Below are 57671 nucleotides of genomic sequence, written 5' to 3' on the forward strand. Positions count from 1 at the left end.
CGACAAACTCGCGCGTCGTCCACCCAAAAACCGCGTCGAGCCTTTGATACTCTTGCCGAAGCGTCAAATCCGTCGGACCGCGAGCGTCAGTATTGATGGAGAGTGGGATGCCGGACTTGCGCAGCCGGTCGACTGGGTGGTCAGCGTAGGTCCGGAAGACGTCGATCTGGATATTGCACGAGGGGCAGACCTCAAGGTGCACGCCATGCTCGAGGAGAAGGTCGATGACGGCGGGATCCTCTATACTGCGCACACCGTGGCCGATGCGCCGAACACCCAGCTTGGCGACCACTTCTGCCACGCTCTCGGCGCCCGCAGCTTCACCTGCATGGGCCGTGACATTGACGCCTCTGTCGGCGGCGCGGCGGAACACCGGGATATGTTCGGCCAGTCCATAACCGGCCTCGTCACCGGCAAGGTCGATGCCGCCCACGCCCCGTGCCGCGTATTTTTCCGCGAGAGCCAGAATGTCAAAGCCCTGCGCAGTGTCATCGGGGCGAAGGGTGCAAAGGATGAGCCGGGCTTCGATGGGGTAGAGGGTCTTGCCCTCGTCGAGGGCCGCGAGGACGATTTCGACAACTTCATCGCTGCGAAGACCCTCGAGCTGATGAAGGTGCGGAGCGAAACGAATTTCGGCGTAAATGACGTTGTCTTCGGCCAGCTGGCGCATGAGGTCCATGGTGGCGACACGCAGGGCGTACCCGGTCTGCAACAAGGCCAGCGGCGCGGCGAGATAGCGGAAATAGTCGACGAGGTTGACGCATTTTTTAGGGGCAAGAAATTCGGAGCGGTACCGCTCCCGCGTCATCCCGGGCACGAGAGCGGCAACGGCTTCAAAGCTCATTGAGCAATCGAGGTGGAGATGGAGCTCGACCTTGGGCAGATCAGCGACGGGTGTGGTCTTGGCCTCGCTCATCGCACGCGCTCGCCGGTCGTCGCGTCAAACAGAAATGCACGCCTGGGGTCGAAGCTGGTCTCGAGAACAGTGCCACGGCCGACATCGCGAGCGTCGCGCATTTCGATCGTCAGAGGATAGGCACTGCCCGAGCCGACATAGGCGTAGGATGCCCCGCCAAGGTGCTCGACGAGATCAACCTTGAGGCTAAGCCGTGCATCCTGGTTCGGCGCAAAATGCTCCGGGCGAATGCCGAGCAGCAGTTTTTGGGCGGGCTGTGGCGCCGCAGCGAGCGTCAGAGGCACGGGGACATTGCCATGATCGGGGAGGCGGATCGTGCCATCGACGTCCGGCGCCGCGCGCAGGAAATTCATGCGCGGCGAACCGATGAAACCGGCGACGAACAGGTTTGCCGGATCGTCATAGAGCGATAGCGGCGTTCCTGCCTGCTCCACCCGCCCGGCGCGCAGCACCACGATCTTGTCGGCAAGGGTCATGGCCTCGACCTGATCGTGGGTCACGTAGATCATGGTCGCGCCCAGCTCGGCATGCAGTCGAGCGATTTCGAGCCGCATCTGCACCCGCAATTCGGCGTCGAGATTGGACAGCGGCTCGTCGAAAAGAAAGACCTCCGGCTGACGCACGATGGCTCTGCCGATCGCGACGCGCTGGCGCTGCCCGCCGGAGAGTTGCTTGGGTTTACGGTCGAGCAAATCGGTCAGATGCAGAGCGGCGGCGGCATCGGCCACCTTCCGGTCCACCTCCAGCCGCGGCACACCGTTCATCCTGAGCCCGAAGCCGATATTGTCGCGCACGCTCATATGCGGATAAAGCGCGTAGGACTGGAACACCATGGCGACGCCACGCTCGGAGGGATCCAGATCGGTAACATCGCGACTGCCAATGGCGATCTTGCCATCGGTGACGCTTTCGAGCCCGGCAATCATCCGCAACAGCGTCGATTTTCCGCAGCCCGAAGGGCCGACAAACACCACGAATTCGCCATCGGCGATATCGAGGTCGACCCCGTGGATGATCTGGGTTTGCCCGAAGGCCTTCTGCACGTTTGAAAGGGCAAGACCTGCCATGCTTGGCTCCTTCAGCCCTTGATCCCGGCGCCCGCCAGGCCCTGCACGTAGTAGCGCTGTAGGGGCATCAGCAAGGCGATTGGAATGAGGGCGGTAATCACCGAAACCGCAAACAATTGGTTCCAGATGGTCTGATATTGTTGCTGAAAGGCGGCCATGCCGACCTGGATGACCTTGAACTGCTGGCTGGGCATGGCCAGTAGCGGCCACAGAAAGGCCTCCCACTGGAAGATGAACAGCAGTAGCGCCGCACTGATGCAAGTAGGCAGCGACAACGGCACATAGATGCGCATGAGAATGTTGAGCCAGCTGACACCGTCGAGGCGTGCCGCCTCGGCATAGTCCTTCGGCACCTGGCTGAAGAACTGGTAGAACAGGAACACGGCCAGCCCATTGGCGACGCTGGGCACGATCAGCGCCGCTATATTGTCGAGCCACCCCAATTGCTGGGTCACCGTATAAAGCGGCAGGGCAATGGCCTCGAACGGCAGCATGAAGCTGATGATCACAGCCGAGAGGATCACCTTCTTTCCCTTGAACTCGAACATGGCGAAGGCAAAGCCTGCCGCCCCGTTGACGAGGAGGCCGGCGACCATGGTCACTAGCGCCACCAGCATGGTGTTGGCGATGATCTGCCCGAAGCCGCGCTCGAACACCCCAGTATAGGCTTCGAAAGTCAGTGGGCTCGGCAGCAGCGCCTGCGGTGTGAACGGAAAGATATCGGCAAACACGGCGCTATTGGGCCGCAGCGATGAGACCACGGCCCACCAGAGCGGCAGCACGAAGATGAAGGCGATGACCAGATAGGCCAGGTGCTTGAGCCCCAGGCCCAGCGCCCTTTTAGGCGCTATGTCGCGCGCGCTCATGAGCGGGCCTCCCGGTTCGACAGCAGCCGGAACTGCAGCCCCACGATGACAAGGAGAATGGCGACCACCACCACGATGACGGCCATGGCCCGCCCCATGTCTCCGAAGATGAAGCCGGACTTGTAGGCCTCGTACATCAGCACATTGGTGCTGTCGGCGGGCCCGCCCTGGGTCAGCATGAAGATCGGCGCGAACAACAGGAAATTGATGGTCACGTCGGCCACCAGCACGAAGAGCAGCGTCGGGCGCAGCAGTGGAATGGTGATGAAAATCAGCCGCTGCCAGGGTTTGACCCCGTCAATGCGCGCCGCGTCGTAGATTTCGGGTGCAATGGTTTGCAGCCCCCCGATGATGAAGATCATCCAGTAGGAAATGCCCTTCCAGGTGGCGATGGCAATGATCGAATAGAGCGCCAGGCTTTCCGAAGTGAGCCAGGGCTGCGCCGGTGCGCCGGCAATGCCGATCAGCCCGTTCACCAGCCCGTCCTGGCTGAGCATGATGCGCCAGATGATCACGGCGGTGGGCAGCGACACCCCGATGGGGATAAGAAACAGCACGCGATAAAGCGTGACCCCCTTGAAATTCTGCACATAGAGCAGCGCCAGCCCCAGGGCGAGGGCGATCTGGATGGGGTTGATCAGCAGGTTGAACCAGAAGGTCACCTGCATGGATTTCCAGAACGTCCGGTCGGTCAGCAGTGAGACATAATTGTCCAGCCCGACAAAGACCTGCTGGCCGCGCACCATGTTGAACAGGCTATCGCTGGCGGCCAGGGCCACCGGATAAAGTCTGAAAACGACAAGCCCGATCAGCGCTGGCGCCAGCAGGGCCGCAATGAGCAGAACTGGACTGCGCGATCGGGACATTGTCGTTTCCTCCAGGGGCGCCCGCGGGAGGTCGGGCGCCCGCTGATTGCTACTGCGCCACGCGCGAGGCGGCGGCCTCGAACTTTTGTACGGCGGTGGACAGCGCATCGGCAACCGGCACGCCATTGGCGATATCGACAAACGCGGTGCGGAACGCGTCCTGCAGCTGCCCATAGGCCGCCGTCACCGGACGAGCCACGGCGGTGTTCAGCGAGTCATAGACGCCCAGGCGGAAGACGTTCTGCGGGAAGGCGTCGTAATCGGGCGAGGTGCTGATGGTGTCGAGCAGCGGCGTATAGGTGGGCAGCTGCTGCAGGCTGTCGAACCAGGCCTTGGTACCGGCATCGCTGGTGGTCAGATAGCTGGCAAAATCCATGGCTTCGACCTGGTTGGCCGAGGCGGCATTGACGCCGACATACCAGGAACCGGTGGGGGTGACGACCGAGCCGCCCTCGAAATAGGGATAGGGGGCGACGCCGAAGTCGATATCGGTGGCGCCCAGGATTGGCAGGTTCCAGGTGCCGCCGGCGAACATGGCCAGCTGGCCATTGCCGAACAGCGAGGCGGCCTCGCCATAGCCCAGGCTCTTCGGGCTCACCGCCCATTCATTGTAGAGATTGCTCCAGAAGGTCGCGCCCTTGGTCCATGCCTCGCTATCGAGATAGCCTTTGGCGGTGTAGCCGTCCGGCCCGATCACTGGGCTGCCCAGCGACTCGCCGAACGGCTGCAGCTGGTAGAGCTCACCGAACTGCTCGACGGTAAAGCCATAGGTGGTGGTCCGGCCACCCTCGGACACCGTCAGCTTGCGCGCGGCATCGGCCACCTGTTCCCAGGTCCAGCGCTCGCTGGAGGCCAGCGTGTCGACCTCGGCCTGGGTGGCGCTCTCGCCCTTGGTCAGCCCGGCGGGCGGGGTAATGCCGGCGGCCTCGAACAGGGCCTTGTTGAAATACAGCACCTGCGCCGAATTGTTGATCGGCAGCGCATATTGGGTGCTTTCATACTGGCCGGCGGCCAGCGCACCGGGCACTAGCTTGCTGGTGTCAATCCCGGCATCGATGGGCGCAAGGAACCCGCGCGAGGCGTAGCTGGCCAGCAGCGGCGCATCGACATAGACTAGGTCGATCCCGGCATCGGCCGAGCGCAGGCGCAGTTCGGCGACCTGGAAGAACTGGGCGAACGGATAAGCCTGCAGGTTGATGGCGACCCCGGGATGATCGGCCTTGTAGGCATCGACCACGGCCTGCATCGCGGTGGTGTCGCCACCTTCGATGACGATCATGTTGAGCGTCTTGTCCTGGGCCAGCGCGGTGCCGGCGAGCAGGCTGGCCGCAATGCCGGCAGCGATGGCGAACTGGATAATCTTCATCTGGGGCACCCTTTATCGTGTTGAGGTCATGCGGCCGGCAGCCCAGCTCAGAGCCTGGGTCACCAGCGCGGCAAAGCGTTGCGCATCGGCCTTCACGGCCACGGCGAGATTCTTGATGCGCGTATCATGCGCCGCATCCTGCGGCCGCATGTCGATCAGCGTCTGCCCATAGCCGCCATCGGCGCCGACCAGCACTTCGCCCGGCCGCTCCACAAGCTCGAAGATGGTGGGGTCGATCAGCCAGGCAATGGCGCAGGGATCGTGCATGGGCGCGCCGGGTTTGTCGGCGCCGGCAAAATTGTAATAGGTGCCGCAGTAGAAATCCATGATGTCGGCCACCGGATTGCTTCCGGCCCGCGCCGCGCGGATCGCCGCCACGTCTTCGCGCCGCATCAGCGTCTGGTGCGTGGCATTGAGCCCGAACATCACCAGCTTGACGCCGGAGCGGAACACCATGCGCGCCGCCTCGGCATCGGCCCAGATATTGAATTCGGCCGCCGCGGTGACATTGCCCTCGGTGGCCGAACCACCCATGAACACCACTTGTTTGATCGTCTGGGCCAGGCTCGGTCGCAGCGCCAGGGCCAGCGCCAGATTGGTCATCGGCCCGATCACCACCAGGGTGATTTCCCCCGGTGCCGCCTCGACCCGTTCGATGATGGCCTCGACCGCGTGCTGCCTCTGGGCCGCACTGCTGGCGGGCGGCAGTTCTTCGCCGGCGCTATCGAGCCCGCTGGGCCCGTGGAATTCGGCCGGAAAGGCGTAGCGGTGCAGCAGCGGCGCTTCGGCGCCAGCATAAACCGGCACATTGAGCCCGAACGCATCGACGATGCGCAGCGCATTATTGGTCGTATGGCTCAAAGGCGCATTGCCGCACACGGTGGTAATGGCTTCGAGCTGGATCGAAGGATGCCATGCGGCCAGCAGGATGGCCGCCATGTCGTCATGGCCGGGATCGCAATCGATGATGATACGGTGGGTGACACTCACAGCGGCAGACTCTTCCATGACCTAGTTTTGCTGAGGTAATTCCGCGGTGACCAGAAACCCTGACCTCCGCTGTAACTCCCTCCAAAAGTTCGGTTGACGCTAGGGCAGATGACAGAAGTGCAACAGCAGACTATTTTACCTTTCGATTGACTTTTCCTGAGGCAAACCATGCTGCACCTGCTCAATGCTATGCGCGCATTCGAGGTCGCTGCGCGTCTCGGCAGCATTCGACGCGCTGCCGAGGAGCTGCACGTCTCCGATGGAGCGGTGAGCCGCCATATCAAAAATCTTGAAGATGAGCTTGGAGTGCCCTTGTTTGAGCGCGGTAATCGTTCGCTGCGTCTCACCCCGGCGGCCGCCACCTTCGCCGCCACGCTCACCGAGGCGCTGGCCTCGATCAATCGCGGCACCGAGCACCTCAAGGCGCTGCATGATCAATCCACCATCATGCTGACGGCGCCGGATACGTTCCTGCTGCGCTGGTTGGTGCCGCGCCTGCAAAGCCTTGAGAAGGCGCTTGGCGGAGTGTCGGTGCGGATCACCACCTGGACGCGCGAGATCAACCCGGCCGATCGCTCCATCGATCTTTACGTGGGCGTCGGCAAGCTGCTCGATATTCCTGGCATGGTGGTGGCGCCGGTGGCGCCGGAAACCTTCGGGCCCGTGCTCAGCCCAATGATCGCCCCAGGCCGGCGCATCGACTCCGAGGCGATGTGGACCCTGCCGCGCCTCGATATTCGCTGGCCACCGGACATGTGGACCAATTGGGCCCGGGAGGCGGGCGTGGTGCTGCCGCCGCGCGATTGTGTCTGGTATGACAGCCTCTCTTTCAGCGTGCAGGCGGCAGAAGCAGGGCAGGGGGTAGCAATCGGTCCGGGGCCTGCTGTCTGGGACGCACTCGAGCAAAATCGCCTTGTTGCCCCACTCGGCATGGCCAAACGGTCGGGCTACTGGTTCCTGGCCTGGCGGGAAGATCGCTCCAATAGGATGATGCAAACCGTTCGACGGTGGTTCGAGACGGAGATGGCGCGGGGTCTCAAATTTGAGGATCGCTCTGCCGTGTAGGCCCGCAGAGTTGACGGCGCCGCGCAAGGCAATCGCGGCCAATCATTGTTGTCCGGGAACGTGTTCCTTCCCAGCCGTTTTCGTTTCGGTAGCCGGCCCCTTCAATCCGCGTAAAATACCGTCTCCGTCGGCTTTGTGCAGCATGATCCTGAGGTCCCGGTCAGCCAACATTTATGACCTGTGTTGTTTCGCCCGAATGGGCGAAGTGATCCGGGAAAGTCTCTTTGACGCCGCTCCGTCCCTTTGGCGTCTGCTGGTATGATCTCACCTGTTGGCCAAGGCACGGCGCCGCCAGGTGCCAGTAAGCGAATAGCCGCTTGACAGTCGTTATAACGTCATAACACTCTAGTGACGCTGCGGGTTGGAGAAGCCGCGGCTTAAGGATGGGAGAATGGTCGTGAACTTACGCAACGGTTGGCGCTTCGCTTTTGCAGCGACGCTCATGATGTCGAGTGCAGCGGTTTCTCAGGCTGCCGAGATTTCTTTTTTGACTCACTGGGGGCCCGACACAGTGGCGCTGCTCGACGCAGCCATCGAAAAATACGAGGCAGCCAACCCCGGCGACACCGTTACAGTGCGGGCGGTGCCGTTCGGTGACCTGCTGACCACGCTACGCACCTCTGGCGGCGGTGCGGGCGGGGCGACCATCGCGGGCATTTACGACGCCTGGCTCCCGGACCTGGCTCGCGACAAGCTGGTAAGCCCGGCAGGCGACGATATTGCCGCCGACACCAAGGCAAACTGGCCGGCCGGCGTGGTCAGCGCGGCGTCGGTGGGCGATTCACTCTACGGCATTCCCAACGAGATCGACGTCTATGCGCTCAACTATAACAAGCGCCTGTTCGATGAAGCCGGTATCACGGCACCGCCGGCGACCTGGGAAGAGTTCCTGGCCGCAGCCGAGAAACTCACGGACAAGTCCAAGGGCCAGCAAGGCTTTGGCCTGATCAACTCCTGGGCCGCAGGCGTGTTACACCCCTTCGCCTCGCTGCTTGTTTCCAACGGCGGCGATCTTATCGTCGATGGCAAGCCGGTACTCGACAGCGAAGCGGCCAAACAGACATTCGACCTCTATGAGAAGCTCATAACCTCGGGCTACTCCGATCCGGCCATGGCAACGGCCGACGCCAATACCACCGGCCCATTCCTCGACAACTTCGTTTCCGGCAAGACCGGCATGATCATCATGGCCAACTGGTGGGAATCCGCTCTCAAGGCCGGCATGGGCGATGCCTTTGCCGATATCGCCACCGCGCCCATTCCGGTTGGTCCTTCGGGTGACACCGCCCGTTCGATCTCCTATTCCTGGATGACCGTTGTGAACGCGCAGGCCAGCGCTGAGGAGCAGGAAACCGCCTGGAAATTCCTGTCCTGGCTGAATGGCCCGGATTCCGGCGAGAACGGCGCCTCGGCCATGGGCGACATCCTGATGTCCATGGGCATCCTGCCTTCACGCACCTCGGACGTGACCGCTTTTGGTGACCGGTTGGCCAGCGATCCTTTCCTTTCCGGCTATACCGAGACCTTGGCTGATGCCAAGCCGTTCCCGGTGGTTTTGGGCGGTCAGGAATTTTCGGAGGCGCTGCAGCAGACCCTCGAGGCCATGCAATTCGGACAGCTGACCGCTGCGGAAGCCCAGGCCAATGCACAATCCGACGCTACTGAAATCCTGGCGCGCAACGCGCAGTAGTTCGCACTCTCCAGAGACGGGTGGGGCCCTGACTCCACCCAGTCTTTCCTCACGATAGAGCCCCCCAATGATTGGCCGCTACCGTCGCTCGACCATAGGCATGCTTGCACCTGCCACCGGGCTTATCGCGCTATTCGTGTTCGTGCCCATGGTGCTGACCATTGGGCTGTCCTTCACGCAATGGTCGACACAAACCGGTTTTGACACGGCGCGCTTTGTCGGCATTGCCAACTTTGCCGATCTGCTGGGTCCCACCTCGATCGGTCGCGACTTTCGCGCCGCCTTCATCAACACGGGCATCTATACCGGTCTTTCGGTGGCGCTGATCCTACCGCTTTCGGTGCTGCTTGGGCTTCTGGTGCATCAGACCTTTGCGCCTGGCGGCATCCTGCTGCGAACAGTATTATTCTCGACCTATATGGTGCCCATGATCGCCGTGGCGCTCGTTTGGTCCAAGCTTTATTCGCCAACAGAGGGGCCGATCAACCAGATGTTGGGCTGGGTCGGCATTCCGCCGCAGACCTGGCTCTCCGCGCCCAATACCGCGTTGGTTTCGATCGTCATCCTCAATGTTTGGCAGCAGGTGGGTTACTTCACAGTTCTGGCGGTAGCCGGACTGACTCAGATCCCGCCCTCGTTATATGAAGCCGCAAAGGTCGATGGTGCCTCCGCCTGGGTGCAGTTCTGGCGGATAACCCTGCCGCTCCTGCGCAACACCTTGCTGTTCTCGGCTGTCATCGCCGTCATCAATGCAGTTCAGGTCTTTGAGCCGGTGGCGCTGATTACTCAGGGCGGGCCGGTCAATTCCACGAATGTGCTGACCTATCATATCCGCCGCGTTGGCATCGAGCGCGCCCAGGGTGGGTTGGGCTCTGCCATGGCGGTAACGCTCATGCTCTCATTGATCGTGGTCATCGTGCTGTTGTTCGCATTGTTGCGAGATCGGGGAGAACAACGATGATCGGTGGCGCGCAGTTCTATCGACGCCATGCACGGACTTGGCAGGAGGGTGCCCTTACCCTTGTTATCATCGCCATTGCGGTGTTCGCGGCCTTCCCGCTGGCCTGGATGGTGCTATCGAGCCTGAAGACCCCCCAGGAGAGCATGCAGGTGCCTCCGGTCTGGTGGCCCGGTTCGCCCAATCTCGATGCCTATTCCCAAGTTGCCGCTGTGGTCGGACTGGGTCGCTCGTTCCTCAATTCCTTCTTCATCGCTCTGGTGACCACCACCGCAATCGTGGTCACCAGTCTCATGGCGGGCTACGCCTTTGCCAAATACCGCTTCAAGGGTCGCGATTGGCTCTTCGCAGCGCTCATCGGCACCATGTTCTTGCCGCCCATCGTGACACTGATCCCGCTCTACCGCATCACCGGCTATCTCGGTCTCAATGCCAGCCTGTTCGGCGTTGTCGTTCCCAATCTCGCCAACGCCTTCGGCATCTTTCTCATGCGTCAATACATCAAGGGCGTTCCGGACGACCTGATCGACGCGGCTCGGGTGGATGGGGCGTCCGAGCTCACCATTCTCTTCAAAATCGTGGCGCCTACCGTGTTGCCGGCTATTGCGGCGCTGACGCTCTTTGCCTTCGTCTATCACTGGAACAGCTATCTCTGGCCGTTGACGGTTTTGCAGGGCAACACCGACCAGTATCCGATCGTCATCTCGCTGAGCCGGCTTCTCAGCTACAATCGAGGCGCTATGAATACCGGCCTCGTCATGGCGGGGGCGACGCTGGCGGTACTGCCGCCGGTCGTGCTCTTTGTGTTCCTGCAGCGCTTTTTCGTCGACTCCATAGTTGCCACGGGAGTGAAGGGATGAGCGCCATCCTTGCCATAGACCTTGGTGGCACCCGCTGTCGCATCGGCTTTGCCCAAAGTGCCGATCCGGCAGCAGTCAAGCTGGTTGACGATGTGCCGGCGCCTCCGAGCCGAGAGGACTTCGTGGGCCTCGTGGCGCAGCGCCTCAAAGCGCATGAGGCGAGCCGGCTGGGCCTCGGCATTCCCGGCCTGGCACAGGGCAGCATATGCCGGTGGGTTCCCAACCTCTCCTATCTCGACGGGCTCGACCTGGAGGTGGCGTTCCCGGATGTGACGGTCGGCCTGGGCAATGATGCACAGCTCAGCCTGCTTGCTGAGATGCACACCGGAGCAGCACGTGACATGAAAGATGCCGTGCTTTTGGCCATTGGCACGGGTATCGGGTCCGCCGTGCTGGCCTCGGGCACGATCATCTCTGGCCAGGGCGGCGGCGCCTGTTCTTTCGGCTGGGCTACGGCGGCGCTGGACGACGCTGGTGAGAATACGAGCGGTTGGCTCGAAAGGCAGGCGGCGGGGCGCACTCTTGACCGGGCTGCTGCTCGGCTCGGGCTCACTGACGGCAAGGCACTCATTGGAGCAGCACGTGCCGGCAAGGCCGAGGCAGCGGCGGCGCTAGAGCGTCCCATGCATGCTCTGGGCACCGCAATCGGAGCGGCGGTGGCGCTGCTCGACCCGTCAGCAATAATCATTGCGGGCGGGGTGGCGGATGCGTTCGACGTCATCGGCCCGATGCTGCGCCGACACGTGGACCGATGCATACCGCCCCATTTGCGGGGTGTCCGAATAGTGCCGGCTGTGCACGGGTCGAAGGCGGGGCTCGTCGGAGCCGCCTTTGCAGGCGCGCTTGGCGCAAGCTGGAGGAGGACAGCATGAGCGACGAACCTACGGGCCTGGTGCGGCCTGACCGTCGCAGGCCTGAGCCGCTCTGGCATCAGGCTGAGATGGCGCTGCGCGATCTTATCGACCAGGGAGAATGGGGCGCAGGGTTGCAGATCCCCAATGAAGACCGGCTCTGCGAGATGCTCGGCATTTCCCGCATCACCCTGCGCCACGCGCTGCGAAATCTCGAGGAAGCAGGTATGCTGCGGCGCGAGCACGGCCGCGGCACCTTCGTGCGCTCAGCTACCATGGTGGCTGGTGTACGTGGGCTCACCAGCTTCACCGACGAGATGCAGTCCCTCGCCCTGTCGCCGGGAACGCGCCTTCTGGCGGCCTATACCATTGCCGCTACGGGGGAGATTGCCCGGGCGCTCGAGATTCCCGAGGGTGAGATGGTGGTGCAGTTGCGGCGCTTGCGACTCGGAAATGGCGATCCCATCGGCATCCAGACAACCCATTTGCCGGCCGCGCGCGCGCCCGGGCTTTTCGAAGCCGCGTCAGAGATCGGCTCGCTCTATCGCTGGCTCAAGGACAATGCCGGCATTGTCCCGGTCAAGGCCAAGGAAGTCTATCGCGTCGGGGCAGTTGCATCGGGAGATGCCGCCGATCTCGAACTGCCTGTCGGCACACCCGCCTTCGAAGTCGAACGCATCACTTTCGACCAGCGCAGCCCCTTCGAATTCGCGGTCTCCACCATGCGGGCCGACCGCTACGAAATTCGCTCAACCCTCTACGTCTAGTTTTGAAAGGCCAGACCCGATGTCCACTCTCTTCATTTCCAAGCTCGCGGCAATCGCCGAAAAGACGGCCGGCGAAAACGAAGCCGCATTCGAAGCTGCCTCCAAGGCCATGAGCGAAACCCTCGCCAATGGCGGCCTCGTGCATCTCTATGGCTCGGGCCATTCAGTGTTGCCGGTGCAGGAAACCTACCCGCGCTATGGCTCCTATCTGGGCTTCAATCCGCTGACCGACCCGCGCGTCATGTGGCACAACATTCTGGGGGCCGGCGGTGTGCGCGAATTGCTCTGGCTCGAACGCACAGAGAAATACGCTGAGAAGTTCCTCGATCATCAGCCGCTCAATCCCGGTGATACTATTGTCATTTTCGGCCATTCGGGCAGCAATGCCTCGGGCATCGATACCGCCCTCTACGCTAAGGAACGCGGTCTCACCGTGATCGCCATCACGGCGAAGTCCAATGCCAGCAAGCCGGCGACACATAGCTCCGGAAAACGCCTGCCGCATGCGGCCGACATCGTCGTCGATACCGGCGCGCCGGTCGAAGATGCCATCGTTCCGATCGAGGGCTGGAGCCGCCCGGTTTCGGGCTCCTCGACCGTGCTTGCAATGATCATGATGCACGAACTGGTATCGCGCACCGCCCAGAAGCTGGCGGAAAAAGGCATTGAGCTGCCGGTTTTCGCCTCGCCGACCATCCCCGGTGTGACGCTGCATGACACTGACATCATCTACGGTCAGTATCGGGAGAAGATGATCGACGCTCAGTCCAGGCACTTGGCCCAGTTCAAAAAAACCATGGCCAATGAAGGCTGACAGTAACCGGGGTGAAGGGACGGTGCGCGATTGCCTTGCCGCCGTCTCTATCGCCTGCTGGTCCGCTTTATGCATTTTTAGGAGGTCGCGATGCCGTTCCCAATGGTCGTCTTCCTCTCCCCCTTAATCGCCAGCCTTGCATGCCCCCTGTGACCAAGGGACCAGAGACAGGGCGGGGTTAACCGCCTAAGGTGCTTGGGCGAGTCAGGGGAGGGCACTATGGACGGGCGCGTCGAGTCTTTGCTGGATCGGGCGATGGAGCATGCCGGCGACAATGCCAGCCTCTCCCGTTTCCTGGTCGAAGCCATCCGTGCCGCCGATCCCGACGATCTCTCGCGCGCCGATATGGCGGTACTGATGGCGGCCTTCGGGCATGCCCATGAGCGTCTTCTCGCCGGTTCCCTCGATAGCACCCGCATCGAGGCGACCCCGCCGCAAAAGCTGGGCGATCCGCTCATTCTCGACATCATCTGCCCCGACATGCCCTTCATCGTCGACAGCGCCCTTGCGGCGCTCCGGGCTATGGGTGGAGCGGTGCGGCTCTTCGCCCATCCGGTGGTGCGCGTTGCCGGGGGTAAGGTCATGGGCGACACCGGCGCTGCGGTCAGCGTCCTGCACATCCATAGCGACCCCGTTGTCGACAGCGATGCCCTGATTGCCGAACTGCGCCGCACGCTCGACGACGTGCGGCAGGCCGTGCGCGACTGGCAGCCGATGCTGGAGCGCGTGCTCAAGGCCATGGCCGGGCTCGCCCCCGCCAAACCGGCATTGCGCGATGAGGGGCAGCGCTTCCTCGAATGGCTCACCGAGCACAATTTCACCTTTCTCGGCCTGCGCGAATATCGGCTGGTGGGCGACGCGCTCGAACCGGTGGACGGCACCGGTCTCGGCATCATGCGCGATGCCGCGCTCAAGGTTGTGCGCAGCGGTCCCGATTATGTCGACAGCACCCCGCAACTGGTCGACTTCGTCAATGGCCAGGAACCGGTTCTGGTCACCAAGGCCAATCTGCGGGCCCGCGTCCACCGCCGCGTGCACATGGACTATGTCGGCGTAAAACTCTTCGACGAGCGCGGCCAGGCATCAGGCGAGCTGCGGATCGTGGGCCTGTTCACCGCCCAGGCCCTGTCCACGCCACATACCGATGTGCCCCTGATCCGCCGCAAGATCGCCGAGGTCATGCGCCGTTCCGGCGTCGATCCGCTCGGCCATGCCGGACGCACTCTGCTCGGCGCTCTCGATGCCCATCCGCGCGACGAACTCTTTCAGATCGACATTGCTCAGCTGGCCGAATTTGCCGAGGCCATCGCCGCGCTCTATGATCGACCCCGCGTTCGCGTCCTGCCGCGCATCGACCGCTTCGACAATTTCGTCTCGGTCCTCGTCTATGTGCCGCGCGACCGCTATGACGGCGCCATCCGCGCCCGCATCACCCAGTTCATTGCGCAGGCCTATGACGGGCGCGTTTCCGCCTTTTATCCGCACTTCCCCGAGGGCGAACTGGTTCGGCTGCACGTCATTGTCGGCCGCGTCGGCGGTTCCACGCCGCAGCCCACCCGTCAGGCGCTCGAATCCGGTGTCGAGGCCATGCTGCGCGATTTCTGGGATCGCCTCGTCGTCGCTGCGCCCGATCCTGGCGCCATCAGCGATTTCCGCCAGGCCTTTTCGGCCGCCTACCAGTCACGCAGCACCATCGAGGATGCCCTGGCTGACATCGCCGTTTTCCGTGCGCTGCCCGATGGCGATGTCGCCATCCGCCTGCGCCAGCGCGCCGGAGCGGAAGGGGCGCTCGGGCTGAAATTCTACCACCGCGCCACCGCCATTCCGCTTACCGACCGCGTGCCCATGCTCGAGCATTTTGGCTTCCGCGTCATCGACGAGCGCACCTATACGATCGTGCCGCGTGACGGCATTCCGCTCTATCTGCATGACATGGTGCTCGAGCCGGCCAGTGGTCGCGCCCTCGACGTTGCCGCTCGCGGCCCCGCCATCGAAGCAGGCCTGATGGCAGTATGGTCCGGCGCGGCAGAAAGCGACCAGCTCAATACCCTCGTCACAGAGGCTGGGCTCGACTGGGTCGACGCTGCCCTGCTGCGCGCCCTGTCGCGCTATCTGCGCCAGGTCGGCACCTCATATTCGCAGCGCTATATCGCCCAGGTCCTGGTCAACCAGAGCCCGGCGGCGCGGGCCCTCTGCGCGCTCTTTGCCGCCCTTCACGATCCGGCGCAAGCCAATGGCGAGGCCGCGGCGGAAGCCGCGCGTGCCGAGATCGCGGCTGCGCTCGAGACCATCTCCTCGCTCGACGAAGACACCATCATTCGTCGCTTCCATAATCTCGTGGAGGCAAGCCTGCGCACCAATGCCTGGCAGCGCGATGAAGCCGGCGAGCACCGGCCGGCCCTGGCCATCAAGTTCGACAGCCACCGCGTCGAGGGCATGGCCGCCCCGCGCCCCTATCGCGAAATCTATGTCTATTCACCCCGCGTCGAGGGCATCCATCTGCGCTTCGGTGCCATTGCCCGCGGCGGCCTGCGCTGGTCCGATCGGCCGGAGGATTTCCGCACCGAAGTGCTGGGTCTGGTCAAGGCGCAGCAGGTCAAGAACGCGGTCATCGTGCCGGTCGGCGCCAAGGGCGGCTTCGTGCCCAAGCGCCTCACCTCCGGCATGTCGCGTGACGCCTTCATGGCCGAAGGCACCGAAAGCTACCGCATTTTCATCGGGGCCCTGCTCGATATCACCGACAATCTCGTCGATGGCGCCGTGGTACCGCCGCCCTCGACAATCCGCCGCGATGGCGATGACCCCTATCTCGTCGTCGCCGCCGACAAGGGCACGGCCCAGTTCTCCGACACAGCCAATGCCATTGCCGTCAGCCGCAATTTCTGGCTCGGTGATGCCTTTGCCTCCGGCGGCTCGGCCGGCTATGACCACAAGAAAATGGGCATCACCGCCCGTGGTGCCTGGGAAGCGGTCAAGCGCCATTTCCGCGAGGTCAATCGCGATATCCAGGCCGAGCCATTCACCGTGGCCGGTGTTGGCGACATGAGCGGCGACGTCTTCGGCAATGGCATGCTGTTGTCGCGCGAAATCCGTCTCGTCGCCGCCTTCGATCACCGCGACATCTTCATCGACCCCAATCCGGACGCCATCACCAGCTTTGCCGAGCGCCAACGCCTTTTCGCCCTGCCGCGCTCCAGCTGGCAGGATTATGACAAGTCCCTGATTTCCCAAGGCGGCGGCGTTTTCTCCCGCTCGGCCAAATCCATTCCGCTATCGCCCGAAATCCGGGCGCTGCTCGGCCTCGATCTACCTTCGGCCACTCCGGCCGAAATCATGCGCGCCATTCTCTCCGCGTCCGTCGACCTTCTCTGGTTCGGCGGCATCGGCACCTATATCAAGGGCCCGGGCGAAGACGACGCCGCCGTCGGCGACCGTGCCAATGACGCCATTCGCGTCACCGCCGAGCAGGTGCGCGCCCGCGTGGTGGGCGAGGGCGCCAATCTCGGCGTCACCCAGCGCGGCCGCATCGCCTATGCCCTGGGCGGCGGGCGCATCAATACCGATGCCATCGACAATTCCGCCGGCGTCAATTCCTCCGACCTTGAGGTCAATATCAAGATCGCCCTGGCGCCCATCCTCGCCTCGGGCCAGTTGGACCAGGCGGCGCGCAACACCTTCCTCGCTGCCATGACCGACGAGGTTGCCGCGCTCTGCCTGCGCAACAATTACCTTCAGACCCTCGCGCTCTCGCTCACCGAACGGCAGGGCCTCTCGGCGCTGCCCGGCCAGCGCCTGCTGATGGATGGGCTTGAAGCAGATGGCCACCTTGATCGCGCTGTCGAGTTCCTGCCCAGCGACGCCGTGCTCACCCAGCGCGCCGCCGAGGGCAAGGGCCTCAGTCGCCCGGAGCTGGCGGTGCTGCTCGCCTATGCCAAGCTCAATCTCTACGCCGACCTGCTCGCCGGCACCGCCATCGACGACGATTATCTCGCGGGCGAACTGCCGCGCTATTTCCCGCCCACGCTCAACCGAACCTATCCCGATGCCGTGCAGACCCATCGCCTCCGGCGCGAAGTCATTGCCACGGTCCTCGCCAACGCCATGATCAATCGCGGCGGTCCCGCCTTCGTGGCCGAACTGATGGCCGCCACCAGCGCCAGCGCCGGCGAAGTCGCCCTGGCCTTCGCCGCGGTGCGTGATATCTACGGCCTGACCGATCTCAATGCCGGCATCGATGCGCTGGATGGTGTCGTCCCCGGTGGGGTGCAACTGGCGCTCTATGGCCAGGTCGCGGCCCTCCTGCGCCAGGAAGTGCTCTGGTTCCTCCGCAATACCGATATCGCCAGCGACGTTGCCGGCCTCGTCAGCCGCTACCGGAGCGGTGTCGAGCGCCTGCGCCTGGCCACCGATCTCTTGCCGGAAGCGCAACGCCAGGCCCTTGACGCCCGTACCCGCGGTCTCACCACCCACGGCGTCCCGGAGATGCTGGCCACAGCTATCTCCGAATTGCCATTGCTCGGCCATGCCAGCGATATCGTGTTGGTTGCCGAGCGCAGCGGCGTCGATATCGAAACCGCCGCCACCGCCTATTTCGCCGCCGCCGATCTCTTCGATCTCTTCCGCATCATCGAAGATGGCCGTGCCATCGTGCTGGAAGACCGTTTCGACCGCATGGCGCTGGACCGGGCGCTGGCCAATATCATGCGCGCCTTGCGCGACGTCACGGCAGACGTCCTCGCCTCCGGCTCCCTCGACGCCTTCCGCACGCAACGCGCTGTCGCCGTCGATCGCACTGTGGCGGCAGTCCGGGATCTAACCTTGGGCGGCGTCACCGTCTCCCGCCTCAGCGTCGCCGCCGGCCTTCTCGCCGATCTGGCGCGGGAGATGTGAGAACCGGCCTAATGCAGCAGCGCCGGCTCCACCGGCGTTGCCGGGCCCGACCCGATTTTCGGTCCGGCCCAGAACACCACGTAAAGCAGTTCGCGCCCGGAGGCGTCGGTGATCTCGATGGAGCGCGGAAGGTCCATTTCCCCGCCTTCGCCCGCGACGCGGTCGATGATGGCGCGGCCGATTTCGGCGGCATTCTGCTCGGCGGCCTCCAGATTGGCATGTTCGCTGCCATCCGGGTCGCGGATCAGTTCCTTGTCGGTGCGGTAGTGAAAGAAGTAGCGGGGCAAGATCCTCTCCAGATGAGCGGGAGAACGCAACGCGGCTGAGGCCGTTGCATCGGGCCGAGTCGGTCGCAGTCTTGCACCTTGTGCCGGGTCAGTCGAGCCCGCCGGGCTGGTGATAGCCATGCCGGTGCCACATAAGCGGCTGCCGCTCGGTTGCAGTCTCGGCCTCGATGATGGCGCCGGCAAACAGCACATGCGTGCCTGTTTCCATCGCCCCGATCACTTCGCAATCCAGCGCCGTCGCCGCGCCAAGCAGCATTGGCTGGCCCGAAGGCCACTGGCCCCATTGCCCATGCGTGAACCGGTGTTCGGCCGCCACCTTGCCGGCAAAGGCATCGGCCACCGCCGTCTGGTCGCTCGCCAGCATGGCCAGCGAAAACCCGCCAGTGCGCGCGATGAGATCGGCCAGCCGGCTGACGATATCCACCGAGATCAGCAGCGCCGGCGGGTGCGCCGACAGTGACATCACCGAGGTCATCGTGCGCCCCACGCGCTCATCGCCGCGCCGCGCCGTCACCACATGAACCGTCGATGCCATGCCCGACATAGCCGCGCGAAACTCGGCATCGCTGACGGTGGGGCGGCGAAGCGGGCGGAGCGCCATGGTGTCGGGCAGGTCGAATTCGGGCATGAGCGTAGTCATCGCGCAGAGTCGCTATCGGTGCAAACGAAGTTTGGTCTTGCCCGCGCGGGGCAAGACCGGAACTGTCGGGTCAAGAACAAGATCAGCCGAGATTGGCTTCGGCGAACTCGTAATTGGCCAGCTTTTCGAGGAAGTTGCTCACATAGTCCGGGCGACGATTGCGGAAATCGACATAGTAGGAGTGCTCCCACACATCGAGCCCGAGCAGCGGCTTGCCTTCGCCCGTGGCCAGCGGATTGGAGCCGTTCGGGGTCTTGGTGGTCTTGAGCTTGCCATCTGTGCCCAGCACCAGCCAGGCCCAGCCCGACCCAAACTGGGTGGTGGCGGCAGTCTTGAAGCTCTCCTTGAAGGCGTCGACCGAGCCGAAATCCTCGACGATCTTGGCTTCGAGCTTGCCCGGCAGCGCGCCGCCCTTCGGCGACAGCGCCTGCCAGAAGTGAATGTGGTTCCAATGCTGGCCGGCATTGTTGAAAACCGGGGCCAGATCCGCCTTGTCCTTGGCAAAGGCGACGATCTCTTCGAGCGACTTGCCCTGCAGGTCCGGATTCTTCTCCACGAAGCCGTTAAGCGCCGTCACATAGGCCTGGTGGTGCTTGCCATGGTGCAGCTCCAGCGTTTCCTGGCTCATGCCGCGCTCGGCGAGGGCGTTGACGGAATAGGGCAGGGTGGGCAGCGAGAAGCTCATTTCGGGTTTCCTTTCGGTCGATTCCGGCCGCTGCGACATCGTCGACCGGCCGGTGCCTTGCGTTTTTGGCGCGAGGCGTTTAATTTCCAAGCAATGGCTTTGAAAACCCTTTCCGCTGATATGTCAAGTTCGACCTTGGAAAATGCGTCCTGGTCTCCCCGCAATCCTGCCGAGCGGGTGCTGATGACGCTCAAGATGCAGGGCGGCCTCTCCGCCGCTGCTTTGGGCGAGCGGCTCGGCACCTCGGGCGAGGCGGCGCGCCAGCAATTGGTGCGCCTTGCCGAAGAAGGTCTGGTCGAGCCACAAAGCGTGCCCGCCGGCGTTGGCCGCCCCACCCAGGTGTGGAGCCTCACCGCTGCGGCGCAGGCGCGCTTCCCCGATACCCATGCCGCGCTTACCGTCCAATTGCTCGATATCGTGCGCAGCCATCTCGGCGATGCGGCACTCGACGCCATCATTGCGGCGCGCGAGGCCGACACGCGCCGGGCCTATCTCGCCGCCACCGCGAACGCCGCCACTCTCAAGGACCGTGTCGCCGCCCTGACTGAATTGCGCAGCGCCGAAGGCTATATGGCCGCCTGGACCGAACAGCCCGATGGCTCGCTCTTGCTCATCGAAAATCACTGCCCGATCTGCGCAGCCGCCACCGCCTGCCAGAATTTCTGCCGCGCCGAAATCGACGTGTTCCGTAGCGTTCTGGGTCCTGGCGTGGACGTCGAGCGACAGGATCATATCGTCAGCGGCGGCCGCCGCTGCACCTATTCCATCAAGGCCACCGACCATGTCTCTGCCTGAGCGTCCGCCCGAACTTACGCGCCTCACCCGCATCGGCTGGGACACGCCGGACGGCCTTGACGAGACCATGATCCGCGCCGTTGTCGATGAATTCTATGCCAGGGCCCGCCGCGACGACGTCGTCGGCCCGGTATTCAATCGCGTCATCCCCGACGCCGAATGGCCTTCTCATCTCGCCAAGATCGCCGATTTCTGGTCCGCCATGTTGCTCGGGACCGGCCGTTTCACTGGCCGCCCCATGCCCAAGCACATGGCCATTCCCGAACTGGGCGATGCCCATTTCATGCGCTGGCTGCGCCTATTCCGCGAAACGGTCGAAGAGCTCTGCCCACCCGCGATCTCAGCGCTTTTCATCGAACGCTCCGAACGTATCGGCAATTCTTTCCGCATGAACATCGCCATGCGTCGTGGCGAGGATATTGCCCATATGGGCCCGCTCAAGCGCGAATCCTCGCCCATCTGGAAACCGGAATGACCCGTCCCGGGCAGTGAGGCTTGCCTGTGTGGCTGACGACATCGCACACCAAACACGACGCGGCTCCTCCCCTTTTGCAGCGGAATGTTCACTTTGAGCGCGTTGAGAGGCGCTTCAGCTTCGGCGCCTGCTCTCCCTCCCCCTTCTACAGGGGGAGGTTAGGTGGGGGTGCTGCAGGTTCAGCAAACCCCCACCGGCGAACGGCCATCTCCAGGCGGTGCCCCACCTACCGCCAAACCCTCTCCAGCAGTTCCCGCGACCTGCGCACGTCTTCTTCGGTTTGTGCAATCAGCGCCGCGACGGTCTCGAACCGGCGCATCTCGCGCAGTCGGGTCAGAACCCGCAGCGCCAGCCTTTGCCCATAGAGGTCGCCTTCAAAATCGTGGATGAACACTTCCACCCGTGTGCTGGTGACATCCCCGAATGTAGGATTGAGCCCGATGCTGCACGTGGCGCCAAGCAGCTTCGAACCGTCCTCCAGATGCACCTGGCAGCAATAGACCCCGTCCGCCGGCAGCGGCGCTGACACCGCGTCCACGGCCAGGTTTGCGGTGGGAAATCCGAGAATCCGGCCGCGCTTGTCGCCATGCACCACCGTGCCCTCGATGCTGATATCGAGGATTTCAGGATGCGCGGGAAAGGCCAAGATACTGGCTCTGGTGAAAGACCAGCGGGGCGACATTGGGGAACACGGTGGTCTTGTGCACCTCGAAAAGGATGATCAAATGGTCGCCGCCCTCCAGCCGCGCATGGATGCTGCAGTCGAGCCACAGCGTCGCCCCGTCGATAAACAGCGCGCTGCCTTCGCCCCGGGCCAGCGCAACGCCGGCAAAGCGCTCGCCGTTGCGCGAAGACAATTGCCGCGACAGCCGTTCCTGATCGGCGGCGAGAATGCTGAGGCCGATGCGCGGCAGGCGGTCTAGCCTGGGCCAGGTGGTGGACTGGCGCGCCACGCATACCGAAACCAGCGGTGGATCCAGCGACACCGAACTGAACGAATTGACGGCAATGCCCACCGGCCCGTCATCGTCCTCTGCGCACATGGCGACGACACCAGTAGGAAAAAGCGAGAAAGCCCGGCGCAATGCCGCTGCAGCCTCTTGATCCAACATCTCCACCCCTTGTAGTCAAATTTGATTATTTGAGATGACGCTAATCCATTTGTAAAAGGGTGGCAAGCATCAGCTCTGGCCATCACCTTGGAGACGCGTCATGTCCAACATCACCCGCCTGGTCGTGCTCGGCGCCGTGCGCCAGTTCGAACCGGTGCATGGCTACTTCCTGCGCCGCGAGCTGATGACCTGGCATGTCGACGAATGGGCCAATATCCAGCCTGGCTCCATCTATAATGCACTCAAGTCGCTCAAGCAGGACGGCTACATTCAGGAGGCCGGCACGGAAGCCTCCGGCAATCGGCCCGAGCGCACCACCTACCAGACAACCCCGCAGGGCGTGGTCGAACTGATGCGCCTGCTGCGCCAAACCCTCTGGACCGTCGAAACCTTCGACCCCAAGCCGGTCATGGCGCTGACCTCCTTCATGTTCCTGCTCAGCCGCCCCGAAGTCGTCGCCGCCCTCAAATTCCGCATCACCGAGATCGACGCGAAAATTGCCAGCAACGGCTTCGACATCGCCGATGTGGCCCGCTCGACCACCACACCGGCCTATGTCCGTGAAATTTTCGAGCTGTCCAGCGTCCGCCTGCGCGCCGAACAGGAATGGGCGCGCGGGCTATACGACCGCATTCTCGCCGGCCACTACGTCTTCGACGGCGAAGCCGGTGCGCCGGGGCGGCCATCGAATGATGCCGCCCCGGCGCCTGTCACCTAAAGCTTGCGATAGCCCGCGCCGGGGTGATCGTCGCGCAGCATCGGCGTGGGCGTGCCCAGCAGCCGCTCGCGCAGCGTGTCGCCTTCGTAATCCGATGCCGCGACGCCCCGTTCGCGCAGGATGGGCAGCACCATCTCGATGAAGTCGCGGGTCGAAGTGGGCTGAATCAGCGGGGTAAACAGGAAGCCGTCGAGATCGGTCTTTTCCGCCAGGTCGCACAGGGTATCGGCAATCTCCTCGGGCGTGCCGACATAGGGATTGGTGCGCACGCCATGGGCATGCCAGTCCTTGAGCACTTCACCCACGGTCTTGTCCCCGAAGCGGGCGATCTGGGTCTGCGACAGCTCGGTATGCAGATCGCTCATCTTGGTCGCGGGGTCGAAGGACGACAGGTCCAGCCCCGTGAACCAGGCATAGGAGGCGACGGCCACTTCAGGCGTCTGCGCGTCGAGGATCTCCTGATGCTTGCGCTGAGCCTCTTCCCTGGTGGGCGCGACCACGCAGGAGAAGGCGCTCATCAGCTTGATCGCGTTGGCATCGCGGCCATTGGCGACGGCCTCGTCGCGGATTGATTTGACCTGCGCAGCCAGCTTTTCGGCTGTGCCGCCGCCGAGGAAAATGCATTCGCCATGCTTGCCGCCAAAAGCCTTGCCGCGATCCGACGAGCCCGCCTGGAACAGCACCGGCGTGCCCTGGGGCGAATAGGAGGCGTTGCCAAAGCCATGCGAGCGGAAATAAGGGCCGTCATGGGCGATGCGGTGCACCTTGTCGGGATTGGCATAGCGCCCGGCCTTGTTGCGCTCCAGCGCATCACGCTCCCAGGCGCCCTCGAACAGCTTATAGACCAGCGCCATGAAATCGTCGGCCATGTTGTAGCGCTCGTCATGGGCCACCATGGGCACGCCGAAGGCCGCGACAGCAGTCTCGGCAGTGCCCGTCGTCACCACATTCCAGCCGATGCGGCCCTTGGACAGATGGTCGAGGCTCTGCATGCGGCGCGCAAAGGCATAGGGCTGCTCGAGCAGGGTCGAGCCGGTCATGACGATGCCGAGCTTGTCGGTGTACGACAGCAGCGCCGCCCCGACGATCGCGGGATCGAGCCGCGGCAGGTCCAGCCCCTCGGTGTCGCAGATGTCCGGGCGCTTGCCCTTCACATCGGCCCAGCCCCAGGCGTCGGCCAGGAACAGGAAGTCGAGCTTGGCGTCCTCGCACATGCGGGCAATGTCGAGCCAATAATCGAGCGTATCGAAATTGTGCCGTTCGCTGTCGGGATGGCGCCAGGTGGACGTGCCGGAATCATTGGTCTGGGCGTTTTCGAACAGCCCAAAGCGCAGCTTTTTCATAGGTATGGTCTTTCGTGAATTGGGGAGGGTGATGGGCGCCTCAGCGCCCGATCACATCCGCGTCGCTCCACCAGAGGACGCGCTTGCGCAGCAGGGCCAGCAGCGACACCAGCACCACGCCGAGGAGACAGAGCAGGGCGATACTCGCCCAGGTGACCGGCAGGTTCGCCTGCGCCGCCGAAATGGTGACCAGCGATCCCAGGCCCGCCTGCTGGCCGGCGGCCACGAATTCGGCCACTGCCGCGCCGACCACGGCCAGCGGCATGGCGATGCGCAGACCGGCAAAGACGAAGGGCATGCAGCCGGGAAACCGCAGGTCGCGAAACACTTCCCAGCGGCTGGCATGCAGCGTCTTGAACACGTCGAGCGCCTTTTGGTCGACATCCCGCAGCCCGGCCAGCGAATTGACCAGCATGGGGAAGAACACCACGAGCCCGGTGACGATGTATTTGGGCAGCATGCCGAAGCCGAAGGCCACGACCAATGCCGGGGCGATGGCAACGACCGGCGTGACCATGATCACCACGATCAGCGGCATCACCGCCTTTTCGACGATCGGCAGTTCCGACATCAGCACCGCGAGCAGGAAGCCACAGAGAATGCCGGCGCCGGCGCCGATGGCGATTTCCTGGCAAGTGACCAGCATATTGGCCCAATACATGCGCGGATCGCTGGCCAGGCTGTTCCCGATGGCATCCAGCGTGGGCAGCACATAGGGGTTGTTGAGGGCCACCAGCTGCCACAGCACTGCCACCAATACGAAGGTCACCGCAGGCGGCACCCAATCGCTGACGAGTCGCGCCATCGGCGATGCGGTCCTGCGCTTGGTCTCAACGGGCGCAACCAAGGTCTCAGACATGGGCGACCTCCATCACCTTGCGCAGGGCCGAGCGCACATAGCCCTCGAGATCGCGGAAGGCGTCACTGGCATACATGGCCTCGTTGCGCGGCCGCGGCAGATCGACATCGATGATTTCCGCGACCCGCCCGGGATGGGCGGCCATCAGCACGATGCGGTCCGACAGCATGATCGCTTCGGGCACCGAATGGGTCACGAACAGCACCGATTTCTGGTTCGATTGCCAGAAGTCGAGCAGGCCCATGCGCTGCTGGTCGCGGTTCATCTCGTCGAGCGCCGAGAACGGTTCGTCCATCAACAGGATGTCGGGGTCGAACACGAAGGCACGGGCAATGGCGGCGCGCTGCTGCATGCCGCCCGACAGCTGGGCCGGATAGCGATCCATCGCCTTGCCCAGGCCGAAACTGGTGAGAATTTCGCGCGGATCGCGCAATGTCCGACCGGCATTGGCTTCAGGGTTGATGCGGATCGGCAGGCTGACATTGTCGAGAATGGTACGCCAGGGCAGAAGGGCCGGGGATTGCGGCACAAGGCCGATGGCCTTTCGACGTGCCGCTTCTTTCACCGATTTGCCATTGATGGTCACCGTGCCGCCATCGGCGGAAGACAGTCCGGCAACCACCTTGAGCAAGGTGGATTTGCCACAACCGCTGGGGCCGATCAGCGACACGAACTCACCCTTGCGGATGGTCAGCGACACCCCGTTGAGCACGGTGACGCGGGCATCGTCGGGGCCGAAGCTCTTGGTGATATTGGCGACCTCCACCCCGGCAATGCCGGGGTGTCGATCCGCGAGAGCGTGAACAGAGGCAGACATGGAAATGGTCACTGTCCCGGCCAGATCAGCGTGCCGTCCTTGTAGAGCGAGGCAACCAGATCGGGGTCCATCATCTCTTCGATGGCCGGCGGGTTCTTGAGCCCACCATATTTCTGGGCCATTTCATATTCGCTCTGCCAGCCTGCAACGGTCTGTACGCCCGGCGGGCCGAATGTGCTCGAGCGCACCCATTCCGATTCAACGCCCCAGGTGCGGGCCTGCTGCTCGCGCGGGAAGGCCGAGCCCTGGTTGTTGTCGGCGGCGAGCTTGCTGATCAGGTCGACGCATTTTTCTTCCTCGGTGAGGCAGAAATCGAGCGCCTTCAGCGTTGCACGCATGAAGTCGGCCACCGTTTCGCGATGCTCGGCGAGGAACTTGCTGTTCACTTCCATGACGTTGTAGGTGCCCTGCAGCCCCAGTTCGGACGGCAGGAATTCACTGAACGGCAGGCCCATGGCCTTGAGCGTCTGCGGTTGGTTGGATGCATAGCCGACAATGGCATCGACCTGGCCGCGGGTAACCACGGTCGGGTCGTAATTGGTCATCTTCACCAGTTCGACCTTGTTCACATCGACGCCTGCGGCATCGAGCATGGCGAGGGCCATAGGCGTGATATTGATGAAATAACCCAGCCGCTTGCCTTCGAGGTCCTTCAGCGACTTGACGCTTTCATTGGCGAAGATCGAGAACGGCGAGGTGCTGCCATAGGTGGCGACGGCCGTCAGATTGCGGCTGTTTGCGGCGGCCAGCATCACGTCCGAGGCCGAACCGAGCGCGGTAAACTGGGCCTGGCCCGACGATACCAGCAACTGACCGTTACCGCCGGCGGCATTGATGTCGACGGTGAGGCACAGGGCATCGAAATAGCCCAGTTCCTTGGCGAGGAAAACATCGACCTGACCGGCGCTGGCGGAGTAGCCATAACCCGAAATATAGGTAATTGTACCAGCGTCTTTATTGCGCTGGCAGTCCTGCTCGCTGATCAGCACCGTGCCGGGGGCCGCGTCCTGGGCATGCGCGGACATCGCGCCAGCAGCAGCCAGCGCCAACATGGCAACACTTGCCAGGCGCCGCGCATGCGGGCGTGCTCCCAGAGAAATGGGTTCAGAAGACAATAATTCCTCCCTTGTCACGTCTCGTCCTCCAACGAGACAAGGGACGCTAACATATTCAAAATTGACTATGCAAGTTTGATTTCGTCAGCGCCTTATCCCCCTGCTTCAAACCGGGGTGATCACTGCGTCGGCGCTATTGGCAGGCGGCGAGGCGCGCATCCTGCATTCCGGCGCTTCCGTCCGCGGCCAAATCGCCCGCGCTGGCGTCGCGTTGGGCCAGAGCATTGCCGACGGCAAATATCGTGGGTCTGGAGAGGGCGAAATTCTCGACTGCCTTGGCCGCGTCGCCGATCGTGCCGCGCCAGGTCTGCTGCGCGCGCGAACCGATGCAGGCTGCGATGACGCACGCTGTATCGGGCCCCATGCCCCCGGTCATGAGCCGCGCCACGATCTCAGGCAAGGTCCGGCGGGCCATGTAGTAGACATGGGTGGTCGCGGGATCAGCGAGCGAGCGCCAGTCCAGCGTCGACGGCAGGCCACCGCGCCGCGAGTGAGCGGTCACGAACCGCACCGATTGGGCATGGTCGCGATGGGTGAGGGAGACCCCGAGGCTACTTGCCAGTGCCAATGCCGTGGTGATGCCGGGGACCACGCTGACGGCGATGCCTTCGCGTTCCAGCATCTCGATTTCTTCGCCTGCACGCCCGAAGATCATCGGGTCGCCGGATTTGAGCCGCACCACGTGCTTGCCCTGCCGGGCGAGGGTCAGCATCATTGCGTTGATATCCTCCTGCGCGCAGCTTTCCCGTTGGGCCCGCTTGCCGACAAGCATGCGCTTGGCCTCGCGCCGCGCCAGTTCGAGCACTTCGCCCGAGACCAGATCGTCGAACAGGATGACATCGGCCGATTGCAGCGCACGCACGGCCTTGATCGTCAGCAGTTCCGCCTCTCCCGGACCCGCGCCCACCAGCGTAACGCGCCCTGCAGGGGGTGCAGCGGCAAAACCGGGGTCTGCGTCGGCCGGTTCGGGCGCCCGCATGCCGAAGGCGTTTTCGGCGAGTCGCTCCCAGAAGGCGCGGCGCTGCGCGCCGGGGGCGAGACGGTCCATCACTTCGTCGCGGAGCTTTGCGGCGAGTTGCGCCCAAAGCGCGAGGGTTTGGGGCAGCAGCATCTCGATGCGCCGCCGCACTGCCTGCCCGAGAATGGGCGCTGCCCCAGCGGTGGAAATCCCCACCACCACGGGCGAGCGATTGACGATGGCGCCGAATTGGAACTGGCAGAATTCCGGTCGGTCGATGACGTTATACGGGACCAATGCCGTTTTGGCGGCTGCGATGAAGGTATGGGCCTCTGCATCGTCCTCAATATCTGCAATGGCGAGAGCGGCACCGGCCAGATCGTGGGGCGTCCAGTGGCGGCGACTTATGGTGACGGATGTGGCAGGACGTGCGGCCAGCTCCTCGCAAACCTCCTCCGCAAAGACCTCCACCTGCGCCCCCGCCGCGGCAAGCAGCTCGGTCTTCCACGCCGCCGGCTCGCCCCCGCCAATCACCACCACGCGCTTGCCATTGAGATCGAAGAACACCGGCAAGACGGCGAGCGGCGCGATACGGGCTTTATTCGGCTGCGGCGAGACGGTTTGCATCGACAATGCTCCTGATTTCGGCGCGGCAAGAGCCGCAATTGGTGCCGGCGCGGGTCAGCGCGCCGACCGCTTCGACGGAACTGCAGCCTTGGCGGCTCACCACCTCGGCGATGGTGTTGATGCCCACGCCAAAGCACGAACACACAATGGCCCCGCCATCGGGTGTGTCCGCACCGGGGCGCCCGGCCAGCACTTTCGAGGCAGAAAGGTCGCTTTGGGCCAGCACCCCACCGCCCATTGCCGCGAGACCAGAACCGGGTCGGGCGATGTGTAGAGCGCGGCGACCAGCCGGCCGTCTTCGACGAGCGCAAAGGCGCGTCGGCCCGTGCTGTCGTCGCGCAGGGATTGAAAGCCGACTTCGGTGCCGAAAGTCCTGGCGAGGAAGGCGGCCCAGTCCCCGGGCTCTGCGAAAAAGCCCAACTCGCCCCGCCAGCCGCCTTGCGCCGGGGCCAGCGCCCAGTAATCGGTGGCAAGGTCGGGTTTCATTGTGGCGACGAAAAAGCCATAGAGTTGCACTGCCGCCGGCTCGGCATGAACCACCGCCATCTTCAAGGCCGGCTGGCCGGAGACCGGATCGGTTTTGCCTGCAACCAGCGCGTCAATGCGGCCATTGCCGGCAAATTGGTCGGTCCAGTGCATGGGCGAGAACAATTGGCCCCGGCTTTGCCTGTCGGTCACCAGCGCCCGTACCAGCACATGGCCATGCGGACTCGAGAGGCGGACGAGACTGGCCCGACGAATGCCCAGCGCTTCAGCATCCGCCGGATGAATCTCGACAAAGGGTTCCGCCATATGCGCCGAGAGGCGCGCGGCTTTGCCGGTGCGGGTCATGGTGTGCCAGTGATCGCGCACCCGCCCGGTATTGAGGAGGAAGCTGCCCGGGGCGGGCGCAAAGGCCGGCGGCGGTTGAATCGGCACGAAGCGCGCCTTGCTGTCCGCCGTGAAGAATTTTCCGTCGGCGAACAGTCGTGCGACGGACTTGCCACGTACCGGCCACTGCACCGGCGCCAGACTCTCATAGTCTGCATCGACGAGCCCGGAGAGATCGAAATCGCGGCGGCCCTCGTTCTCGAAGCCCGAGAGCGCGACATGTTCGGCAAAGATCTCGCCCGGCGTTTCGTAGTCGAACGCCCGACCATGTCCCATGCGATGCGCTACTTGCCCAATGATCCACCAATCGGGCCGCGCCTCGCCGGGCAGGGGCAGGAACGGCCGCTGCCGCGAAATGCGGCGCTCCGAATTGGTCACCGTCCCATCTTTCTCGCCCCATCCGGCGGCGGGCAGCCTGACATGTGCCAGCGCCATCGTATCGGTGTGCCGGTTCATGTCGGAAACGACGACCAGTGGACATGTGGCAAGCGCGGCGCGCACGGCATTGGCTTCCGGCATGGAATCCACCGGATTGGTGGCCATGATCCACACTGCCTTGATCTCGCCCCGCGCCATGGCCGCGAAGAGATCGACGGCCTTGAGGCCAGGCTTGCTGGCCATGCGCGGCGCGCCCCAGAAGCGCGACACCCGCTCGATATCCTCAGGCACAAACTCCATATGCGCCGCCAGCATATTGGCCAGCCCGCCCACTTCGCGCCCACCCATGGCATTGGGCTGGCCGGTCACCGAAAACGGGCCCATGCCCGGATAGCCGATCCGCCCCGTGGCCAGGTGGCAATTGATGATGGCATTGACCTTGTCGGTGCCGCTGGCCGACTGGTTCACCCCTTGCGAATAGACGGTGACCACCCGACGCGTCCGCGCAAACAGTTCATAGAAGCGGGCGATCGAAACCGCCGACAGCGCCGTCGCACCGGCGACCCGTTCGATGCTCCAGTCCTCCGCTGCCAGCAGCGCCGCCTCGAACCCGGATGTATGCGCAGCGATATAGCTGCTATCGGTCACGCCCAATCGGTCGAGATGGGCCAGCAGTCCCACGAACAAGGCGCCGTCTCCATCGGGCGCCACCGGCAGATGCAGATCGGCAATGTCGTTGGTGACGGTACGACGCGGATCGATGAGCACGATTTTCATCTGCGGCCGCTGGGCCCGGGCCGCGACGATGCGCTGGTAGAGCACCGGGTGGCACCAGGCCAGATTGGAACCTACCATCACGATGAGGTCGGCTTCTTCAAGATCCTCGTAATTGCCCGGCACCGTATCCGACCCAAAGGCCCGCTTGTGTCCGGCGACAGATGAAGCCATGCACAGCCGCGAATTGGTGTCGATATTGGCCGAGCCGATGAAGCCTTTCATCAGCTTGTTGGCGAGATAATAATCCTCGGTCAGCAGCTGGCCCGAGCCGTAAATAGCAACGGAGTCGGGACCATGCTCGCTCACAGCGGACATGAAGCCCTTGGCGACGTGGTCGAGCGCCTCGTCCCAAGTGACTCTGGCATCACCGATTTCCGGATGCAGCAATCGCCCCTCGAGCGACAGTGTCTCGCCCAGCGCCGACCCCTTCGAGCAAAGCCGCCCGAAATTTGCCGGATGCTCGGGATCGCCAGCGATGGTGACTGAGCCGTCTGGCTGGGGCGTGGCGAGGACGCCGCAGCCAACGCCGCAATAGGGGCAGGTGGTGCGGGTGGTCATGGCGAGAACTCCCCCTCATCCGGCGCTTCGCGCCACCTTCTCCCCGAGAGGGAGAAGAATGGCCCGGTGTCCACTCTTATTCCTCTCCCTCTCGGGGAGAGGGTGGATCGCGCGCAGCGCGAGACGGGTGAGGGGGACTCCGCCATCACTGAGCCGCCACCAGCATCAGAACATCGGGTGCGATCAAGATCCGCCCATTCACGACCTGCACCGGATAGGTCCGCACCTTGCCCTCGTCGGCGCCTTGGGCCTCGCCGGTCGCGAGGTCGAAAACCCAGTTGTGCAGCGGGCAGGTGACGGAGGCGCCGTGCACGATCCCCTCGGCCAGTGGGCCGCCCTTGTGCGGGCAGCGATTGTCCATGGCGAAGACCTGATTGTCCGCCGTGCGGAATACGGCGATCTTGCCGTTGGGCGTGTTGACGCAACGGGCGCCGCGCGCAGGCACGGCATGCATGTCGCCGATATCGATCCAGTCGGTCATCGCCCTTACTCCGCCGCCTGTGGCAGCCCGAATTCGGCCATGGCGGCGAATTCATGGGCATCCTTGCCGTTGACGCGCTCTTCCCAGGGATCAACCTGGGCAAATTGCTGCGAATAGGCGAAGCGCTCGGCATAGTGACGGCGCTTGGCGAGGTCATCGATGATAGCGCCCTTGATCGTGTCCATGCCGACGCGCTTGGCCCATTTGTAGATGCGCTCAAGGTAATGGCCCTGTTCGCGATACATCTGCGTCAGGGCCGTGATGATCTCGAGCGCCTCATCCTCGCTGTCTGCGTGGCCGAGCAGTTCGGTGCCCTTGATGTCGAGGCCCGCCGCGCCGGCAAAATGGATGTCGTAGCCCGAATCCACGCAGATGACGCCGATATCCTTGCAGGTGGCTTCGGCGCAATTGCGCGGGCAGCCGGACACCGCGAGCTTGAGTTTTGCGGGCGTCCACGCCCCCCACATGAACTTTTCGATGCGAATGCCGAGGCCGGTGGAATCCTGCGTGCCGAAGCGGCACCAGTCCGAACCGACGCAGGTTTTGACCGTGCGCAGCCCCTTGGCATAGGCCGCGCCCGAGACCATGCCAGCCGCATTGAGATCGGCCCATACGGCGGGCAGGTCTTCTTTCTTGACGCCGAGCAGGTCGATGCGCTGGCCGCCGGTGACCTTCACCGCCGGTATGGCAAACTTGTCGGCCACATCGGCAATGGCGCGCAATTCCTTGGGGTTGGTCATGCCGCCCCACATGCGCGGAACGACCGAATAGGTGCCGTCCTTCTGGATATTGGCGTGGACGCGCTCATTGATGAAACGGGACTGATTGTCGTCCTCATATTCACCCGGCCAATCGGCGACGAGGTAGTAGTTGAGGGCAGGCCTGCACTTGGCGCAGCCGCAGGAGGTCTTCCACTCGAGTTCTTGCATCACCTCGGGGATGGATTTCAGCCCCTTGGCCTGAATGAGCCGCCTGACATCGCCGTGGCTATATTCGGTGCATGGGCACATCGGCTTGACGGCGGCGGGGTTGTAGCCGTCGCCCAGGGTGATCGCCATGAGCTTTTCGACCAGATGCGTGCAGGAGCCGCAGGAGGCCGAGGCCTTGGTGTGGGCGCGCACACCGTCGAGATCGGTCAGGCCTTTGGAGACGATCGCGCCAGTGATCGCTCCCTTGCAGACGCCGTTGCAGCCACAGATTTCTGCATCATCCGGCAAGGCTGCAACGGCCGCCATAGGGTCCAGGGCGGCACCGCCCTGATAGGCCTGGCCGAAGATCAGCGTGTCGCGCATCTCCCGCGTATCGGTGCCCTTGCGGATCATGTCGAAGAACCACGGGCCGTCCGCAGTTTCGCCATAGAGCACCGCGCCGATGACGCGATCGTCCTTGAGCACCAGGCGCTTGTAGACGCCTGACGTCGCATCGCGCAGCACGATTTCCTCGCGGTCCTCGGCATCGGCGAAATCGCCCGCGGAATAGACCGATACGCCGGTCACCTTGAGCTGGGTCGCGGTCTGCACCGGGCGGAAGGCGGCGTCGGTTTTCGCCAGAGTCTTTGCCAGCACCTTGGCTTGGTCGTACAAGGGCGCCACGAGGCCATAGACGATCTTTTCGTGCTCGACGCATTCGCCCAGCGCGAAAATGTCCGGGTCCGAAGTGACCATCTGGTCGCTGACCACGATGCCCCGCTCGACATGCAGGCCCGCATCCACGGCAAGCCGGGTTTCGGGGCGGATGCCCGCCGCCATCACCACGATATCGGCGCCATAGGTGGTGCCATCGTCGAGCACCACCGCTTCCACCGCGTTCTGGCCCAAAATGGCTTTCGTCTGCGCCTTGCAGTGAACCTTTATGCCGCGCGCCTCGAGATCACGTTGCAGCAAATAGCCGGCGGCCGGATCGAGCTGACGGTCCATGACATGGCCGGCGATGTGCAGTACGACCACCTCCATGCCGCGCAGTCGCAGGGCGGCGGCGGCTTCGAGGCCAAGCAGGCCACCGCCGATAATGACCGCCCTTGCATTGGGGCGTTGCGCCGCCTCGACCATGGCATTGACGTCATCGAGATCGCGGAACGCCATGACCCCCGGCAAATCCTTGCCGGGCAGGGGGATGATGAACGGCGCCGAGCCGGTGGCGATGATCAGCTTGTCATAAGGCGTTTCGCCATGGCGCGAGACCACCACTTTGCGCTGGCGGTCGATCGCCGTCACCGTTTCACCGAAACGCGTGCTGACCCCATGCGCCGCGTACCAGGCAGTGTCGTGGGTGATGATCTGCTCATAGGCTTTCTCGCCGCCGAGGACGGGCGACAGCATCAGCCGATTATAATTGCCGCGCGGCTCGGCGCCGAACAGGGTCACATCGAAGCGGCCATGCGCCTCTTCGAAGATATGTTCGAGCGCGCGACCCGAGGCCATGCCGGCGCCGATGACCACCAGCCTTTCGGTACGCGTAGCAGAGGGGAGGGTTTCGGAGGCGAGCATGTCCATCTATTCGCCCTCACGCCGCTTCCACGAAGCGGTGACGCTCGTAGAGGAATTTGAGCACCGCTTCGCGACACTTGAGGTATGTCCGGTCCCCGGCCAGATCGAGCCGCTTGCGGGGCCGTTCCAACGGTACGTCGAGCACCTCGCCGATCGTCGCTGCCGGACCATTGGTCATCATCACAATGCGGTCCGAGAGCAGCACGGCCTCGTCCACATCATGGGTGATCATGATCATTGTGTTGCCGAGCCGGGCGTGGATTTCCATCATCTGGTCCTGCAGATGCGCCCGGGTCAGCGCATCGAGCGCGCCGAAAGGCTCGTCGAGCAGCAGGATTTTCGGCTCCATCGCCAGCGCCCTGGCAATGCCGACGCGTTGTTTCATACCGCCCGAAATCTCGTTCGGACGCTTGTCCCTGGCATGGGCCATCTGCACCAGATTGAGATTGTCCATGATCCACTCATGGCGTTCGGCGGCCGATTTCGTGCGGCCAAAAACCTTGGCGACGGCCAGATTGACGTTCTCATAGACGGTCAGCCACGGCAGCAATGAATGGTTCTGGAACACCACGGCGCGGTCCGGGCCCGGCTTGTGGACCTCGGCATTCTCCAGAACGATGCCGCCCGTGCTCACCTCGGTCAGTCCGGCCACGAGGTTGAGCAGGGTGGACTTGCCGCATCCGGAATGCCCGATGATCGACACGAACTCGCCCTTGTCGATGTCGAGGTTGATGTCACGCAACACTTCGGTGCTGGCCGCGCCCCGGGTGAAACTTTTGCCGACGGCCGAGATTTGCAGATAGGTCATGGGTGATGTCCTTAGCTGGCGCTGACGCCGCGGGTGACGATGGTGCCGACCAGCGCCACGAGCCGGTCGAGGACGAAACCGACGACGCCGATATAGACGAGCGCCACAATGATGTCGGTGAGGCGGGAGCTGTTCCAGGCATCCCAGATGAAGAAGCCGATGCCGACACCGCCGGTCAGCATTTCGGCCGCGACGATAGCCAGCCAGGAGAGGCCGACGCCGATGCGCAGCCCGGAAAAGATGTAGGGCGCGGCGGCGGGCACCATGATCTTGGTGAAGAACTCGAACTGGTTGAGCTGCAGCACCCGGGCGACGTTGCGATAATCCTGCGGGATATTGCGCACGCCGACAGCGGTATTGATGATCACCGGCCAGATGGCGGTGATGAAGATCACGAAAATCGCCGAGGGACCGCTATCCATGAAGGCAGCCAGCGAAATCGGCAGCCAGGCCAGCGGCGGCACGGTGCGCAGGATCTGGAAGATCGGGTCGAGCCCCCGCATCATCCATATCGATTGGCCGATCACCGCCCCGATCCCGACGCCGACCACGGCGGCGAGCCCAAATCCGATGGCCACCCGCTGCAGCGAGGTCAGCACCCGCAGGCCCAGCCCGATATCCTGCGATCCATAGACGAAGAACGGATCGACGATGAGATCGTAGCTCTGGTTCCACACTTCGCTGGGCGGGGGCAGCGACGAGCCTGGCTGTGAGAAAATGACCTGCCAGACCACCAGCAGAATGGCGAGCACGATCAATGGAGGAATGACGTTGCGAGCCACATTGGCGCCGATGGCGGCATAGTCGATTTTGCGCGCAGCTGGCGCAATGGTGGTCACGGTGGCTGGTTTGCCTTTGAGGGGCAGGGCGGTGATATTGCTGTCGTCGGTGGCGGGCAGGGTCATGGGGCTCTCCCTTGCGGAAATCACGAAGGGACCGGCGCCGCAGCGCCGGTCATGGCGTCACGCCAGCGTCTTGATGTCGAGACTGTCGAGATAGGCTTTCGGATCGGCGGGATCGAAGACCTTGCCGTCGAAGAAGGTTTCGGTGCCACGGCTATCGCCCGATGGCAGCCCGGAGACCCCGAGTTCGCTGGCGGCCTCCAGCCACAGGTCGGAGCGGTTGGTCTGGTCCACCAGCGCCTTCACATCCGTATCGGCGGGGAAATAGCCCCAGCGGATATTTTCGGTCATGAACCAGGTGTCGAGGCTCTTCCAGGGATAGGACGCGGCGCCGCCTTCGCCCCAGAATTTCATGTAGAGATTGGTGCCAGTTTCGACCCGGCCATTGCCGTAATTGATGTCACCCTTGATGCGCCCGATAATGTCGGCCACGGGCACGTTATACCATTGGCGTCGACCGATGATCTCCGCCATCTCCTGCTTGTTCTCCATGGCCTCGCACCATTGCTGGGCTTCCATGACGGCCATCAGGATCGCCTTTGTCGCCTGCGGATTGGCGTCGACCCAGTCCGCGCGCATGCCCAGCACCTTTTCGGGGTGGTTGAACCAGAGCTCGCCCGTCGTGGCGGCGGTAAAGCCAATGCCCTGATTGACCAGCTGTTCGTTCCACGGCTCGCCCACGCAGAACGCGTCCATGGTGCCGACCTTCATATTGGCCACCATCTGCGGCGGCGGCACCACGATGACATTGACATCGACATTGGGCACGATGCCGCCGGCCGCCAGCCAGTAGCGCATCCACAGATCATGCGTGCCACCCGGGAAGGTCATGGCAACCGAGGGGTCGCCACCCGCCGCCCGCTTTGCGGCAAAGGCCTCCTTGAGCGGGCTGGAATCGAGGCCCACGCCGGTCTCGGCATATTCCTGCGCCACCGACAGGCCCTGGCAGTCCTCGTTGAGGTTGAGCAGTGTGTACATCGGCAGCTTCTGATTGTTCTGCATCACCGCGCCGGACGAGTAGAGATGCACCTTCGGCCGCAGGATATGGCCCCCATCGATGCCGCCATTGGCTGAACCGAGCGCCATGTTGTCGCGCGTCGCGCCCCAGCTGGCCTGCTTTTCGACGGCCATGTCGGGCAGGCCATGCTTGTCGAACAGGCCTTTTTCCTTGGCGATGATCAGCGGCGCGGAATCGGTGAGTGCGATATAGCCGAGCTTGGTGCCGGACACTTCAGGGCCCGTCCCCTGCGCGAAGGCACCGACAGGAAACAGCGTCTTCGCCGCCAGCAGGGTCGCAGCCGTGGCCGAAGCGCCTTTGAGGAAGGATCGGCGGGTAGTCGTCGTCAGGGTCATCGCATTCTCCAGTTGCACCGAGCGACAAAACAAAAAGGCTGCCAACGGGATACGAGCCGGTGTGAACCGGTCGAACCTGTTGGCAGCCTTGCCTTTGGACGCCCAACGCTGGACGTCGACAACGAAGAGCGTCTTGGGAGGAGCTCATTCGCCACTAGCCGTGCACGAAGCGTGCCAAATCCTGGCGGGGGCGAAAAATATATTGATTACAATGGTATAGGCTATCGGGCGGCGTATGTGATCTCTACGCCTTTAACGCAGCCACGGCTCACTCTGGCAGCATCATGCACAAAATATATGCGCATGTTGAATTTGGTGAATTCACGTGCAGGTCATCACGGCGATTGGCGCGTAATGTAGTCCTCGAGTGCGGCAGGATCAAAAATCTGGCCGTCGAAAAACAGGTTCGGCCCCAGTTGCAGGTCCCCGTTCAGCGCCGCGACGGGGTGCGCGGCGGCCTGGTCGCCATCCCGACGATAGTCCTCCGCCGGCACGGCAATCCCCAGCGGCAACAGCGCGGCCCGATAGAGATCTGGCCGGAAGGTGTCGGCGGCGATGGCGGCTTTCGCCGCGCTGAAATCCACTTCGCCCCAGCGCACCATCTGGCTGTAGTACCAGAGCGCATGGCTCTTCCATGGGAAGTTGGCCGCGCCCGCATGCGGGATGAAATAGTCGGGGATGGAAACAAGCTGCGCTCCACCATCGATCTGCCCGGTGAGGGCTCGGGCCACGATCTCTGTGGGCAGGTCGAGATAGGCCGGGCGCGCCATGATGTCGGCCGCCGCAAGGCGATTGCCCGGCGCCTGCGCCCAAAGCGCCGCCTTGTAGATGGCGCGGATGATAGCCGCGACGGTGTCTGGGTTCCGCTCGGCCCAGTCGGCGCGCATGCCGATCAGCTTGTCCGGGCTCCACTGCCAGATCGAGGCCTTGGTCGTGGCGATCCGGCCGCCATGCCGCGACACGCCGACACTGTTCCAGGGCTCGCCGACACAATAGCCGTCGAGCCCGCCGGCGCCGAGTGCCTCAGGTAGGAGAGGGGGTGGCAGTACCACGATCTCGACGTCCTGGTCTGGCTTTATGCCGCTCGCGGCCAGCCAGTAGCGCAGTTCGTAATTGTGCGACGACGTCTGGTGCACCACGCCAAAGCGCAGTTTGCGTGGCGAAGTGCCAATCACTTTGGCAAGTGCCGTGCCCGCCGGTCCGGCCTCGAGGTCGCCCGGGGCGCCCGCTGCGGCCATGTCCTGCCACAGCGAAGCGCTGACGGTGATGGCATTGTTGCCCAGCCCGGCCATGACCGGGGCGATCATCCTGCTGGCGAGCGGCGTCAGTCCCAGATTGGCCGCCAATGGCATCGGCGCCAGCATCAGTGCAATGTCGAAATGCCCGAGCGCCGCACGGTCGCGAATGTTCGCCCATGAGGTTTCGCGCGTCAGCGCCAGGTCGAACCCCTCCTCATCGGCAAACCCCATTTCGTGGGCCAGAACCAGAAGCAGGCTGTCGAGCAGGGGGAGGAAGCCGGCGGTGAGCAGCGGACGAGACATGGGCATTTCCTAGGGGCCGAGCAGGCTGGCGGCGGTGATCAGGCTCTGCGCGATATCGACAATGCGTCGGTTCTGGTTCATGGCGGTGGAGCGCAGCAGCGCATAGGCGTCCGGCTCGCTCAGGCCACGTGTTTTCATCAAGATGCCCTTCGCCTGGTCCACGATCTTGCGTTCTTCCAGCGCGCTGCGCGCTTCTTCCAGTTCCCGCGTCAGGCGCGAAAAGGCGTTGAACCTCGATATCGCCATGTCCATGATCGACTTGACGCGCTCCTTGCGCAGCCCGTCCACGACATAGGCCGACACCCCCGCCTCCACCGCTTTTTCGATCATCGCGCCGTCCGAGCGATCGACAAACATGGCGATCGGGCGTTGCACCGCGCGGCTCAATGAAAAGAAGTGTTCCAGCGTGTCGCGCTTGGGATTTTCCAGGTCTATGATGATCACGTCGGGTGCAGATTGCTGGATGGTCCGCGCGACTTCGTTGACGTCATGGATCACCGCCACCTTGTGGTGGCCCGCCTCGCGCAATCCATCCTCGATGATCGAAGCCCGGATGCGGTTTTCGTCGATGACCAGGATGGAAAGGGCGGCATACGTCATGGCTTACGGGTATGAGATGCACAATCATTATGCAAGCCATGAACCTGCGCAATTACTAGCCATTTTACGCCTGCGCCAGTTCTTTTCGCCACGCTGTCGCCCTGTAGGCGAAACAATTTGGCATCAGCGCACGTAGCTGCTCGCGTGTTTCCGGGGGCGTTGTCTTGCCGTCTTTACTTCAGCTGTTCAACCTCCTCGTCCCCAAGGATGCAGGCTCGCGCGAGCTTGCGCGCGGCATAGCCTATGGCAGCCATCCCCGCCAGCGGCTCGATATTTATGCGCCTCGCATGTCGGTCGGCCCGCGTCCCGTGGTGTTTTTCATCTATGGCGGCTCATGGAGCGACGGCGATCGAACCAATTACGATTTCGCCGGTCGGGCCATTGCCGCGCTCGGCTATGTCACCGTCATCGCCGACTACCGCCTCGTGCCCGACATCGAATATCCGGTGTTTCTCGAGGATGGCGTCGCGGCGCTCGACTGGGTCGCAACCAACATCGCCACCTATGGCGGCGACCCCGCGCGTCTGGCGCTCATGGGGCACTCGGCCGGCGCCTATAATGCCACCATGCTGGCGCTCCATCCGGCCTATGCAAGCCGGCTGGCGTCGCCCGCCGGCATTGCCTGCGTGGTCGGCCTATCCGGTCCCTACGATTTTTTTCCATTCGACGGGCCGATCTCCCGGCGCGTCTTCGGTGGCGTCAGCAACCCGGAAGATACCCAGCCCATAGCGCATGTGGCCCGCAAGGCGCCGCCAATGCTGTTGGGCACAGGTGACAAGGACAATCTGGTCCTGCCCCGCAACACCGTCGCGCTGGCCAATCGCCTGCGCGTCATGGGAAACGCTGTCGAGGAGCGCCATTACCCGCAATTGGGGCACCCGCAAACGCTTCTGGCCCTCAGCCGACCGGTACGACATCTCGCGCCGGTCCTCCCAGATGTCGCCGCTTTCCTTTCGCAATACCTCGACTGAACTGCCTCAGGCCAGCAGCGCCAGATCCGCCGGTACGTCGCGTTCGAAAACCAGTTTGCCGTCCACTACGGTCAGCCTCGCATGGTGGATGGCCGTGGCCCGCGCGGCAATATCGGGTGGACCAGCGGCCTGGCTCACTTCGTCCCAGAGACAATGAGTGAAATAATAGATCGCCGCATGGTCGCGATTGACCACCACATCGGCATGGCGAACGAACTTTTTGTCCATGGGATCGCTGCCGGGCTCGGTGCCGATCAACCCCTGTCGTGTCCAGTTGATGGTATCGTCGGAGCGATAGGCCGCCTGGCCGCGCCATTCGTCGGTGATCAGCCAGTAGTAGCCGCCCAGTTCAAACACGTTCGGCCCCTCATGCGGCGGCGCATCCGGCGAGCCGGGCAAGACCAGTCCCTCCAGCGTCCAGTCCATCAAGTCGGTGCTGGTGGCGCTCCAGGTGCTCGAGCCCTGGCCTTCGTCCTTGAACCACATGCGCCACAGCCCATCCGGGCTCTTGAACACGCAGGCGTCGATGCAATTGCCGCTCGAGAGCTTTAGCGGCCCCACCCGCGTCCAGTTTTCGAGATCGGGACTGGTGAAATGGGTGATGGTGCGCGGCACCTTCCAATGCGTCGGCGTGCCGGTGATATAGCTGAGGAACATGTGATACTGCCCCTCGGCCCAGATGATCTCCGGCGCCCAATGGGTGTTGAGTCCGTTATCGCCGGGCGCATCCAGCCCCTTCACTGTACCGCGATAGTGCCAGCTGGCGCCGCCATCGCTGGACACCGCAATCCCGATCGGCGAGCCATGGATCCAGCCGAAACCCGGCTCGTCCATCTGTGCCCGGCGATTGGTGTAGAACATCCAGTATTCACCGGTGCCTTCCTTGCGCACCACCACCGGGTCCGCCGCGCCATCCTGGATCGGATCGCGAAAAATCGGTGCACTCATCTCAGAACTCCAAAAACTTCTGTCCGATATTCTCGCATACGCCGCGCCGCCCTCGGACTTGATCCGAGGGCCATTCCTGGCCGGCACGGCCCGACGACAACACCCCTAAGCGCCTTCATACACCCGAACGCTGCGCCCATCCGGCCTGTCCACCAGCCGCCCCTCCCGGCCCACCGACTCCGCGGCCAGCCTCACCATTTCCGGATCGGTCTTGAGCTTGCCGTCGCCGGCATCGTCGGTCGAGAGCACGCTGGCCTTGAGCAGCCGCGAATAGGGGTGCTGAGGGTTGTCGAGCACGGTGCGCGCATCGCCCATTTCCACGATCCGACCGCGCTGCATGATGATCAGCCGGTTGGAAATGTAATAGGCCGTTGCGAGATCGTGGGTGATGTAGATCACCGACACCTTGAGATCGTCGCGCAGGCTCTTGAGCAGATTGACGATGCTCATGCGCAGGCTCGCATCCACCATCGATACCGGCTCGTCCGCGACCAGCAGCGGCGGATTGGGGATCAGAGCCCGCGCAATGGCGGCGCGCTGCAATTGCCCACCGCTCATCTCGTGCGGAAAGCGCCCCCGCACTTCCTTGAGGCTTAGCCCCACCTTCTGCAAAGCCTCGTCCATGGCGCGGTCGATCACCGCCTTGTCGGAGGTGTCGAGAAACCGCCGCGCCGTCGACTCCAGATAGCGCTCGATCTTTTTCAGCGGATTGAACGCCTCGAACGGATTCTGGAATACCGGTTGCACATTGGCCATGAATTTGAGCCGCTCGGCCCGTCCGGCCTTACGGTCCACCTTCTGTCCCCTGAACAGGATTTCCCCTTCCGTGGGGTCTTCCAGGCCCAGGATCATCCGGGCCAGCGTCGTCTTGCCGGAGCCGGATTCCCCGATGACGGTGAATATTTCCGGGTTCTCCATCGACAGCGAAAAGCTGGCATCCATCACCGCGTTGACGGTCTTGCGGCCGAACAGGCCGCCCATGCGGAAGCTCTTGGAGACGTCACGAATATCGAGCAGCGTGCTCATGCCATCACTCCTGCCGGTTTGGCCGCCCCGACCAGCGGCTTGACGTCCTGCCAGCGCCAGCAGGCGCTGCGCTGGTCCGGTGCCACCACTTCCATGGGCGGCGCCTCCTGCTTGCATTTATCCACCGCCAGCGGGCAGCGCGGGTGGAAGCGGCACCCACTCGGGGGATCGGCCAGATTGGGCGGACGCCCCTCAAGCGCCGGGCGCTGCTGGGTATCGCCGATGCGCGGCAGGCTGGCCACCAGATGGGCGGTATAGGGATGCTTGGGGGTGAAGAACATCTGCCGCGTCGGGCCTTCCTCCACCAGCCGCCCGGCATAGATGATGCCTACGCGGTCGGCGACATTGGCGTGCACGCTCATGTCATGGGTGACGAACACCACCGAGGAATTCATCTCCGCCTGAATGTCGCGGATCAGGCTCAGCACTTCCTTTTGCACCACCACGTCGAGCGCCGTGGTCGGTTCGTCGGCAATGATGAATTCGGGGTGGCACACCGTCGCCAGCCCGATGGTCACGCGCTGCCGCATGCCGCCGGACAGTTCGTGCGGATAGGCGTTGAGCACCTCGGCCGGCAGCTTCAGCCGTTCCAGATGGCCTAAGACCCGCGCTTCGAACGCCTTGCCCGACAGACCCAGCGGCCGTGCCGCAAAATCGTGGAAAGTCTTGCCGATTTTGCGCACCGGGTTCAGCACGCTCATCGACCCCTGCATGATATAGCTGAGGTTCTTCCAGCGCACCGCCTCGATCTGGGCCGGGCTGGCATGGGCGACGTCGATCGGGCCGCTCTTGAAATTGTACTTCACCGTGCCATCGACCACCCGCAGGGGCGGACGAATGGCGGCGGCCAGCACCTTGATGAAGCTGGTCTTGCCCGAGGAGCTTTCCCCGGCAATGCCATAGACCTCGCCCTTCTTGATGTTCATGGTGATGCCATCGACGGCCCGCACCTCTCGGCTCACGCCGAAATAGTTCATCTGGTAATAGGCCTTGAGGCCCTCGACCTTGAGCACGTCTTCCTTGCTGTCACGGCTCATGGCTCAGGCTCCCATGCGGCGCAGGCGGCTGCGCGGGTCGATATATTCGTTCATGGACATGGCGAGCAGGAACAGTCCGACAAAGGTGATGACGATGAGGATCACCGGGATGACGATCCACCACCAGGTGCCCACCACCATGGCCGAATGGCTGTTGGCCCAGTAGAGCACCGTGCCGATGGTGGGGGTGTTGATATTGGTGAAGCCGAGCACCGCCAGCGTCACTTCCAGTCCGATCGACCACAGCATATTGTTCATGAAGGTCGAGAACACGATGGGCATGACATAGGGCAGGTGCTCTTCCATCAGCACCTTGCGGGTGCTCATGCCGGCGAACACGGCGTGACGGGTGAATTCGCGATGCTTGAGGCCCACCGCGATGGAGCGGATGAGGCGCGCGTCGAATGGCCAGCCGAAACAGGCCAGGATCAGCGCCATGGTGGTGCTGTCCATATTGTTGCGCAGCACGAAATACAGCAGCACCAGAATCGGGAAGATCGGCACCGACACGAAAATGTCGGTGATGAACATCAGCACCCGGTCCACCCAGCCCCCGACATAGCCGGCGGTCAGGCCCACCGCGATCGAGATGATGCGGCTGAGAAAGGCCACGGTCAGGCCGAAGATCAGGCTGTTCTTGAACGCCTCGGACAGCTGCCAGAACAGGTCCTGCCCACGCGAATTGGTGCCGAACCAGAATTGGGCCGAAGGCGGCTGGTCGGGAATGGTGGTGTAGATCAGTGAAGGATCCACCGGCGCGAAATAGCTGGCGGCGGCGAAGATGACCACCAGACCCACCAGCACCAGGCCGATGGCGAATTCCACATTATAGCGAATGAGGTCGCGGAAGACGGCAAACATGGTCTCTTACTCCGCCCGCACGCGTGGATCGAGAAGGGGGTGCAGCAGGTCGACGATGAAGATGGCCGAGGCCACCGCCACGACGGAGATCGTCGCCACCGCCATCACCGTGGAATAATCGCCATAGTTCACCGCATCGACCAGGAGCGAACCCAGGCCCGGATAGTTGAACACCTGCTCGATGATGATGGTGCCCGAAAACACCTGGCCGATGACGATGGCCAGCGCCATCACCTGCGGCACCATCGCATTGCGCATCACATAGCCGCCCACAATGGTGCGGCGCTTGACCCCGGCCAGCTCGGCATAGGTCACATAGTCTTCGGTCACGATATTGGAGACCAGCGCCCGCATGCCGATGAACCAGCCGCCCAAGCCTACCAGAACCAGCGACAGCGCCGGCAGTAGTGAGTGCTGCAACACCGAGAAGATGAATTGCGGTGTAAGGCCCGGCCTTACCTCCATCGAAAAGCCGCCCGAGATCGGCAGTACCGGCCAGAGGAAGCCGAAGATGATGAGGATGATGAAGGCCACGATGTAGTAGGGGATCGGTTGCAAAGCCATGGCTATAACGCCAAAGGCTTTGAGGAAGCGGTTGTCCTGAAAGTAGCCCGCGAGGCCGCCCATGATGTTACCGACAACGAAGGTGATCATCGTCGCTGAAATCATCAGCCCCATGGTCCAGGGCAGACTACGCATAACCAGTTCCATGGCCGGCGTCGGAAATGCCATCAGCGACGCGCCGAGGTCACCACGCACTATGCGCGTCCAGTAGCTCAGATATTGCTGGAACACCGGCTGGTCGGTGCCGAACATCGCCTGCAGGGCCTCGCGCGTCGAGGCGATGGATTCCGGCGACAGGTTTGAGCGCGACGAAAGCCGCCCCAGCACCTGCTCCACCGGATCGATGGGCGACAGATAGGTGATGAAGAACATCCCCGACACGCCGAAGAAGATCACGGCAAACAATTGCAGCAGCCGTTTTCCGGCAAACAGGAGATAACTTCGCATTCGGACTCCTCAACGTCCTTGCGCCGCCATCCACCGCGCACCCCGCCAACAGGGCAGGGCAGGATTTTCACGCGTGGCGGGAAATCCGGGGTGTGGGGCATCTTGTCGGCCTCTGCCCCTTTGCTCCGCCGGAGCATCGGGATTGGGGCGGGCCCTCGAACACAGTTCGATGCGCCGATCCCGTCGCAGAAAGCTTTTTGTTCCGGCGCCGCACCCGGCTCCGCATGGGGGAGGGGGCAGGCCTTTGTTCTGGGGCTCGCTCATCTGGGGAAAAACGTCGGGGGCGCAGTTGCCCGCGCCCCCGCGGGAGCGGCCCGGACTTGGCCGGGCCACCAGGGAGGAGCTTAGCTCGCCGCCGGGGCGATCTGGGTGAAGATATACCGACCGTTCGACCAGTTGGTGACCGGGTTGGCATAGTTGTTCTCGGCGTTCGGCCAGCCGGTCCAGTACTTGTTCGACTGGATGGAGAACACGTTGTAGGCCATGATCGGGATATTCGGCATCTCTTCGAGATGCAGCTTGATGAAGTCGTGGCCCAGCTCGATGCCCTTGGGGTCGTTGAAGTCGACCTTGCGGATGGCTTCGATGATCTCGTCGAGGCGCGGATCCTTCCAGCGCATCCAGTTGCGATCCGGCTGCGACTTGCCGGGCTCGGCGACATAGGCCGAGTGGTAGCTGTCCATGAAGAAGCTGAGGTCGGGGTGACCGCCCCAGGTTTCCACGGCCCAGGCGATATTGACTTCATAGTCGCCGACGCGCTGGCGATCCCAGGTGGTGGCATCCACCATGGCGGAAGCGCCGATGCCGTTCTGGGCCCAGGTCTGGGCGATGATCACGCCGAGACGATTGACCACGCCTTCCTGCGGCACCATCACGGTGAAGTCGAATGGCGAGCCATCCGGCATCATCCACTTGTTGCCGTTCTTGGTGAAGCCGGCCGAGGTCAGCAGTTCTTCTGCGGCCTGGATATTCTGCTTCCACCAGCCATAGCCGAAGGCGTTGCGCACCGCCGTTTCGTCGGTCGGCACGGCGTCGCCGAATTGCGGGCGCACCATGTCGGCGATCTGCGTGCCGATATTGGGATCGTAGGGCTTCACCTTGCTGGTGCCCGTATCGATCTCGTAGTTAATCATGAACTCCTGCAGCGGCGCATGATAGTCGCGCGGATGCGTGCCGGTCGGGGGCACCGAAATGGCCGAGAGCGTCGCCGCGCCGCGATAGGACGCCATCGACATGGAGCGCGCATCCAGCATCAGCGCCAGGGCCCAGCGCACGCGCTTGTCCTGGAATTTCGGGTTCTGGTGGTTGAAGATCGCCATCACCAGCGTCGGATCGGGATGGGCATAGGGGAAGCCCGGGAACCAGCCCTGGATCTGCGGGTCCTGCTGCACCACCGAGAACGTGCCTTCCGGCGTCAGGTCGTGCACCATGTCGAGATTGCCGTTGCGGATCTCGATCAGGCGGTTATCCGTGGTGATGTTGTTGCGATAGATGATGTATTTCGGCTTTGGCTCGGCAATCATGCCCATGGCCGTGCGCTGCCAGTCCTCGCGCTTCTGCCACACATACCAGGTGCCGTTCGGGTCGAACGAATGCAGCGTGTAGGGACCGATGGAGACGGGCGGATTGGCCTCGTAGGTGAGAATGTCGACATTCTCATAGACATGCTTGGGCATGATCCAGGCGGCGGTCCAGCGCACGCAGAACAGGGCGTGGAAACGCGAATTCGGCGCCTTGAGCTTGAAGTGCACCGTATATTTGTCGGGGGCGGTGACTTCGGCGACCTGGTTGGAGAAGGCGCCGTTATAGGGCGTGCCGGGGGTTGAAGCCTGCTTTTCGACCGTGAACACCACGTCGTCGGCAGTGAACTCGACGCCATCGCTCCAGAAAATGCCCTGCTTGAGCTTCACGGTCATTTCCGAGAAGTCGGCATTATATTCCCAGAGGTCGTCGGCCAGCGAATTGTAGATGGCGTTCTCGCTCGCGCCTTCAACGCCGGCATCCGGATCGATGAACCACAGCGTGTCGGTGGTCAGGTTGTGGGTGCCGTTGGAAATGCCGTTGCCGGCGCCCACTGCCCACAGATTGAACCAGCCCGGATTGCGGATCACGCCTTCCGGATTGTGGACGATAACGGTTTCGTTGCGGGGGAATTGGGTGAGGTCGGGCGCCGAACCCTCCTGCGCCATGGCCAGGCCATTGCCCGCCACCATGATTGCGCCGACGGCCGTCGTGCCGATCAGAAAACTGCGTCTATCCATCGATGTCCTCCCAGTTGACGCGCTTGTTGCGCGTTTGCGGCGGGCTCAGGGCCTGCACCATAAGTCATACTTAACCTCCCCATTCAGGTTGTCAATGGAGGTTGTGATATAAATCCAAATCTATGATATAAAATACAAAAGGGCGCATCCCGAGGGATACGCCCTTTGTTTTCAAGCCTTTGGTCGAGGCGCGCGGAGATATGTCATTTCCCCCTCGCGCCTCTGTGACCGCGCCCTCATGGCTGTCCAGCCCGCAAGAGGCGGACAGCCATTTCACTCTGCCTGAGCCGGGCCTCAGATCTTCACGCGCACCATCTGGTAGGAATAGGGCGGCAGGGCGACGCTGAGCTTGCCATCGGCAATGCGGGCGCCTTCGCCCTTCTTCGGCGCGACTTCATCCTGCTTCTTGGCGGTGTTCACGGCCTTGAGGTTCGGATGCGTCATCACCTGGTGATCGATCACAGTGCCGCCGGCAAAGCCCTGGAGGCTCACTTCGGTCTCGATGCTCTCGCTGGTGTGGCGGTTAACCAGGAAGAAGGTCAAAACACCCTCGTCCTCGTTATGCACGCCCGAGATGTCGACGAAGGGGGTGTCGGCGGCATGGGTGGTTTCATAGCCGGGCGACGACGTCACCAGCTGCAGTGCCGTACCGCGGCCATAGACCGAAGCGAAATAGTACGGGTAGTAGATGGTCTGCGCCCAGGCCGGGCCGCCCTTTTCGGTCATGATCGGCGCGATCACGTTCACCAGCTGCGCGATACAGGCGATCTTCACCACATCCGAACGGCGGATGAAGGTATTGAGGATCAACCCCACCATCAGCACGTCTTCGAAATTGTAGATGTCCTCGAGCAGGCCCGGCGCATGCGGCCAGCCATCATTGCCATCGAGGATTTTGCGGTCCTGCTGGTTGGAGTGGTACCAGACGTTCCACTCGTCGAAGGAAATATAGATATCCTTCTTGCTCTTCTTCTTGGCTTTCACCTGCTTGATGGTAGCCGCGACCGTGTCGATATAGCGCTCCAGCTTGTGGCTGAGGCCCAGATAGTTCGGCGTATTGTCGTCGCGATTGGCGAAGTACATGTGCAGGCTGATATGATCGACGTGATCATAGGTGTGCTCGAGCACGATGCGTTCCCAATCCGGGAAGCTGGGCATGTCCATATGCGAGGAGCCGCAGACGATCAGCTCGAGGCTCTTGTCGAACATGCGCATGGCACGGGCGGTGTTGGCGGCCAGCTTGCCATATTCGTCGGCATCCTTGTGGCCAACCTGCCAGGGGCCGTCCATCTCGTTGCCGAGGCACCACATCTTGACGTTCCACGGCTCCTTGCGGCCGTTCTTGATGCGCAGGTCGCTCCAATAAGAGCCGCCCGGATGGTTCACATATTCGAGGAAATTGCGCGCATCGTCGACGCCGCGCGAACCGAGATTGACCGCCAGCATCATTTCGGTGCCCACGGTTGCGCACCAGTCGGCGAATTCATGCACGCCCACGGCGTTGCTTTCCGAGGTATGCCAGGCCAGGTCCAGGCGGGTCGGGCGCTCCTCACGCGGGCCGATGCCGTCTTCCCAGTTATAGGCCGACACGAAATTGCCGCCCGGATAGCGCACCACCGGCACGTTGAGCTTTTTCACCAGCTCGGCCACGTCGCCGCGCATGCCGTCCTTGTCGGCGCTCGGATGGTCCGGCTCGTAAATACCTTCGTAAACGGCACGGCCGAGATGCTCGAGAAAAGCCCCATAGACACGGTCGTCGATTTTCGAGATCGTATAGTCCTTGTTCGCGATAACGGACGCTTTCACCGTGTCCTCCACTAATTCCGTTTTTCTGATTTATATCAGCTAAGCGGTTTTAGCGGCGCCCCGTTGCGCTTGCAAGCGTCATTTGTATGATTTTTATGTGGCATTTTTGGTGCCCACCAGAGCAGGGACGTGCAGCCGAGACTCCGGCAATGCCGGCCGGTCTCAGCCCGCGACATGCAGCCTCAGCAGGATATCCTGGTCATAGTTGCCGAAGCCGCGGCCGAAAATATTGATGCCGCCCGGATGCTTGGCATCCTCCTTGACCGCAATGCGCAGCCGGATCGAGTGGTGATTGGCCAGGTCCAGATCGGCCAGCGAAACCGGCGAAATCTTCATGCCGTCGATAAAGGTGCCGTTTTCCGTCACCCGCCAGCTCTTGAGCTTGCCATATTGGCTGCCCTTGAGCTTCCACCAGTCCGGGGTATAGACGCCGCGCTTGTCGCCGAAATCCCCGGTCGACAGCCAGGTGCCGATCTCGGTGCCGTTGACGGAAAGCGTAATGTCGCTGGGCCAATCGGCCGAAGTCCCCGGCACTTCCGAGCTCAGTTCCAGCGAAAATTCCATGCTTTCAATGGTGTTCTGTGCCAGCTTGGCATTGTTGGGAAATTGGTATTCCACATAGCCGCGCGTGAACCAGATCAGGCCTGTTTTCATCCGTTCCGGATCGAGAAAGGTGTCAGGCACATCCAGCAGGCCGATAATCCCTTCGGTCGAGCAAAGCCCGCACGGCGCCGAGACGTCGCAGCTGGTATAGAGCCCCAGCGGCATCGCCACTTCAATCGTGTTGGAGCGCAGCTGGCCGATATCTTCCTTGAACATCACCAGCACCTCGTCAAAGGTGGAGTGGCAGATCTTCTGGTTGCCCTTGCGCGCCTTCTGCGTTTCGGTGCGGATCAGCCCGGCATTTTCCAGAATCTGCAGGTTGGTCGACACCGTAGATTGCGGCAGGCTCAGGCGCTCGGCAATGTCATTGCCATTGAGCGGCCCCTCAATATGCAGCAATTTCAATATTTTGACACGAATAGCGGACGCCAGGCCCTTGAGAACGTCTAGGTCCTCTTCGGGATCCACGACAAGGAAATTGCGGCTCATGCTGCGACTAACGACACCCAATGAAGATCAGTATTGTGTATCAGTAAATATGAAACAGTCAAACAAACTGTCATATTGATGACGTAATCGGGCTAATTTCCTTGGCCTTCGCGGCTATCACGATTACCGATTTGAATGCGTGCCCATGGTCTCCTGCAGCAATGGCATCAATGCCAACGCCCCTGAACAGGGTATGCGCTGCCCGAAATCCCGCGCTAATTTGCCCCTATCCTTGGGAGGTTCCGCCGCCATGTCTTTTGCCCGCCTTTGCGTCATCGCCAGCCTGGCGCTCCTGGCCACGCCCGCCGTCGCCGGCACGGTGACGCTGGTCTCGGACAGCTATTCGCTGAGCCACCCCGTCCCGCATCTGCATTTCGAGGGGCCGGTCGTGGAAGGCGATGTCGATCAGCTGAAAACGCTCTTCGACGCCAATATCGCCTGCGGTTTCGAGCAATTGCCGGTTGAAGGCGGCAATTGCGCCGTCATCACTCTCGAAAGCCCCGGCGGCAATTATGTCGAGGGCCTGACCATGGCTCAGTTCCTGCGCGACAACCGCATCGCCTCCGTGGTTGAGGCGGGTGCCGAGTGCTATTCCGCCTGCGCCTTCGCCTTTCTCGGCGGCACCGGCTATTCCACCCAGGACGGCATCGGCGTCTATATCGATCGCATGGTCGCCCCCGGCGCCATTCTCGGCTTCCACGCGCCCTATTTCGCCCCGGATGCGCTCGATGGCCTCGTTGCGCAGTTCGGTCTCGACGAGGTGCTCGGCGCCACCCGCGGCGATATCGCCATCATGGTGCGCGAACTGGTGAACTGGAATGTCGATGCCAATGTGCTCGGCTACATCGTCTCCATGGGCCCTGATGAGACCTATGACATCACCACCGGCGAGGACTATTTCCTCACACGCAGTGCCCTACCGCCCGAACTGGCCATCGACGATCAGAAGACCAGCCTGGGCGATGCTGTCTACAATGCCTGCATCTATCTGCTGTCCGAGCATGAGAGCACATTTCCCAGCACTCTGATTGATCGCATCACCGAAGCCGCCATGACCGAGATTGGCAAGGACTCCACCGGCGCCGCCATCACCGGTTATCGTCTCGGCCCCGATAATCCGCTCGGGCTCACCTTCTGCGGCTTCCCGTCCGCGCAACTTGAAGGCAATGGCGACGCCGATATCGCCCTCTATACCGGCGCCGGCATAGAGGGCGACATTCGCCCCATGCTCACGCTTTTCTTCCGCCCCAATGGCTGGTCCAGCCTCGGCGGCACCGGCAATGTCGCCCGCTCCATCTTCCAGAAGGGCGCCATGACCACGATGTTCCTGAGCCCGGTCGGCGAAGTGACGCGGGACCTGTTCTTCTAGAACCGCAAATGTACAGGCGCACCGCGCCTTCCCCACCCACGATCGTAACCCTCGGGCTTGCCCCGAGGGCTTTTCGCTTGCCGGTGCCTCCGAAAGTTCAGGCCCCTCGGGTCAAGCCCGAGGGTGACGTGTGGTGGTTGTGTCGTCGCCCCCCGCTCTCCCACTCCGCGGAAAATCCCCACGCGCCCCCGCGACACCTCTTCGACTAAAGCATAACTTTCTCCCGCGCCCTCGACCTGTTTTCTAGGGCGCCCGCCTGGGGAGGCGGTAACCCCTAAGGGAGAGATCGATGTCCGAAGACAAGGCCCAGAGCCTCCGCGAAGCCGCGCTGCATTTCCACGAATATCCGCGCCCGGGTAAGCTGGAGATCACCCCCATCAAGCCTCTGGCCAATACGCGCGACCTCTCGCTCGCCTATTCCCCCGGCGTCGCCACCCCCTGCGAAGAAATCGCCGCCAATCCCGCTGACGCCTATCGCTATACCTCCAAGGGCAATCTCGTCGCCGTCATCTCCAACGGCACGGCTGTGCTCGGCCTGGGCAATATCGGCGCCCTGGCCAGTAAGCCGGTGATGGAAGGCAAGGCGGTCCTGTTCAAGAAATTCGCAGGCATCGATTCCATCGATATCGAGGTCAACGAGCAGGACCCCAAGAAATTCATCGAGATCGTCGCCCCGCTGGAGCCGACCTTCGGCGGCGTCAATCTTGAGGACATCAAGGCCCCCGAATGTTTCGAGATCGAGGAAGCGCTGCGCGAGCGCATGAATATCCCGGTCTTCCACGATGACCAGCACGGCACCGCCATCATCGTTGCCGCCGCCGTCATCAATGCCATGCGTCTCGTCGGCAAGGACATTTCCAAGGTCAAGATCTGCACGTCGGGGGCAGGGGCCGCCGCCATTGCCTGCATGAACATGCTGATCGCTGTGGGCGCCAAGCGCGAAAATATCTGGATCGCCGACTCCAAGGGCCTCGTCACCAAAAAGCGCGACAATTCCGTCGATCGCTGGCGCGGCGCCTTTGCCCAGGACACCGACAAGACCGAGCTGGCGGAGGTCATGGACGGCGCCGATATCTATGTCGGCCTCTCCAAGGCCGGGGCGCTGAAGCCCGAAATGATGAAGAACATGGCCCCCAATCCGCTGATCCTGGGCCTCTCCAATCCCACACCGGAAATCATGCCGGAACTGGCCAAGGAAGCCCGTCCCGATGCACTGGTCTGCACTGGTCGCTCGGACTATCCCAATCAGGTCAATAACGTCCTCTGCTTCCCCTTTCTCTTCCGCGGCGCGCTCGATTGCGGCGCCACCATCATCAACGAGGAGATGAAGGCCGCCGCGGCCCACGCCATCGCCAAGCTGGCGCATGAGCCGGGCCTCGAAGCCACCGCCCATGGTGTGCCGGCGATTTTCGGACCCGACTATCTCATTCCCAATCCTTTCGATCAGCGCCTGATCCTGCGCATCGCCCCGGCCGTCGCTAAGGCGGCGATGGATTCTGGCGTCGCCACCCGCCCCATCGCTGATTTCGACGCCTATCGGGATCAGCTCCGCCGCTTCGTCTTCCGCTCCGGCATGGTGATGAAGCCGATGATCGAGCGCGCCCAGGCCGCCAATAAACGCATCGCCTTTGCCGAAGGCGAGGACGAGCGCGTGCTGCGCGCCGCTCAGGTCATTCTCGAAGACGGCATTGGCAAGCCGATCCTCATCGGCCGCCCCTCTGTGATTGAATCAAGATTGGAGCGTTTCGGGCTAACCATCCGTCCGGGCAGCGATTTCGAGATCATCAACCCCGAAGACGACCCGCGCTATCGCGACTATGTCGCCGATTTCCACGCACTGGTCGGCCGCAAGGGCGTTACCCCCGACACCGCCCGCACCATCGTGCGCACCAACACCACCGTCATCGGTGCCTTGGCCGTGCGTCGCGGCGAAGCCGATGCACTGATTTGCGGTTTGCAGGGCCGCTTCATCAAGCATGCCCGCGATATCCACTCGATCATCGGGCTGTCCGAGGAGTCCAACCAGCTCTCGGCCCTCTCCATGCTGCTGCTCAATCGCGGTGTCTTCTTCCTTGCCGACACCTATGTGAATATCGACCCCACCGCCGATGAACTGGTGGCCATCACCTTGCAGGCCCGCGACCACCTCAAGCGCTTCAACATCGAGGCGCGCGCCGCGCTGCTCAGCTATTCCAATTTCGGCTCCCGCGACGGCGACACCTCGATCAAGATGCGCGAGGTCTACGACAAGCTCAAAGCCGTCGCCCCCGACCTTGTCGTCGAAGGCGAAATGCAGGGCGATCTGGCCGTCAATGCCGAACTGCGCTCCCGCTACATTCCGGACTCGGTGCTGTCAGGCGAAGCCAATCTCCTGGTCTTCCCCAATCTTGAAGCCGCCAACCTCTCAATGACCCTGCTCAAGGAGCTCAATAACGGCCTCCATATCGGCCCCATCCTCATGGGCACCAAGCAACCCGCGCACATCGTCGCGCCCACCGTCACCAGCCGCGGCCTCGTTAACATGGCCGCCATCGCCGCCACCGAAGCCGCAGGCCGACTTTAAGCCACTGTGAGAGTGTGGGCGTACCGACCTCTTGGTATCTACTGGCCGTCACCCTCGGGCTTGACCCGAGGGCGTTTCGGTTTGGGGCAGGCATAACGCCTTGGCCAACGCACCTTCCGCCTTTCCACGGCCACGGTTTGCGCTATCACTAGTCACACCCGCTTTGGGAGAGGCGGGCCGGAGGAAGCACATCCATGACATTTCGCGCCCTGGTCACCACAGCCCCAGTCGACGGCAAGAGCCAATCCAGCATCGAGACCCTCGATGACGCCCGGCTGCCCGACGGCGATGTGACCGTCGATGTCGACTGGGCTGGTCTCAACTACAAGGACGGCCTTTGCCTCACCGGCCAGGGCGGTCTCGTCCGCAGCTATCCCCACGTCGCCGGCATCGACTTTGCCGGCACCGTTCGCTCAAGCGACGATTCCCGTTACACGAGCGGCGACAAGGTCGTTCTGACCGGTTGGCGCGTCGGCGAAACCCATTGGGGCGGCTATGCCGAGCGGGCGCGCGTCAAGGCCGACTGGCTGGTGCCACTGCCGTCTGGCCTTTCCACCCGCGACGCCATGGTCATCGGCACGGCCGGGCTCACGGCCATGCTGGCCATCAACCGCCTTGAGGCCCTGGGTATCACCCCCGCGTCCGGCGAGTTGCTGGTCACCGGCGCCGCCGGCGGCGTCGGTTCCATCGCCATCGCGCTGGCCCGGCGCCTCGGCTATTCCCTCACCGCCCTGTCCGGCCGCCCCCAGCACGCCGCTATGCTGCAGGCGCTGGGCGCTAGCACCGTGCTCGATCGTGCCGAGTTCCTGGCCCAGCCGGACAAGCCGCTCGAAACCGCCCGCTACGCCGCTGCCATCGACTGCGTCGGTGGCGATATCCTGGGCAAGCTCCTGCGCCAGATCGCCTATGGCGGGGCTGTCGCCAGCCTGGGCAATGCTGCCGGCATCGCCCTCAACACCAATGTCCTGCCTTTCCTGCTGCGCGGTGTCACTCTGGCCGGCATCGACAGCGTCATGCAGCCCTATGACGCCCGCATCGCCGCCTGGTCCCGCCTCGCCGGCCTCTTCGATTTCGCCGCCTATGACGCCAATGTCGAAGACGTCGGCCTCGCCGCCCTGCCGGAGAAAGCCGCGCAGATCCTCAAGGGCGAGGTCCGGGGCAGGGTGCTGGTCAACCCGAAGGCGTGAACGCGCCGGCTAGGCGTCGTGTCTAGCCCAGCGTCACATGCGGATAGCGCCCGACATTGGCGAGCAGGTCCGGTTCGATCACCTCAGTCCAGCGCATGCCGGCAATGGCGTGCTGATAGCTGCCGCTGACCTGGTTGGCTGACAGCATCGCTGCACCGGCATCCTCAACCACGCTCACGCCAATGCCGATCGTGCAATCGCTGACGACATTGGACGACACCACCACATTGCGCAAAAACGGCCCCCAGCCGGCCGCAATCCCAGCGCCGGGCACATTGGCCACCACATTGCCAGTGACCGTGGTTTCGGCCTCGATGAAAATGCCGATCGGAATGGTATCGGGGTTCACCGCCGATTTCGGGGTGATATTGCGCACGATATTGCCAGTGCACACCGCGATCTGTCCGCCCGAATCCAGATTGGTGATCGAAATCCCGGTCGCCGCGCCGTCCACCACATTATTGGCCACCACCGAGCCGGAAAACGCGAATTCGGAGAAGATGGCGACCTCGCCGCAGTCGCGACAGACATTGCCGCTGATCTGGGTATTCTTGGTGGTGTTGAGCCGCACTGCCGTGAAGGCGCAGTCAGAAATGTGGTTGTCGGCGACGATCACCTCGTCAGCGCGAAACACATTGATGCCATTGCCGTTCTGGCCATTGCCGCCGCCGCGCCAGTCGATTTCCGAGATTCGGTTATTGACGATGATCGACCCATCCGGCCCCTCGACCGAGCGCCAGACCCGTACCCCGGCATTGCCGCATTTGGCAATGCGATTGCCCGTAATCACCAGCCCACGACTATCCATGGCATGAATGGCCGCATCGCCATGCCCCAAAAAGTCGCAATCGCGGACCGTCACCGCCGCCGAGTGGATGCCCAGCGCCACGCCGGGACTTTCGCGAAAACTGCACCGCTCCAGCACGACGCCCTGCGCTGCTTCGATCCCCAGCAGCGCCTCGCTGCCGCTGTCGCCGACAAAGCCGATATCGCGCAGCACCACGTTCGACTGCCCCGAAATCGTGCCCACGGCGCTGCCGGCCGCGATCAGCCAGGTCGCGCCCGGCACGCCCTCGATAACAACATTGCCCGGGATCGAGAGCCCATAGACCACGAACCGCCCCGGCGGCAGGCTGATGCGCCCGCTGGCATTGGCCAGCAGTGCCGATTGCAGCGCCTGGGTCTGGTTGCCATCCGGAGTGAGCGGTACGACCTCCGCCCGCGCCAGGCTTGGCGCAAAGGCTGCAAGGCCGGCAAGACCAGCGACCACATGACGACGATTGGGCATGACATTCTGCATGCTCCGATCATGCCAGCTTTCGCCGGCCTTGCGGGCGGAACCGCTGGGTTTGGTGAATGAATGTGCCATTTGCTCAATGCCGTGCCACCGCGCATATGCGTTCCAGCTTGGCGGTGTCGGGCCGGGTGGCTATAACGGGCTCAGTTTCTAAGCATATGGCAGGTTCGGCATGCTCGTTGACGGCAAGATCTATCTCGGGGCGAGCGACCGGCCGGAATATCTCAATCTCAAATACGGCAATCGCCACGGCTTGATCACCGGCGCCACCGGCACCGGCAAGACCGTGAGCCTGCAGGTCCTGGCCGAAGGCTTTTCCGCCGCCGGCGTCCCCGTCTTTGCCGCCGATATCAAGGGCGACCTTTCCGGCATCGCCAAGATGGGCCAGGCGCAAGGCTGGCAGACCAAGCGCGCCGAGGATATCGGCTTCACCGACTACCACGACGACGTCTTTCCGGTGATCTTCTGGGACCTGTTCGGCAAGCAGGGGCATCCGGTGCGCGCCACCATTTCCGAGATGGGCCCGGTACTGCTCGCCCGCATTCTCAACCTCAACGACACCCAGGAAGGCGTGCTCAACATCACCTTCCGCGTTGCCGACGAGGAAGGGCTGCTGCTGCTCGACCTCAAGGATCTGCGCGCGCTTTTGGGCAATGTGCAGGAGCGCGCCAAGGAAATCTCCGGCCGCTACGGCAATGTCACCACCGCCTCCATCGGCGCCATTCAGCGCGCTTTGCTGGTGCTCGAACAGCAGGGCGCCGACCATTTCTTCGGCGAGCGGGCGCTCGCGATTGCCGATCTCATGCGCGTCGATGCCGATGGCCGCGGTTTCGTCTCCATCCTTGCCGCCGACCAGTTGATGCAGTCGCCGCGCCTCTACGCCACTTTCCTGCTCTGGCTGCTCTCCGAGCTCTTTGAAGAGCTTCCCGAAGTCGGCGATGTCGACAAGCCCAAGCTGGTCTTCTTCTTCGACGAAGCGCATCTCCTCTTTGACGATGCCCCCAAGGCGCTGATCGACAAGGTCGAGCAGGTGGTCAAGCTGATCCGCTCCAAGGGCGTCGGCGTCTACTTCGTCACCCAGAACCCCGTCG

At 63.0% G+C, this 57671-nt stretch carries 48 protein-coding genes and 1 pseudogene (2 of these 49 only partly in view); 16 read left to right on the forward strand and 33 right to left on the reverse strand.

Annotation, left to right across the window (positions count from 1 at the left end; translation table 11 throughout):
* The 6 genes in view from add to BGO80_RS16455 are tightly spaced (at most 49 nt apart) and all read right to left on the reverse strand, a layout consistent with a single transcriptional unit that may run on beyond the window.
* A protein-coding gene (add, locus tag BGO80_RS16430; RefSeq protein ID WP_286722352.1) for an adenosine deaminase crosses the window boundary here: on the reverse strand, positions 1-916 show its 5' portion. 107 nt of this gene lie to the left of the window's left edge; 916 of the gene's 1023 nt are visible here — the first part of the coding sequence; it begins with the start codon at positions 914-916; the stop codon falls past the left edge of the window.
* Positions 913-1983, reverse strand: coding sequence for an ABC transporter ATP-binding protein (locus tag BGO80_RS16435; RefSeq protein WP_286722354.1), 1071 nt, complete (start codon positions 1981-1983; stop codon positions 913-915). The genes add and BGO80_RS16435 overlap by 4 nt, the downstream gene beginning before the upstream one ends.
* Positions 1984-1994: 11 nt before the next feature.
* Positions 1995-2849: a carbohydrate ABC transporter permease gene (locus BGO80_RS16440; RefSeq protein WP_126150723.1), complete on the reverse strand. Its 855-nt coding sequence runs from the start codon at positions 2847-2849 to the stop codon at positions 1995-1997.
* The gene (locus BGO80_RS16445) at positions 2846-3715 is read right to left on the reverse strand and encodes a carbohydrate ABC transporter permease (RefSeq protein ID WP_286722356.1); all 870 of its coding nucleotides are present in this window, start codon (positions 3713-3715) and stop codon (positions 2846-2848) included. The genes BGO80_RS16440 and BGO80_RS16445 overlap by 4 nt, the downstream gene beginning before the upstream one ends.
* A 49-nt stretch (positions 3716-3764) precedes the next feature.
* Entirely contained in the window at positions 3765-5081 is a 1317-nt protein-coding gene (locus BGO80_RS16450; RefSeq protein WP_286722357.1) for an ABC transporter substrate-binding protein, read from the reverse strand.
* Between the two features lie 12 nt (positions 5082-5093).
* Positions 5094-6089 (reverse strand): nucleoside hydrolase, encoded by a 996-nt coding sequence (locus BGO80_RS16455; RefSeq protein ID WP_286722359.1) that lies wholly within the window; start codon positions 6087-6089, stop codon positions 5094-5096.
* Between the two features lie 150 nt (positions 6090-6239).
* On the opposite strand from BGO80_RS16455, the gene BGO80_RS16460 reads away from it, so the two are divergent.
* From BGO80_RS16460 to BGO80_RS16495, 8 genes are all read left to right on the forward strand, one after another.
* Positions 6240-7136: a LysR family transcriptional regulator gene (locus BGO80_RS16460; protein ID WP_286722361.1), complete on the forward strand. Its 897-nt coding sequence runs from the start codon at positions 6240-6242 to the stop codon at positions 7134-7136.
* 397 nt (positions 7137-7533) lie between these two features.
* Positions 7534-8826, forward strand: a complete 1293-nt coding sequence (locus BGO80_RS16465; protein ID WP_286722362.1) for an extracellular solute-binding protein — start codon at positions 7534-7536, stop codon at positions 8824-8826.
* A 67-nt stretch (positions 8827-8893) separates the two neighbouring features.
* Entirely contained in the window at positions 8894-9787 is an 894-nt protein-coding gene (locus BGO80_RS16470; protein WP_126150717.1) for a carbohydrate ABC transporter permease, read from the forward strand.
* Positions 9784-10644, forward strand: coding sequence for a carbohydrate ABC transporter permease (locus tag BGO80_RS16475; protein ID WP_286722363.1), 861 nt, complete (start codon positions 9784-9786; stop codon positions 10642-10644). The genes BGO80_RS16470 and BGO80_RS16475 overlap by 4 nt, the downstream gene beginning before the upstream one ends.
* Complete coding sequence (locus BGO80_RS16480; protein WP_286722364.1) at positions 10641-11516, forward strand: ROK family protein; 876 nt, start codon at positions 10641-10643, stop codon at positions 11514-11516. Before BGO80_RS16475 ends, BGO80_RS16480 begins: the two co-directional genes overlap by 4 nt.
* Entirely contained in the window at positions 11513-12262 is a 750-nt protein-coding gene (locus BGO80_RS16485) for a GntR family transcriptional regulator (protein ID WP_126150714.1), read from the forward strand. The genes BGO80_RS16480 and BGO80_RS16485 overlap by 4 nt, the downstream gene beginning before the upstream one ends.
* Before the next feature lie 19 nt (positions 12263-12281).
* Positions 12282-13076 carry a sugar isomerase domain-containing protein gene (locus BGO80_RS16490; protein WP_126150713.1) on the forward strand — a complete coding sequence of 265 codons (795 nt, stop codon included), beginning with the start codon at positions 12282-12284 and terminating at the stop codon, positions 13074-13076.
* A gap of 219 nt (positions 13077-13295) precedes the next feature.
* Positions 13296-17966 (forward strand): NAD-glutamate dehydrogenase, encoded by a 4671-nt coding sequence (locus BGO80_RS16495; RefSeq protein WP_286722366.1) that lies wholly within the window; start codon positions 13296-13298, stop codon positions 17964-17966.
* 8 nt (positions 17967-17974) lie between these two features.
* Here the strand turns inward: BGO80_RS16495 and BGO80_RS16500 are convergent, their stop codons facing one another.
* From BGO80_RS16500 to BGO80_RS16510, 3 genes are all read right to left on the reverse strand, one after another.
* Positions 17975-18253 (reverse strand): DUF6894 family protein, encoded by a 279-nt coding sequence (locus BGO80_RS16500; RefSeq protein WP_126150711.1) that lies wholly within the window; start codon positions 18251-18253, stop codon positions 17975-17977.
* Positions 18254-18341: 88 nt separating this feature from the next.
* Positions 18342-18893, reverse strand: a complete 552-nt coding sequence (locus BGO80_RS16505; RefSeq protein ID WP_223214193.1) for a flavin reductase family protein — start codon at positions 18891-18893, stop codon at positions 18342-18344.
* Positions 18894-18975: 82 nt separating this feature from the next.
* Positions 18976-19578, reverse strand: coding sequence for a superoxide dismutase (locus tag BGO80_RS16510; protein ID WP_286722367.1), 603 nt, complete (start codon positions 19576-19578; stop codon positions 18976-18978).
* A gap of 183 nt (positions 19579-19761) precedes the next feature.
* Here BGO80_RS16510 and BGO80_RS16515 point away from each other — a divergent pair, with 183 nt between their 5' ends.
* Together BGO80_RS16515 and BGO80_RS16520 are read left to right on the forward strand one after the other, a co-directional pair.
* Positions 19762-20373 (forward strand): helix-turn-helix transcriptional regulator, encoded by a 612-nt coding sequence (locus BGO80_RS16515; RefSeq protein ID WP_223214192.1) that lies wholly within the window; start codon positions 19762-19764, stop codon positions 20371-20373.
* Positions 20360-20848 carry a group III truncated hemoglobin gene (locus BGO80_RS16520; protein WP_286722368.1) on the forward strand — a complete coding sequence of 163 codons (489 nt, stop codon included), beginning with the start codon at positions 20360-20362 and terminating at the stop codon, positions 20846-20848. Before BGO80_RS16515 ends, BGO80_RS16520 begins: the two co-directional genes overlap by 14 nt.
* Before the next feature lie 226 nt (positions 20849-21074).
* Here the strand turns inward: BGO80_RS16520 and BGO80_RS16525 are convergent, their stop codons facing one another.
* Both BGO80_RS16525 and BGO80_RS16530 read right to left on the reverse strand, forming a co-directional pair.
* Positions 21075-21494: a riboflavin kinase gene (locus tag BGO80_RS16525; RefSeq protein WP_286722370.1), complete on the reverse strand. Its 420-nt coding sequence runs from the start codon at positions 21492-21494 to the stop codon at positions 21075-21077.
* Entirely contained in the window at positions 21472-21960 is a 489-nt protein-coding gene (locus BGO80_RS16530; protein WP_286722371.1) for a flavin reductase family protein, read from the reverse strand. The genes BGO80_RS16525 and BGO80_RS16530 overlap by 23 nt, the downstream gene beginning before the upstream one ends.
* A 100-nt stretch (positions 21961-22060) precedes the next feature.
* On the opposite strand from BGO80_RS16530, the gene BGO80_RS16535 reads away from it, so the two are divergent.
* Complete coding sequence (locus BGO80_RS16535) at positions 22061-22678, forward strand: PadR family transcriptional regulator (RefSeq protein ID WP_286722373.1); 618 nt, start codon at positions 22061-22063, stop codon at positions 22676-22678.
* Here BGO80_RS16535 and BGO80_RS16540 read toward each other — a convergent pair.
* The 13 genes and pseudogenes from BGO80_RS16540 to BGO80_RS16600 form a co-directional block, all read right to left on the reverse strand.
* Positions 22675-24021: an NtaA/DmoA family FMN-dependent monooxygenase gene (locus BGO80_RS16540; RefSeq protein WP_286722375.1), complete on the reverse strand. Its 1347-nt coding sequence runs from the start codon at positions 24019-24021 to the stop codon at positions 22675-22677. The two genes, BGO80_RS16535 and BGO80_RS16540, sit on opposite strands and share 4 nt — an antisense overlap.
* 40 nt (positions 24022-24061) lie before the next feature.
* Positions 24062-24880, reverse strand: coding sequence for an ABC transporter permease (locus BGO80_RS16545; protein ID WP_126150703.1), 819 nt, complete (start codon positions 24878-24880; stop codon positions 24062-24064).
* A complete protein-coding gene (locus tag BGO80_RS16550; RefSeq protein ID WP_126150702.1) occupies positions 24873-25697 on the reverse strand; it encodes an ABC transporter ATP-binding protein in 825 nt (274 codons plus the stop codon). The genes BGO80_RS16545 and BGO80_RS16550 overlap by 8 nt, the downstream gene beginning before the upstream one ends.
* An 8-nt stretch (positions 25698-25705) precedes the next feature.
* Positions 25706-26812 (reverse strand): ABC transporter substrate-binding protein, encoded by a 1107-nt coding sequence (locus BGO80_RS16555; protein ID WP_286722376.1) that lies wholly within the window; start codon positions 26810-26812, stop codon positions 25706-25708.
* Between the two features lie 133 nt (positions 26813-26945).
* Positions 26946-28397 (reverse strand): siroheme synthase CysG, encoded by a 1452-nt coding sequence (gene cysG, locus BGO80_RS16560; RefSeq protein ID WP_286722378.1) that lies wholly within the window; start codon positions 28395-28397, stop codon positions 26946-26948.
* Positions 28369-30980 (reverse strand): annotated as a pseudogene (locus BGO80_RS16565) (nitrate reductase). The gene cysG and the pseudogene BGO80_RS16565 overlap by 29 nt, the downstream one beginning before the upstream one ends.
* 145 nt (positions 30981-31125) lie before the next feature.
* The gene (gene nirD, locus BGO80_RS16570) at positions 31126-31461 is read right to left on the reverse strand and encodes a nitrite reductase small subunit NirD (protein WP_286722379.1); all 336 of its coding nucleotides are present in this window, start codon (positions 31459-31461) and stop codon (positions 31126-31128) included.
* A 5-nt stretch (positions 31462-31466) separates the two neighbouring features.
* Complete coding sequence (gene nirB / locus BGO80_RS16575; RefSeq protein ID WP_286723060.1) at positions 31467-33947, reverse strand: nitrite reductase large subunit NirB; 2481 nt, start codon at positions 33945-33947, stop codon at positions 31467-31469.
* A 16-nt stretch (positions 33948-33963) separates the two neighbouring features.
* Positions 33964-34755, reverse strand: coding sequence for an ABC transporter ATP-binding protein (locus BGO80_RS16580; RefSeq protein WP_286722381.1), 792 nt, complete (start codon positions 34753-34755; stop codon positions 33964-33966).
* Between the two features lie 11 nt (positions 34756-34766).
* The gene (gene ntrB / locus BGO80_RS16585) at positions 34767-35660 is read right to left on the reverse strand and encodes a nitrate ABC transporter permease (RefSeq protein WP_286722383.1); all 894 of its coding nucleotides are present in this window, start codon (positions 35658-35660) and stop codon (positions 34767-34769) included.
* Between the two features lie 57 nt (positions 35661-35717).
* Positions 35718-37010, reverse strand: a complete 1293-nt coding sequence (locus BGO80_RS16590) for a CmpA/NrtA family ABC transporter substrate-binding protein (RefSeq protein ID WP_286722385.1) — start codon at positions 37008-37010, stop codon at positions 35718-35720.
* A 335-nt stretch (positions 37011-37345) separates the two neighbouring features.
* Positions 37346-38551: a CmpA/NrtA family ABC transporter substrate-binding protein gene (locus tag BGO80_RS16595; RefSeq protein ID WP_286722387.1), complete on the reverse strand. Its 1206-nt coding sequence runs from the start codon at positions 38549-38551 to the stop codon at positions 37346-37348.
* Between the two features lie 9 nt (positions 38552-38560).
* Positions 38561-39151 carry an ANTAR domain-containing response regulator gene (locus BGO80_RS16600; protein ID WP_126150694.1) on the reverse strand — a complete coding sequence of 197 codons (591 nt, stop codon included), beginning with the start codon at positions 39149-39151 and terminating at the stop codon, positions 38561-38563.
* A 164-nt stretch (positions 39152-39315) separates the two neighbouring features.
* Between BGO80_RS16600 and BGO80_RS16605 the strand changes: the two genes are divergently transcribed.
* Positions 39316-40122 (forward strand): alpha/beta hydrolase, encoded by an 807-nt coding sequence (locus BGO80_RS16605; protein WP_286722390.1) that lies wholly within the window; start codon positions 39316-39318, stop codon positions 40120-40122.
* A gap of 6 nt (positions 40123-40128) precedes the next feature.
* On the opposite strand, the gene BGO80_RS16610 is transcribed toward BGO80_RS16605, so the two are convergent.
* From BGO80_RS16610 to BGO80_RS16645, 8 genes are all read right to left on the reverse strand, one after another.
* Positions 40129-41070 carry a family 43 glycosylhydrolase gene (locus tag BGO80_RS16610; protein WP_286722392.1) on the reverse strand — a complete coding sequence of 314 codons (942 nt, stop codon included), beginning with the start codon at positions 41068-41070 and terminating at the stop codon, positions 40129-40131.
* 105 nt (positions 41071-41175) lie between these two features.
* Positions 41176-42096: an ABC transporter ATP-binding protein gene (locus BGO80_RS16615; RefSeq protein ID WP_286722393.1), complete on the reverse strand. Its 921-nt coding sequence runs from the start codon at positions 42094-42096 to the stop codon at positions 41176-41178.
* Positions 42093-43133 carry an ABC transporter ATP-binding protein gene (locus BGO80_RS16620; RefSeq protein ID WP_126150690.1) on the reverse strand — a complete coding sequence of 347 codons (1041 nt, stop codon included), beginning with the start codon at positions 43131-43133 and terminating at the stop codon, positions 42093-42095. The genes BGO80_RS16615 and BGO80_RS16620 overlap by 4 nt, the downstream gene beginning before the upstream one ends.
* 3 nt (positions 43134-43136) lie before the next feature.
* Positions 43137-43994 carry an ABC transporter permease gene (locus tag BGO80_RS16625; RefSeq protein ID WP_126150689.1) on the reverse strand — a complete coding sequence of 286 codons (858 nt, stop codon included), beginning with the start codon at positions 43992-43994 and terminating at the stop codon, positions 43137-43139.
* Positions 43995-44000: 6 nt separating this feature from the next.
* Complete coding sequence (locus BGO80_RS16630; RefSeq protein WP_126150688.1) at positions 44001-45005, reverse strand: ABC transporter permease; 1005 nt, start codon at positions 45003-45005, stop codon at positions 44001-44003.
* A 344-nt stretch (positions 45006-45349) separates the two neighbouring features.
* Positions 45350-47266, reverse strand: a complete 1917-nt coding sequence (locus BGO80_RS16635) for an ABC transporter substrate-binding protein (RefSeq protein ID WP_286722394.1) — start codon at positions 47264-47266, stop codon at positions 45350-45352.
* 294 nt (positions 47267-47560) lie between these two features.
* The gene (gene arfA / locus BGO80_RS16640) at positions 47561-49072 is read right to left on the reverse strand and encodes an arabinosylfuranosidase ArfA (protein ID WP_286722395.1); all 1512 of its coding nucleotides are present in this window, start codon (positions 49070-49072) and stop codon (positions 47561-47563) included.
* Positions 49073-49234: 162 nt separating this feature from the next.
* Positions 49235-50164, reverse strand: a complete 930-nt coding sequence (locus BGO80_RS16645; RefSeq protein ID WP_286722396.1) for an ArsR/SmtB family transcription factor — start codon at positions 50162-50164, stop codon at positions 49235-49237.
* A gap of 250 nt (positions 50165-50414) precedes the next feature.
* Here BGO80_RS16645 and BGO80_RS16650 point away from each other — a divergent pair, with 250 nt between their 5' ends.
* From BGO80_RS16650 to BGO80_RS16660, 3 genes are all read left to right on the forward strand, one after another.
* Entirely contained in the window at positions 50415-51533 is a 1119-nt protein-coding gene (locus tag BGO80_RS16650) for a COG3904 family protein (protein ID WP_286722397.1), read from the forward strand.
* A 289-nt stretch (positions 51534-51822) separates the two neighbouring features.
* A complete protein-coding gene (locus BGO80_RS16655) occupies positions 51823-54096 on the forward strand; it encodes an NADP-dependent malic enzyme (protein ID WP_126150684.1) in 2274 nt (757 codons plus the stop codon).
* A 194-nt stretch (positions 54097-54290) separates the two neighbouring features.
* The gene (locus BGO80_RS16660) at positions 54291-55283 is read left to right on the forward strand and encodes an MDR family oxidoreductase (protein WP_286722399.1); all 993 of its coding nucleotides are present in this window, start codon (positions 54291-54293) and stop codon (positions 55281-55283) included.
* Between the two features lie 22 nt (positions 55284-55305).
* On the opposite strand, the gene BGO80_RS16665 is transcribed toward BGO80_RS16660, so the two are convergent.
* Positions 55306-56652: a TIGR03808 family TAT-translocated repetitive protein gene (locus BGO80_RS16665; protein WP_286722401.1), complete on the reverse strand. Its 1347-nt coding sequence runs from the start codon at positions 56650-56652 to the stop codon at positions 55306-55308.
* 100 nt (positions 56653-56752) lie between these two features.
* Between BGO80_RS16665 and BGO80_RS16670 the strand changes: the two genes are divergently transcribed.
* Positions 56753-57671, forward strand: partial view of a helicase HerA-like domain-containing protein gene (locus BGO80_RS16670; RefSeq protein WP_286722402.1) — the 5' portion only. 593 nt of this gene lie beyond the right edge of the window; the window shows 919 of its 1512 coding nt (coding positions 1-919); it begins with the start codon at positions 56753-56755; the stop codon falls past the right edge of the window.

This window comes from Devosia sp. 63-57 (assembly GCF_001899045.1).
Classification (GTDB): Bacteria; Pseudomonadota; Alphaproteobacteria; order Rhizobiales; family Devosiaceae; genus Devosia; species Devosia equisanguinis.

Bases quoted from the DNA above. Each gene is read 5' to 3' on its own strand.
- BGO80_RS16490 (WP_126150713.1), top strand. From the start codon at position 12,282: ATGTCCACTCTCTTCATTTCCAAGCTCGCGGCAATCGCCGAAAAGACG.
- BGO80_RS16655 (WP_126150684.1), top strand. From the start codon at position 51,823: ATGTCCGAAGACAAGGCCCAGAGCCTCCGCGAAGCCGCGCTGCATTTC.
- BGO80_RS16645 (WP_286722396.1), bottom strand. From the start codon at position 50,164: ATGAGCCGCAATTTCCTTGTCGTGGATCCCGAAGAGGACCTAGACGTT.
- BGO80_RS16625 (WP_126150689.1), bottom strand. From the start codon at position 43,994: ATGTTTGCCGTCTTCCGCGACCTCATTCGCTATAATGTGGAATTCGCC.
- BGO80_RS16550 (WP_126150702.1), bottom strand. From the start codon at position 25,697: ATGTCTGCCTCTGTTCACGCTCTCGCGGATCGACACCCCGGCATTGCC.
- BGO80_RS16480 (WP_286722364.1), top strand. From the start codon at position 10,641: ATGAGCGCCATCCTTGCCATAGACCTTGGTGGCACCCGCTGTCGCATC.
- BGO80_RS16660 (WP_286722399.1), top strand. From the start codon at position 54,291: ATGACATTTCGCGCCCTGGTCACCACAGCCCCAGTCGACGGCAAGAGC.
- BGO80_RS16485 (WP_126150714.1), top strand. From the start codon at position 11,513: ATGAGCGACGAACCTACGGGCCTGGTGCGGCCTGACCGTCGCAGGCCT.
- BGO80_RS16505 (WP_223214193.1), bottom strand. From the start codon at position 18,893: ATGACTACGCTCATGCCCGAATTCGACCTGCCCGACACCATGGCGCTC.
- BGO80_RS16545 (WP_126150703.1), bottom strand. From the start codon at position 24,880: ATGTCTGAGACCTTGGTTGCGCCCGTTGAGACCAAGCGCAGGACCGCA.
- BGO80_RS16435 (WP_286722354.1), bottom strand. From the start codon at position 1,983: ATGGCAGGTCTTGCCCTTTCAAACGTGCAGAAGGCCTTCGGGCAAACC.
- BGO80_RS16540 (WP_286722375.1), bottom strand. From the start codon at position 24,021: ATGAAAAAGCTGCGCTTTGGGCTGTTCGAAAACGCCCAGACCAATGAT.
- BGO80_RS16600 (WP_126150694.1), bottom strand. From the start codon at position 39,151: ATGACGTATGCCGCCCTTTCCATCCTGGTCATCGACGAAAACCGCATC.
- BGO80_RS16620 (WP_126150690.1), bottom strand. From the start codon at position 43,133: ATGAGCCGTGACAGCAAGGAAGACGTGCTCAAGGTCGAGGGCCTCAAG.
- BGO80_RS16470 (WP_126150717.1), top strand. From the start codon at position 8,894: ATGATTGGCCGCTACCGTCGCTCGACCATAGGCATGCTTGCACCTGCC.
- BGO80_RS16665 (WP_286722401.1), bottom strand. From the start codon at position 56,652: ATGGCACATTCATTCACCAAACCCAGCGGTTCCGCCCGCAAGGCCGGC.
- BGO80_RS16450 (WP_286722357.1), bottom strand. From the start codon at position 5,081: ATGAAGATTATCCAGTTCGCCATCGCTGCCGGCATTGCGGCCAGCCTG.
- ntrB (WP_286722383.1), bottom strand. From the start codon at position 35,660: ATGACCCTGCCCGCCACCGACGACAGCAATATCACCGCCCTGCCCCTC.
- BGO80_RS16530 (WP_286722371.1), bottom strand. From the start codon at position 21,960: ATGTTGGATCAAGAGGCTGCAGCGGCATTGCGCCGGGCTTTCTCGCTT.
- BGO80_RS16630 (WP_126150688.1), bottom strand. From the start codon at position 45,005: ATGCGAAGTTATCTCCTGTTTGCCGGAAAACGGCTGCTGCAATTGTTT.
- nirB (WP_286723060.1), bottom strand. From the start codon at position 33,947: ATGCTCGCCTCCGAAACCCTCCCCTCTGCTACGCGTACCGAAAGGCTG.
- BGO80_RS16495 (WP_286722366.1), top strand. From the start codon at position 13,296: ATGGACGGGCGCGTCGAGTCTTTGCTGGATCGGGCGATGGAGCATGCC.
- BGO80_RS16510 (WP_286722367.1), bottom strand. From the start codon at position 19,578: ATGAGCTTCTCGCTGCCCACCCTGCCCTATTCCGTCAACGCCCTCGCC.
- BGO80_RS16635 (WP_286722394.1), bottom strand. From the start codon at position 47,266: ATGGATAGACGCAGTTTTCTGATCGGCACGACGGCCGTCGGCGCAATC.
- BGO80_RS16535 (WP_286722373.1), top strand. From the start codon at position 22,061: ATGTCCAACATCACCCGCCTGGTCGTGCTCGGCGCCGTGCGCCAGTTC.
- BGO80_RS16460 (WP_286722361.1), top strand. From the start codon at position 6,240: ATGCTGCACCTGCTCAATGCTATGCGCGCATTCGAGGTCGCTGCGCGT.
- BGO80_RS16610 (WP_286722392.1), bottom strand. From the start codon at position 41,070: ATGAGTGCACCGATTTTTCGCGATCCGATCCAGGATGGCGCGGCGGAC.
- BGO80_RS16520 (WP_286722368.1), top strand. From the start codon at position 20,360: ATGTCTCTGCCTGAGCGTCCGCCCGAACTTACGCGCCTCACCCGCATC.
- cysG (WP_286722378.1), bottom strand. From the start codon at position 28,397: ATGCAAACCGTCTCGCCGCAGCCGAATAAAGCCCGTATCGCGCCGCTC.
- BGO80_RS16475 (WP_286722363.1), top strand. From the start codon at position 9,784: ATGATCGGTGGCGCGCAGTTCTATCGACGCCATGCACGGACTTGGCAG.
- BGO80_RS16650 (WP_286722397.1), top strand. From the start codon at position 50,415: ATGTCTTTTGCCCGCCTTTGCGTCATCGCCAGCCTGGCGCTCCTGGCC.
- BGO80_RS16455 (WP_286722359.1), bottom strand. From the start codon at position 6,089: ATGGAAGAGTCTGCCGCTGTGAGTGTCACCCACCGTATCATCATCGAT.
- BGO80_RS16595 (WP_286722387.1), bottom strand. From the start codon at position 38,551: ATGTCTCGTCCGCTGCTCACCGCCGGCTTCCTCCCCCTGCTCGACAGC.
- BGO80_RS16515 (WP_223214192.1), top strand. From the start codon at position 19,762: ATGACGCTCAAGATGCAGGGCGGCCTCTCCGCCGCTGCTTTGGGCGAG.
- BGO80_RS16580 (WP_286722381.1), bottom strand. From the start codon at position 34,755: ATGACCTATCTGCAAATCTCGGCCGTCGGCAAAAGTTTCACCCGGGGC.
- BGO80_RS16440 (WP_126150723.1), bottom strand. From the start codon at position 2,849: ATGAGCGCGCGCGACATAGCGCCTAAAAGGGCGCTGGGCCTGGGGCTC.
- BGO80_RS16445 (WP_286722356.1), bottom strand. From the start codon at position 3,715: ATGTCCCGATCGCGCAGTCCAGTTCTGCTCATTGCGGCCCTGCTGGCG.
- BGO80_RS16590 (WP_286722385.1), bottom strand. From the start codon at position 37,010: ATGACCCTGACGACGACTACCCGCCGATCCTTCCTCAAAGGCGCTTCG.
- BGO80_RS16615 (WP_286722393.1), bottom strand. From the start codon at position 42,096: ATGAGCACGCTGCTCGATATTCGTGACGTCTCCAAGAGCTTCCGCATG.
- nirD (WP_286722379.1), bottom strand. From the start codon at position 31,461: ATGACCGACTGGATCGATATCGGCGACATGCATGCCGTGCCTGCGCGC.